General features: G+C 64.5%; 58 protein-coding genes and 2 riboswitches (2 of these 60 only partly in view). Of the genes, 33 read left to right on the top strand and 25 right to left on the bottom strand.

Features of this window, described 5'->3' with window-relative positions; all coding sequences use genetic code 11:
• On the top strand, positions 1-138 hold the 3' end of the coding sequence (locus K1177_RS01390) for a polyprenyl synthetase family protein (RefSeq protein ID WP_224703669.1). The gene continues 798 nt to the left of window position 1, outside the view; only the last 138 of its 936 coding nucleotides appear in the window; the start codon falls outside the window, past its left edge; the stop codon is at positions 136-138.
• Here the strand turns inward: K1177_RS01390 and K1177_RS01385 are convergent.
• The 3 genes from K1177_RS01385 to K1177_RS01375 all read right to left on the bottom strand — a co-directional run bounded on the left by K1177_RS01385 (position 135) and on the right by K1177_RS01375 (position 4,508).
• Positions 135-1,016 (bottom strand): 4-(cytidine 5'-diphospho)-2-C-methyl-D-erythritol kinase, encoded by an 882-nt coding sequence (locus K1177_RS01385; protein ID WP_224701509.1) that lies wholly within the window; start codon positions 1,014-1,016, stop codon positions 135-137. The genes K1177_RS01390 and K1177_RS01385 overlap by 4 nt on opposite strands.
• 7 nt (positions 1,017-1,023) lie before the next feature.
• Positions 1,024-2,766, bottom strand: a complete 1,743-nt coding sequence (locus K1177_RS18470; RefSeq protein WP_224701508.1) for a tetratricopeptide repeat protein — start codon at positions 2,764-2,766, stop codon at positions 1,024-1,026.
• A gap of 95 nt (positions 2,767-2,861) precedes the next feature.
• Positions 2,862-4,508, bottom strand: coding sequence for an electron transfer flavoprotein-ubiquinone oxidoreductase (locus tag K1177_RS01375; protein ID WP_224701506.1), 1,647 nt, complete (start codon positions 4,506-4,508; stop codon positions 2,862-2,864).
• Positions 4,509-4,573: 65 nt separating this feature from the next.
• On the opposite strand from K1177_RS01375, the gene K1177_RS01370 reads away from it, so the two are divergent.
• The 3 genes from K1177_RS01370 (at position 4,574) to moaB (ending at position 7,366) form a co-directional block, all read left to right on the top strand.
• Complete coding sequence (locus K1177_RS01370; protein ID WP_224701504.1) at positions 4,574-5,398, top strand: uracil-DNA glycosylase; 825 nt, start codon at positions 4,574-4,576, stop codon at positions 5,396-5,398.
• A 126-nt stretch (positions 5,399-5,524) separates the two neighbouring features.
• Complete coding sequence (locus K1177_RS01365; RefSeq protein WP_224701502.1) at positions 5,525-6,820, top strand: MFS transporter; 1,296 nt, start codon at positions 5,525-5,527, stop codon at positions 6,818-6,820.
• 9 nt (positions 6,821-6,829) lie between these two features.
• Positions 6,830-7,366 carry a molybdenum cofactor biosynthesis protein B gene (moaB, locus tag K1177_RS01360; protein ID WP_224701499.1) on the top strand — a complete coding sequence of 179 codons (537 nt, stop codon included), beginning with the start codon at positions 6,830-6,832 and terminating at the stop codon, positions 7,364-7,366.
• Positions 7,367-7,438: 72 nt separating this feature from the next.
• On the opposite strand, the gene K1177_RS01355 is transcribed toward moaB, so the two are convergent.
• Positions 7,439-8,920 (bottom strand): MDR family MFS transporter, encoded by a 1,482-nt coding sequence (locus K1177_RS01355; protein ID WP_224701498.1) that lies wholly within the window; start codon positions 8,918-8,920, stop codon positions 7,439-7,441.
• Between the two features lie 404 nt (positions 8,921-9,324).
• Here K1177_RS01355 and K1177_RS01350 point away from each other — a divergent pair, with 404 nt between their 5' ends.
• Entirely contained in the window at positions 9,325-10,473 is a 1,149-nt protein-coding gene (locus K1177_RS01350; protein WP_224701495.1) for a PA0069 family radical SAM protein, read from the top strand.
• Positions 10,474-10,479: 6 nt separating this feature from the next.
• On the opposite strand, the gene K1177_RS01345 is transcribed toward K1177_RS01350, so the two are convergent.
• A complete protein-coding gene (locus tag K1177_RS01345) occupies positions 10,480-11,166 on the bottom strand; it encodes an HAD family hydrolase (protein WP_224701494.1) in 687 nt (228 codons plus the stop codon).
• A 30-nt stretch (positions 11,167-11,196) separates the two neighbouring features.
• Positions 11,197-11,781 carry a hypothetical protein gene (locus K1177_RS01340; RefSeq protein WP_224701492.1) on the bottom strand — a complete coding sequence of 195 codons (585 nt, stop codon included), beginning with the start codon at positions 11,779-11,781 and terminating at the stop codon, positions 11,197-11,199.
• A 77-nt stretch (positions 11,782-11,858) separates the two neighbouring features.
• Between K1177_RS01340 and K1177_RS01335 the strand changes: the two genes are divergently transcribed.
• From K1177_RS01335 to K1177_RS01320, 4 genes are all read left to right on the top strand, one after another.
• On the top strand, positions 11,859-12,224 hold the full coding sequence (locus K1177_RS01335) for a DUF4180 domain-containing protein (protein WP_224701490.1): 366 nt from the start codon (positions 11,859-11,861) through the stop codon (positions 12,222-12,224).
• Positions 12,225-12,902 carry a ribonuclease HII gene (locus tag K1177_RS01330; RefSeq protein WP_224701488.1) on the top strand — a complete coding sequence of 226 codons (678 nt, stop codon included), beginning with the start codon at positions 12,225-12,227 and terminating at the stop codon, positions 12,900-12,902.
• Positions 12,903-12,984: 82 nt separating this feature from the next.
• Positions 12,985-14,118, top strand: coding sequence for a site-specific DNA-methyltransferase (locus tag K1177_RS01325; protein WP_318153265.1), 1,134 nt, complete (start codon positions 12,985-12,987; stop codon positions 14,116-14,118).
• 198 nt (positions 14,119-14,316) lie between these two features.
• Complete coding sequence (locus K1177_RS01320; protein WP_224701486.1) at positions 14,317-14,658, top strand: DUF6968 family protein; 342 nt, start codon at positions 14,317-14,319, stop codon at positions 14,656-14,658.
• A gap of 3 nt (positions 14,659-14,661) precedes the next feature.
• Here the strand turns inward: K1177_RS01320 and greA are convergent, their stop codons facing one another.
• Complete coding sequence (greA, locus tag K1177_RS01315; RefSeq protein WP_224701484.1) at positions 14,662-15,144, bottom strand: transcription elongation factor GreA; 483 nt, start codon at positions 15,142-15,144, stop codon at positions 14,662-14,664.
• Positions 15,145-15,390: 246 nt separating this feature from the next.
• Between greA and K1177_RS01310 the strand changes: the two genes are divergently transcribed.
• Together K1177_RS01310 and K1177_RS01305 are read left to right on the top strand one after the other, a co-directional pair.
• Complete coding sequence (locus tag K1177_RS01310; RefSeq protein ID WP_224701482.1) at positions 15,391-15,981, top strand: TetR/AcrR family transcriptional regulator; 591 nt, start codon at positions 15,391-15,393, stop codon at positions 15,979-15,981.
• 46 nt (positions 15,982-16,027) lie between these two features.
• Positions 16,028-17,005: a zinc-binding dehydrogenase gene (locus K1177_RS01305; protein ID WP_224701480.1), complete on the top strand. Its 978-nt coding sequence runs from the start codon at positions 16,028-16,030 to the stop codon at positions 17,003-17,005.
• A 67-nt stretch (positions 17,006-17,072) separates the two neighbouring features.
• Here the strand turns inward: K1177_RS01305 and K1177_RS01300 are convergent, their stop codons facing one another.
• Positions 17,073-17,765, bottom strand: a complete 693-nt coding sequence (locus tag K1177_RS01300) for a DUF4336 domain-containing protein (RefSeq protein WP_224701478.1) — start codon at positions 17,763-17,765, stop codon at positions 17,073-17,075.
• 51 nt (positions 17,766-17,816) lie between these two features.
• On the opposite strand from K1177_RS01300, the gene K1177_RS01295 reads away from it, so the two are divergent.
• Entirely contained in the window at positions 17,817-18,389 is a 573-nt protein-coding gene (locus tag K1177_RS01295; RefSeq protein ID WP_224701476.1) for a TetR/AcrR family transcriptional regulator, read from the top strand.
• A 30-nt stretch (positions 18,390-18,419) separates the two neighbouring features.
• Positions 18,420-18,737 (top strand): hypothetical protein, encoded by a 318-nt coding sequence (locus K1177_RS01290; RefSeq protein WP_224701473.1) that lies wholly within the window; start codon positions 18,420-18,422, stop codon positions 18,735-18,737.
• Between the two features lie 2 nt (positions 18,738-18,739).
• Here the strand turns inward: K1177_RS01290 and mutY are convergent, their stop codons facing one another.
• Positions 18,740-19,792 carry an A/G-specific adenine glycosylase gene (gene mutY, locus K1177_RS01285; RefSeq protein ID WP_224701470.1) on the bottom strand — a complete coding sequence of 351 codons (1,053 nt, stop codon included), beginning with the start codon at positions 19,790-19,792 and terminating at the stop codon, positions 18,740-18,742.
• A gap of 125 nt (positions 19,793-19,917) precedes the next feature.
• Here mutY and K1177_RS01280 point away from each other — a divergent pair, with 125 nt between their 5' ends.
• The 13 genes from K1177_RS01280 (at position 19,918) to gcvPB (ending at position 34,549) form a co-directional block, all read left to right on the top strand.
• Positions 19,918-20,433, top strand: coding sequence for a DUF721 domain-containing protein (locus K1177_RS01280; RefSeq protein ID WP_224701469.1), 516 nt, complete (start codon positions 19,918-19,920; stop codon positions 20,431-20,433).
• Between the two features lie 88 nt (positions 20,434-20,521).
• A complete protein-coding gene (locus tag K1177_RS01275; RefSeq protein ID WP_224701468.1) occupies positions 20,522-21,295 on the top strand; it encodes a thioredoxin domain-containing protein in 774 nt (257 codons plus the stop codon).
• 59 nt (positions 21,296-21,354) lie between these two features.
• On the top strand, positions 21,355-24,810 hold the full coding sequence (gene smc, locus K1177_RS01270; protein ID WP_224701467.1) for a chromosome segregation protein SMC: 3,456 nt from the start codon (positions 21,355-21,357) through the stop codon (positions 24,808-24,810).
• Between the two features lie 576 nt (positions 24,811-25,386).
• Complete coding sequence (locus tag K1177_RS01265) at positions 25,387-26,289, top strand: pentapeptide repeat-containing protein (protein WP_224701466.1); 903 nt, start codon at positions 25,387-25,389, stop codon at positions 26,287-26,289.
• A 700-nt stretch (positions 26,290-26,989) separates the two neighbouring features.
• Positions 26,990-27,379, top strand: a complete 390-nt coding sequence (locus K1177_RS01260; RefSeq protein ID WP_224701465.1) for an AtpZ/AtpI family protein — start codon at positions 26,990-26,992, stop codon at positions 27,377-27,379.
• A 21-nt stretch (positions 27,380-27,400) separates the two neighbouring features.
• Positions 27,401-28,177, top strand: coding sequence for a F0F1 ATP synthase subunit A (locus K1177_RS01255; RefSeq protein ID WP_224701464.1), 777 nt, complete (start codon positions 27,401-27,403; stop codon positions 28,175-28,177).
• 65 nt (positions 28,178-28,242) lie between these two features.
• Entirely contained in the window at positions 28,243-28,470 is a 228-nt protein-coding gene (locus K1177_RS01250) for a F0F1 ATP synthase subunit C (protein ID WP_035087599.1), read from the top strand.
• A gap of 97 nt (positions 28,471-28,567) precedes the next feature.
• On the top strand, positions 28,568-29,197 hold the full coding sequence (locus K1177_RS01245; RefSeq protein ID WP_396120126.1) for a F0F1 ATP synthase subunit B: 630 nt from the start codon (positions 28,568-28,570) through the stop codon (positions 29,195-29,197).
• Positions 29,198-29,202: 5 nt separating this feature from the next.
• Positions 29,203-29,685, top strand: a complete 483-nt coding sequence (locus K1177_RS01240) for a F0F1 ATP synthase subunit B family protein (RefSeq protein ID WP_224701461.1) — start codon at positions 29,203-29,205, stop codon at positions 29,683-29,685.
• 177 nt (positions 29,686-29,862) lie between these two features.
• Positions 29,863-29,950, top strand: a riboswitch (glycine riboswitch).
• Positions 29,951-30,049: riboswitch (glycine riboswitch) on the top strand.
• A gap of 57 nt (positions 30,050-30,106) precedes the next feature.
• Complete coding sequence (gene gcvT / locus K1177_RS01235; protein WP_224701459.1) at positions 30,107-31,276, top strand: glycine cleavage system aminomethyltransferase GcvT; 1,170 nt, start codon at positions 30,107-30,109, stop codon at positions 31,274-31,276.
• A 10-nt stretch (positions 31,277-31,286) separates the two neighbouring features.
• Complete coding sequence (gcvH, locus tag K1177_RS01230) at positions 31,287-31,652, top strand: glycine cleavage system protein GcvH (RefSeq protein ID WP_224701457.1); 366 nt, start codon at positions 31,287-31,289, stop codon at positions 31,650-31,652.
• Between the two features lie 9 nt (positions 31,653-31,661).
• Positions 31,662-33,005, top strand: a complete 1,344-nt coding sequence (gene gcvPA, locus K1177_RS01225; protein WP_224701455.1) for an aminomethyl-transferring glycine dehydrogenase subunit GcvPA — start codon at positions 31,662-31,664, stop codon at positions 33,003-33,005.
• A complete protein-coding gene (gcvPB, locus tag K1177_RS01220) occupies positions 33,002-34,549 on the top strand; it encodes an aminomethyl-transferring glycine dehydrogenase subunit GcvPB (protein WP_224701453.1) in 1,548 nt (515 codons plus the stop codon). Before gcvPA ends, gcvPB begins: the two co-directional genes overlap by 4 nt.
• Positions 34,550-34,653: 104 nt before the next feature.
• On the opposite strand, the gene K1177_RS01215 is transcribed toward gcvPB, so the two are convergent.
• The 3 genes from K1177_RS01215 to K1177_RS01205 all read right to left on the bottom strand — a co-directional run bounded on the left by K1177_RS01215 (position 34,654) and on the right by K1177_RS01205 (position 36,696).
• Complete coding sequence (locus K1177_RS01215) at positions 34,654-35,241, bottom strand: hypothetical protein (protein ID WP_224701451.1); 588 nt, start codon at positions 35,239-35,241, stop codon at positions 34,654-34,656.
• Between the two features lie 28 nt (positions 35,242-35,269).
• Positions 35,270-35,758 carry a peroxiredoxin family protein gene (locus K1177_RS01210; RefSeq protein ID WP_224701448.1) on the bottom strand — a complete coding sequence of 163 codons (489 nt, stop codon included), beginning with the start codon at positions 35,756-35,758 and terminating at the stop codon, positions 35,270-35,272.
• A 122-nt stretch (positions 35,759-35,880) separates the two neighbouring features.
• A complete protein-coding gene (locus K1177_RS01205; RefSeq protein WP_224701445.1) occupies positions 35,881-36,696 on the bottom strand; it encodes a protein-disulfide reductase DsbD domain-containing protein in 816 nt (271 codons plus the stop codon).
• Positions 36,697-36,815: 119 nt separating this feature from the next.
• Here K1177_RS01205 and K1177_RS01200 point away from each other — a divergent pair, with 119 nt between their 5' ends.
• A complete protein-coding gene (locus tag K1177_RS01200) occupies positions 36,816-37,391 on the top strand; it encodes a YqgE/AlgH family protein (RefSeq protein WP_224701443.1) in 576 nt (191 codons plus the stop codon).
• Between the two features lie 6 nt (positions 37,392-37,397).
• Here K1177_RS01200 and K1177_RS01195 read toward each other — a convergent pair whose 3' ends face one another.
• The 12 genes from K1177_RS01195 to coxB all read right to left on the bottom strand — a co-directional run bounded on the left by K1177_RS01195 (position 37,398) and on the right by coxB (position 50,189).
• A complete protein-coding gene (locus K1177_RS01195; RefSeq protein ID WP_224701441.1) occupies positions 37,398-40,277 on the bottom strand; it encodes a putative bifunctional diguanylate cyclase/phosphodiesterase in 2,880 nt (959 codons plus the stop codon).
• A 163-nt stretch (positions 40,278-40,440) separates the two neighbouring features.
• Positions 40,441-41,052 (bottom strand): GNAT family N-acetyltransferase, encoded by a 612-nt coding sequence (locus tag K1177_RS01190; protein ID WP_224701439.1) that lies wholly within the window; start codon positions 41,050-41,052, stop codon positions 40,441-40,443.
• 13 nt (positions 41,053-41,065) lie between these two features.
• Positions 41,066-42,328: a M16 family metallopeptidase gene (locus K1177_RS01185; protein ID WP_224701437.1), complete on the bottom strand. Its 1,263-nt coding sequence runs from the start codon at positions 42,326-42,328 to the stop codon at positions 41,066-41,068.
• 53 nt (positions 42,329-42,381) lie between these two features.
• On the bottom strand, positions 42,382-43,776 hold the full coding sequence (thrC, locus tag K1177_RS01180) for a threonine synthase (RefSeq protein WP_224701435.1): 1,395 nt from the start codon (positions 43,774-43,776) through the stop codon (positions 42,382-42,384).
• A 69-nt stretch (positions 43,777-43,845) separates the two neighbouring features.
• Positions 43,846-44,604, bottom strand: coding sequence for an SURF1 family protein (locus K1177_RS01175; RefSeq protein WP_224701433.1), 759 nt, complete (start codon positions 44,602-44,604; stop codon positions 43,846-43,848).
• Positions 44,601-44,954, bottom strand: a complete 354-nt coding sequence (locus K1177_RS01170) for a DUF983 domain-containing protein (protein WP_224701431.1) — start codon at positions 44,952-44,954, stop codon at positions 44,601-44,603. The genes K1177_RS01175 and K1177_RS01170 overlap by 4 nt, the downstream gene beginning before the upstream one ends.
• A 65-nt stretch (positions 44,955-45,019) precedes the next feature.
• Complete coding sequence (locus K1177_RS01165) at positions 45,020-45,856, bottom strand: cytochrome c oxidase subunit 3 (protein WP_224701430.1); 837 nt, start codon at positions 45,854-45,856, stop codon at positions 45,020-45,022.
• Positions 45,857-45,858: 2 nt separating this feature from the next.
• Positions 45,859-46,422 carry a cytochrome c oxidase assembly protein gene (locus K1177_RS01160; RefSeq protein WP_224701428.1) on the bottom strand — a complete coding sequence of 188 codons (564 nt, stop codon included), beginning with the start codon at positions 46,420-46,422 and terminating at the stop codon, positions 45,859-45,861.
• Positions 46,422-46,604 (bottom strand): hypothetical protein, encoded by a 183-nt coding sequence (locus K1177_RS01155; protein ID WP_224701426.1) that lies wholly within the window; start codon positions 46,602-46,604, stop codon positions 46,422-46,424. The genes K1177_RS01160 and K1177_RS01155 overlap by 1 nt, the downstream gene beginning before the upstream one ends.
• Positions 46,601-47,500 carry a heme o synthase gene (locus K1177_RS01150; protein WP_224703667.1) on the bottom strand — a complete coding sequence of 300 codons (900 nt, stop codon included), beginning with the start codon at positions 47,498-47,500 and terminating at the stop codon, positions 46,601-46,603. Before K1177_RS01150 ends, K1177_RS01155 begins: the two co-directional genes overlap by 4 nt.
• A gap of 90 nt (positions 47,501-47,590) precedes the next feature.
• Entirely contained in the window at positions 47,591-49,288 is a 1,698-nt protein-coding gene (gene ctaD, locus K1177_RS01145; RefSeq protein ID WP_224701424.1) for a cytochrome c oxidase subunit I, read from the bottom strand.
• A 25-nt stretch (positions 49,289-49,313) separates the two neighbouring features.
• Positions 49,314-50,189, bottom strand: coding sequence for a cytochrome c oxidase subunit II (gene coxB / locus K1177_RS01140; RefSeq protein ID WP_396119150.1), 876 nt, complete (start codon positions 50,187-50,189; stop codon positions 49,314-49,316).
• Between the two features lie 373 nt (positions 50,190-50,562).
• Here coxB and K1177_RS01135 point away from each other — a divergent pair, with 373 nt between their 5' ends.
• Together K1177_RS01135 and K1177_RS01130 are read left to right on the top strand one after the other, a co-directional pair.
• A complete protein-coding gene (locus K1177_RS01135) occupies positions 50,563-51,075 on the top strand; it encodes an invasion associated locus B family protein (RefSeq protein WP_396119148.1) in 513 nt (170 codons plus the stop codon).
• 17 nt (positions 51,076-51,092) lie between these two features.
• A complete protein-coding gene (locus K1177_RS01130; RefSeq protein ID WP_224701423.1) occupies positions 51,093-51,347 on the top strand; it encodes a PilZ domain-containing protein in 255 nt (84 codons plus the stop codon).
• 159 nt (positions 51,348-51,506) lie between these two features.
• On the opposite strand, the gene K1177_RS01125 is transcribed toward K1177_RS01130, so the two are convergent.
• The gene (locus tag K1177_RS01125) at positions 51,507-51,764 is read right to left on the bottom strand and encodes a hypothetical protein (RefSeq protein ID WP_224701421.1); all 258 of its coding nucleotides are present in this window, start codon (positions 51,762-51,764) and stop codon (positions 51,507-51,509) included.
• 157 nt (positions 51,765-51,921) lie between these two features.
• Between K1177_RS01125 and K1177_RS01120 the strand changes: the two genes are divergently transcribed.
• The 4 genes in view from K1177_RS01120 to K1177_RS01105 are tightly spaced (at most 47 nt apart) and all read left to right on the top strand, a layout consistent with a single transcriptional unit that may run on beyond the window.
• Positions 51,922-52,815 (top strand): LysR family transcriptional regulator, encoded by an 894-nt coding sequence (locus tag K1177_RS01120; protein WP_224701420.1) that lies wholly within the window; start codon positions 51,922-51,924, stop codon positions 52,813-52,815.
• A 47-nt stretch (positions 52,816-52,862) separates the two neighbouring features.
• Positions 52,863-54,479 (top strand): exodeoxyribonuclease VII large subunit, encoded by a 1,617-nt coding sequence (gene xseA / locus K1177_RS01115; RefSeq protein ID WP_224701418.1) that lies wholly within the window; start codon positions 52,863-52,865, stop codon positions 54,477-54,479.
• 46 nt (positions 54,480-54,525) lie between these two features.
• Complete coding sequence (locus tag K1177_RS01110; protein ID WP_224701416.1) at positions 54,526-54,747, top strand: DUF2093 domain-containing protein; 222 nt, start codon at positions 54,526-54,528, stop codon at positions 54,745-54,747.
• A gap of 2 nt (positions 54,748-54,749) precedes the next feature.
• Positions 54,750-55,798: the 5' portion of a glycosyltransferase family protein gene (locus K1177_RS01105; RefSeq protein WP_224701414.1), read on the top strand. It continues 103 nt past the right edge of the window; the window shows 1,049 of its 1,152 coding nt (coding positions 1-1,049); its start codon is at positions 54,750-54,752; its stop codon lies beyond the right edge, outside the window.

The raw sequence follows: 55,798 nt of genomic DNA, 5'->3' as shown, positions 1-55,798 counted from the left end.
AATACGCTGGGCCGCACGCTGGAACAGGCCCGCGCCCATGCCGCGTCCGCGCAGCAGGCGCTCGAGATGCTGCCGGCTTCGGAGATGCGTACCTTGTTGGCCGATGTCGTCGAATTCAGCGTGCTGCGCGCCTACTAGGCACCGGGCGTAATCAGCGGCGCGGCGGCGACCCAATGGTCGGGATTGGCCGCCCGCATCATCTGCGCCGCTTGATGCGCCTGCCCGCTTGACCCGAACAACCCGAACACCGTCGCGCCCGAACCCGACATGCGCGCCAGCATGCAGCCCTGCGCCTGTGCCAGATGATCGACGATCTCGCCGATTACTGGCACCAGCTTGACCGCCGGCGGCTGCAGATCATTGCGCGTCTCGGCCAGCCAGATGCCCAGTTGCACTGGCCGGGTCAGCGGCGCTGGCAGTTCAGGCAGCGGATAGTTGTCATGCGCCCGCAGGCGGCGGAACACGTCCGCCGTGGCCAGCGGCACCATGGGGTTGATCAGAACAATGTGCAGCGCCGGAAACTCTGGTAGCGGCTCGAGCAGCTCGCCCACGCCCCGGGCCAGAAGCGGCGTCGATACCAGGCACGCCGGCACATCGGCGCCCAATTGCGCGGCAAGGTCCGCCAGCGCCGGAAAGGGGATGGCTTCTGAGGAGAGGCTTGCCATCAACCGCAAGGCCGCCGCTGCGTCGGCCGAGCCACCGCCAATGCCGGCGGCAACAGGCAGGTTCTTGGTCAGGCGCATGGCCAGGCCCGTGGCCACCGCTTCCGGCCAGCGCGCGCGGAAGCCGGCAACGGCACGGCTCACCAGATTGGTCTCCCCTGCCCCCAGCCCCCTGGCGAAGGGACCGGTGATGGTCAGCGAATCGACATCAGCGGGCGCTGCTTCCAGTTCATCGGCAACGTCGGCAAAGACCACCAGGCTTTCGAGGTCATGATAGCCATCTTCCCGGCGCCGCGTGACATGCAGCGCCAGGTTGATCTTGGCGGGGGCAATCTGCAGAAAAGGCTGTTCCATCCGCCGGCTAGTCGGTGGCGTTCTCGGCCGTCAGCCCGTCTGCGAGCTTGATGGCGACCCGTTCCTTGACGTTACCGGTCTCGTCCATGGCCCCGGCAATGCGCCATTGGAACTTGGCTTCCAGGCGCCGACCGACCTTCCAATAGGCATCGCCCAGATGGTCATTGAGCTCGGGATCGTTGGGGCGCAGCAGCACGGCGCGTTCCAGCGTGGTCACGGCCTCGTCGATCCGGCCGAGCTTGTAGAAGGCCCAGCCCAGTGAATCCACGATATAGCCATCCTGCGGCTGCGCCTCGACGGCGGTCTCGATCATCTCGAGTGCGCGTTCCAGATGCATGTCCTGGTCGATCCAGCTATAGCCGAGATAGTTGAGCACAGCAGGCTGGTCGGGATTGAGTTCGAGCGCCTTGAGGAAATCGGCCTCGGCCTTGGGCCACTGCTTGGCGCGCTCATAGGAAATGCCGCGCACGTAGTAGAAGCGCCAGTCCGACGGCTTCTCGCCGCCCGTCAGTTCGAGCGCCTTGGTATAGGTGGCCGCGGCATCCTCGTAGAGCTCGCCATAGCGCTGCATGTCCCCGAGCACGGAAATGGCGTCGAGATCGGTGGGGTCAGTGGCCACGATATTGCTGAGGCGGCGCATGGCCTCCTCCTTGTCGCCCATGGCGTCCAGGTTCTGCGCGATGTGCACCACAGCATTGGACTTCATGGGCGAAGTGGCGGGCACACCATCATAGATCTTGTTGGCTGCCTCATGCTGGCCAGAGGCGTCGAGCTGCTCGCCCAGGGCGATGGCGATCACATCGGCTGACGGGTCCAGGTAGAGCCCCATGCGCAGGAAGACCAGCGACAGGTCCGGATTGCCATCGCGCGACAGCGCCACACCGATGCCATGGAACATTTCGGCGGCGCCGATCTGCACATTGGAAGCAAAGATGCCAGGACGCTGGCCGGCGTCGATCTTGTCGCCCACCATGGAGACAATGGGGTGGCTGAGCCCCTTGTCCTCGAATTCGGCGATGGCCTGCTTGGCCTGGTCGAACTGACCGGCATTGGCCAGCATGCGCGCATAGACCTCGACGATGCGGGCCACATAGGGCTCGGCATCATAGGCCTGGCCAGCCAGGTCGAGCGCCTCATCGGTGTCGCCGGCGGCCTCGGCCATCAGCGCCCGGTGGAACACCAGGAAATCGTCGAGCCCGTTGGCGCCCAGCTTGTCGAGCATGGCATCGGCTTCCGGCTTGCGGTCGGCGCCAACCAGTGCCCAGGCGCGCAGGATGCTGGCGGTGACGCCGGTGAAGCTGTCCTGCCCGATGGCATCGAGCATACGCTCGGCCGCATCGTAGCGGCGCTCCTTGAAGGCCTCGGTGGCCACCACAAGCTCGGCCAGCTCATTGTGGGCATCAAGGTCGAGCAGGTGCTTGGCCGTCGAAGCAGCCTGGCCGAACTGGCCATCGGCAGCAAAGGCAATGAAGGCGCGCTCGACCAGAACCGGATTGTTCCAGTCGGCCTGGGCAGCCTCGTAGAAATAGCGCGCGGCTTCGTCGGTGCGCAAATCCTGCAGCGCCTGGCGGCCAGCCATATAGGCACCGGTGACACTGGCATTGAACAGGGGCAGCATGCCCGTTTCCATGCCGCCCTCGGACTGCGCCGTCCGGATGGTCTGCGCCGAGTAGACGGCGGTGGCGGCCACAGAGGCCATCAACGCGGCTATCAAGGCGGGGCGTGCAATGCGGTTCAGAAACGATGTCACGAGGTTGAATTCTCCGTTGGCCCAACCGGACCTGTCTGAGCGCGCAGATTGGCCGTTTTGCGACTGCGCCGCAAGGCCGCGCCACATAGCGTGATCTACATGCCGGTGTAGTTCGGGCCGCTGCCACCCTCAGGCGGTACCCAGGTGATGTTCTGGGCGGGATCCTTGATGTCGCAGCTCTTGCAATGCACGCAATTGGCGGCGTGGATGCGGAACACAGGCGCCCCACCCTCCTGGGCAACTTCATAGACCCCGGCCGGGCAATAGAGCGGCGCCGGCTCGCCATAAACCGGCAGGTTGTCGCGTACCGGCACGGCGGGATCGGCCAGCACCAGATGCACCGGCTGGTCTTCATCATGGGAGAGATTGGCAAGATAGACCGAGGCTGCACGGTCAAAGCTGGTCTTGCCGTCCGGCCGGTCATAGTTGCGGCCGGTGACGGCACTGCGCGGCTTGAGCGCGGCATGGTCGGGGCCCTTGTGGTGCAGCGTGCCGAGCAGCGAGCGCCCCAGGAGGGCGGTCGCCCACATCTCGGCGCCGCCAGCGATGGCGCCCAACAGGGTACCGAAGCGTGACCACAGCGGCTTGACGTTGCGCACGGCCATGAGCTCGGTGGCGATGCCGGTCTGCATTACGCGCTTGCCGAAATCGGCGATCAGATCGTGCTGGCGACCGGCGGCGATGGCATCGGCCACCGCATCGGCCGCACCGATGCCGGAGAGAATGGCATTGTGGATGGCCTTGAGGCGCGGCGCATTCATGAACCCGGCCGAGCAGCCGATCAGTCCGCCGCCGGCAAAACCCAGCGTGGGGATGGACTGCCAGCCGCCTGCGGTCACCGCGCGGGCGCCATAGCTGATGCGGGTGGCGCCTTCCAGCAGCGGCGCGACCGAGGGATGGGCCTTGAAGCGCTGGAACTCGCCGAAGGGCGACAGTGTCGGGTCGGGATAGTCGAGATAGGTGACCAGGCCCACATAGAGCTTGCGATCCTGGGCGTGATAGACAAAGCCGCCCCCCGCAGTGGCATTGTCGAGGGGGAAACCGAGATAGTGGTCGACGCGGCCGGGCTCATGCTGCTCGGCGGGGATTTCCCAGATTTCCTTGATGCCCAGGCCATATTTCTGCGGTTCGCCGGACAGGTCGAAATCGGCGATGATCTTCTTGGCCAGCGAGCCCCGCGCGCCCTCGGCGATCAGCGTATACTTCGCCTCCAGCGCAATGCCTTCGGCAAAGCTGTCCTTGGTATTGCCATCCTTGTCGCGGCCGAGATCGCCGGTGATGACGCCGCGCACCGGGGCGCCCTGCCCGCCCAGCACATCGACGGCTGCCGTCATGGGGAAAATGTCGACGCCCAGCGCCGTTGCCTCGTCGCCCAGCCAGCGCACCAGATGACCCAGGCTGACGATGACGGCGCCATCGGTCTTGAGCTGGGGCGGCATCATCCAGTGCGGCAGGGCGAAATCGCCGGTCTTGGTGAGATAGTGATAGGTGTCGGTGGTGACATCTGGCCCCACCGGCGCGCCCTTGAGGCGCCAGTCGGGAATAAGGGCATCGAGCCCGCGGGGGTCCATCACGGCGCCCGAAAGGATGTGGCCGCCCAGTTCGGCGGATTTTTCCACCACGGTGACAGCCAGCTGCGGATGGCGCTGCTTGATGCGAATGGCGGCCGACAGGCCCGCGGGGCCCGCCCCGACGATCAACACATCGGTCGAAATTGTTTCGCGCGCGCGGGCCTCTGCCATATAGATTGCCTCTATCCCCGGGACGCGGCTGGCCGCGCCAAACGGGCTGTGACATAACAGAGAACATGGCCGAAGATCGACCGCTAAATCACGACGAAATGCTCGCCGTGCTCGATTGGTATCGGGCTGCGGGCGTTGACGTTGCGGTGGGCGAAGAGCCGGTGGATCGCTTTGCGCAGCGGGCGCCGGTCCGCACTGCGCCGCCGCAGGCCACCGCGCAGGCGATGGCCCCAGCTGCTGCTACAGCCGCCCCACAAGGCACGCCGCCGATGATCGGTGCCGACCCGGCAGAGGCGCGAAATCTCGCCGCGTCGGCCAAGAGCCTTCAAGAGCTTGAAGCTATCCTGGGTCAGTATGACGGGTGCGGGCTCAAGCTGCGGGCAACGCAATTGGTCTTTGCCGATGGCAATCCGGACGCAAGCATCATGCTGATCGGCGAAGCGCCCGGCGCCGAGGAGGACCGGATCGGCAAGCCCTTCGTGGGCAAGTCGGGCCAATTGCTCGATCGCATGCTGGCCGCCATCGGGCTCGACCGCACCAAGGTCTATATCGCCAATACGGTGCCGTGGCGGCCGCCGGGCAATCGCACACCGACGCCGGAAGAGATGGCGCTCTGCCTGCCCTTCCTGCATCGCCAGGTGGAGCTGGTGGCGCCCAAGGTGATCATGACGCTGGGCGGACCTGCCATGCAGACGCTGTTCGACACCACCAGCGGCATCATCAAGATGCGTGGCAAATGGGCCAACCTCACCGTCGGACGGCATCAGGCCGAGGCGGTGGCGACGCTGCATCCGGCCTATCTGCTGCGCAATCCGGCCGCCAAGGAACAGGCCTGGCAGGATATGCTCAGCCTCAAGCTGAAGCTTGTGGAACTGGGCCTCGTCGACTGAACAGTCCGGCAGGCAAAGAAAATCCCGCATGCCGGCAAAAGAGCCGCGCCAAGCCAGGATTGCCGCGTTAATGTCACCCTTGCGTGATTTGCAACGTTCCTAGCGTCTGACAGCGTCGAAAGTGCCATGGCTTCCGTAATCAAGATCTATGCCCTGTTCCTCGGCTCCGCCCTGTTGATGTTCGGCGGCGGGTTACAGGGCCTGCTGCTCTCGGTGCGCGGTGCCGAGGAGCAGTTCTCGCTGCTCTCCCTTGGCCTGATCGGCACCGGCTGGTCGGTCGGTTTTGTTGCCGGCTCGCTGGCCGTGCCCATGGTGGTGCGCAAGGTGGGCCATATCCGCGCCTTTTCGGTGATGGCGGCCATCGGCACCATCACCATTCTGCTCAACCTGCTCTGGATCAACGATATCGGCTGGATCCTGCTGCGCGCACTGTCCGGCTTCTGCTTTGCTGGCGCGGCGATGATCGTGGAAAGCTGGCTCAACGAGGTCGCCGAGAACAAAAGCCGCGGCACGATCTTTTCGATCTATGTCACCATCAACATGGCCGCCTCGACCCTGGGCCAGATCGCCATGTCGGTCACCGGCACGGCTGGCTATGTGCCCTTCGTTCTGGGCGCCATCAGTTTCATCTGCGCCATCCTGCCGACGGCGCTGACGTCGAGCCCGCAGCCGCGCCCGCTGTCCTCGGCCAAGATCGATATTGGCCTGCTCTACCGCACTTCGCCGGTGGCCGCGATCGCGGCGTTCTCGGTTGGCATGGCCAATGGCTCGTTTGGTACGCTGGCGCCGGTCTATGGCTATGAGCGCGGGCTCGATGCCGGCGGCATTGCCTTCCTCTTTTCGCTCGCCGCCATTCTGGGCGCCGTGGCGCAGATTCCGTTCGGACGCCTGTCTGACCGCATCGACCGGCGTCTGGTGCTGATTGGCCTCTCCGGCTTTGCCGCGCTTGTGGGCATGCTCACCGTGCTGATCAATCCGGAAGCCGGCTGGGTGATGTATGTGCTGTTTGCCGCCTATGGCTTTGCCGCCAACCCGATCTATGCGGTGGCCGTGGCCCATGCCAATGACTTCGCCAAGGAGGGGGAATTCGCCCGCATCGCCGGCGGCATGCTGGTGATCCTGGGCGTCGGGCTGGCCATCGGCCCGGCCGTTGCCTCTGCCATCATGAGCGCCTGGTCGCCGGTGGGCCTGTTCATCGTCACCGCATCATTCCATGGCGCGCTGGCCATCACCGCCTTCCTGCGCATGCGGGTGCGCAAGAGCATCGACGCCGCTGATCGCACGCCGTTCCAGCCCATGGGCAATGACCGCCAGGTGACGCCCGAGAGCATCGAGCTTGATCCGCGCGCCGATTTTGATAGTTCCGAGATGCGGGTCGACGAAGAGCCCGTGCCTGAAGAGCTGGCATCGGCCAAAGCCTAGGAGAAAAGCATGTTCAAGACCGCGCGGTTCGATGACCGGGCCTTCAAGCCGCTATCGATTGCGGTCATCGCGGTGTCGGACACGCGCACGCTGGAGACCGATACCGGCGGCGCGCTGCTCAAGTCCCTGCTGGAGGCCGACGGCCATCGCTGCGCCGACCGCGTGGTGGTGCGCGACGATATCCAGCTCATCCGCCAGGCCGTACAGGGCTTTGTGGCCGACCCCAATGTGGATGTGGTTATGACCACCGGCGGCACCGGCTTTTCCGGCCGTGACGTGACGCCCGAGGCGATCGAGCCGCTGTTCGACAAGCGCATGGAGGGCTTTTCGGTGCTGTTCCATCAGTATTCGGCCACCACTGTGGGCACCAGCTCGCTGCAGTCGCGCGCCACAGCAGGGCTGATCGGCACCACATTCGTCTTCTGCCTGCCCGGATCGCGCGGCGCCTGCCGCGATGCCTGGGAAGGCATTTTGACCCACCAGCTCGACTATCGCCACAAGCCCTGCAATTTCGTCGAGCTGATGCCCCGGCTGGCCGAGCGCTGAGCGCCGTTCGCCTCGCTGAAACAAAAACGGCGTCCCGAAGGACGCCGTTCTTATTTTGAGGCTTGGCCCCGTTTAGTGGTGGCCGCCCATGCCGCCCGGCTGGGCGTCGGGCTTGCGCACCATGATGGCCGCGCCGATGGCCAGCAGCGAGATCACGGCACCCACCAGGAACGCCAGCTGGATGCCACCGGCCAGCGCCGACACCGGCTCGGTGCCCGCAGCACTCAGGCTCGCCGTGCGCAGCGTCATCAGCGCGACGAAGAGCGCAATGCCCGCGGCACCAGCCACCTGCTGCACCGATCCGAGAATGGCGCTGCCATGGGAATAGAGATCCATGCGCAGCGAACCCATGGCGGCGGTGAACAGCGGGGTGAAGGTCAGGGCCAGGCCCACGCTGATGACGATATGGCCAGCCAGGATCGCCCATACCGAGGTGTATTGATCCACCCGGGTCAGCGCCCAGAGCACGATGGACACCAGAACCATGCCCGGCACCAGGAGCGGGGTCGGACCATATTTGTCAAACAACCGGCCGACCGTGGGGGCCAGCAGGCCCATCAGCAGGCCGCCCGGCAGCAGCAGCAGGCCGGTCTGCAGCGTATCGATCCCCAGCACGTTCTGCGTATAGATCGGCAGCAGGATCACCGTGCCGAACAGTGCCATCATGGCGCAGGCCATGGTCAGCACCGAAACGGTGTAGTTGCGCGAGAGGAAGGTGCGCAGGTCGAGCAGCGCCTTGCCCTGCTGCGACAGGCCGATCTGGCGCCAGATGAACAGCGCCATGGCCACCAGGCCAACAACCAGCGGCAGCCAGATCGGGAAGGCGGCGCCTTCGGCACTGCCCTCGCCCAGGCTTGACAGGCCATAGACAAGGCCGCCGAAACCGATCACCGAGAGCAGCACCGACAGCAGGTCGAGCGGGGCATAGCGCGGCGTCGTCACGTTCTGGATGCGCAGGCTCCCCAGCACCAGCGCAAGGATGGCGATGGGCAGCATGATGATGAACATCCAGCGCCATTCCAGCACATTGAGGATGAAGCCGCCGATGGTGGGGCCGATGGCCGGCGCCACCGAAATGACGATGGAGATATTGCCCATGGTCTTGCCGCGCGATTCCGGCGGCACCAGCGTCATCACCGTGGTCATCAGCAGCGGCATCATGATGGCAGTGCCGACGGCCTGGATGACGCGGCCGAAGATCAGCAGTTCAATGCCCGGCGAGGCGGCACAGATCAGCGTGCCGGCGGTGAAGATCGACATGGCCAGCATGAAGATCGGCCGCGTATTGAGCCGCTGTAGCAGAAAGCCGGTGATCGGGATGACGATGGCCATGGTCAACAGGAAGGCCGTTGTCAGCCACTGGGCAATATTGGGCGCAACGCCCAGATCGTCCATCAGGTGCGGAATGGCCACGCTCATCATGGTCTCGTTGAGGAAGACCACAAAGGTCGACCCCAGCAGCAGGGCGATCACCAGGCGATTGCGGGCGGCATTGTCGAGAACCGGTGCGTTCTGGTCCGGCATGGCGTCCAGCGCCGGTGCATCAGTGGTCATGGTGTCGTCCTTCGGTTTTCAAGTGCGTCTTGCCGCCATGACGGTTCACAGGCGGCGATTTCGACGGCTTGTCACAAACAGCTTGGTCAGGAGCTGTCAGGAGCAAAAAGCGGAATTGGATCGTTCAATGGTCGGGACCCACAACGGGTCCGGGATAGCGCGTCCCGCACGCCCATCCGGGCCATAGGCCGGGGCGTGGGCTGAAATCGATATGGGCTTTTGCATTTGCCGTCCAGTCCAGGGGGTGCAACGCGGCCTTGCACACCGCGGATGCCTGCGCGCTCCTGCCCGGCGACATGCCTTGTTGAAGCCATGTTCTTGTTCTGTTCTCAATCCAGTGCTAGAAAAGAACAACGACGCCGGCCACACGATTCGATGGCCGGGGACAGGCAGGAGACGCAGTTATGGCCCTTTATCAAGCGCCGTCCTTTGAGGCTCTGGAACAGCTCAGCCGCAGCCGCGACGCCGACCTGGCGCGGCGCGAACTGCTCAATCCCGACCGTATCCGCGGCCGTGGCGCGCAAAGCAATCGCAGCGGCCGCTTCGAAAAGCAGTCGCGCGAGAGCTTTGATGACGGCTGGGACAACGTGGAACCGCTATCGATCTTCGAGACGGTTGAGCATGTCGAGCGTGCCAAGTCGATCATCACCACCAATGACAGCCCGGACATCGGCTTTGAGCGCTCGATCAATGCCTATCGCGGCTGCGAACACGGCTGTTCCTATTGCTATGCCCGGCCCAGCCACGCCTTTCTCGGGCATTCGGCCGGCATCGAGTTCGAGCGCGACATCTATGTAAAGGTCAATGCGGTGGAGACGCTGCGGGCCGAGTTGGCGGCGCGCAACTACAAGGTCAAGCCTATCGCCATGGGCACCAATACCGACCCCTACCAGCCGGCCGAGCGCAAGCACCGGCTGACGCGCGGCATTCTCGAAGTGATGCTGGAGACGCGCCACCCGGTGATGATCACCACCAAGTCGGCGCTGATCATGCGCGACCTGGACATCCTGACCGAGCTGGCCCGGCTGGGGCTGGTCAAGGTCGCCATTTCTATGACCTCGATGGATCACAAGCTCAGTCGCAAGATGGAACCGCGGGCGTCCTCGCCGGCGCGGCGGTTGGAGGCGATCCGCCTGTTGAGCGAGGCTGGGGTTCCGGTGGCCGTCTTTGCCTCGCCGATGATCCCGGCGATCAACGACATGGAGCTCGAGCGTATCCTCGATGCCGCCAAGGCCCAAGGCGCCACCAGCGCCTCGATGATCCTGCTGCGCCTGCCGGGCGAGGTGCGCGATGTGTTCCGCGAGTGGCTGCTGCGCCATTTCCCCGACCGGGTGCGCCATGTGCTGGCGCTGGTGCGCGATACGCGCGGCGGCAAGGATTATGACAGCCGTTTCGGCACGCGCATGACCGGGGAAGGCCCCTATGCAACCCTTTTGCGCCAGCGCTTTGACAAGGCCCGCGAGCGCTATGGGCTCGACGTCAAGCTGCCGGGCCTGCGCAATGATCTCTTCGTCGCGCCGCAGCTGGAAAACGCGCAGATGAGCCTGTTCTAGACCAACTCAGGCGCTGCGGCGGCTGGCGAGCCGACTCTTGATCAGCGCCATGACGGCGGGATCGTCATAGCGGTGTGCAGCCAGGCTTGCGCCTGCAGTCAGCAGGGCGGCGTCATCAAGGCTGGTGCCCATGCCGATCGTGGACAGCCCCGCCCCGACGGCAGCGGTGATGCCGGTGCGCGAGTCCTCGAAGCCTACAGATAGTTCGGCGCGGGCGCCCAGCAGGCGCAAGCCTTCGAGATAGGGCAGCGGGTGCGGCTTGGAATGGGGCAGTTCGCCGCCGATCACCACTGCGCCAAAGCGATGGGCAATCCCCAGGCTGCCCAATACCAGATCGGCATTGGCGCGCGGCGCATTGGTCACTGCGGCCATGGGCACGCCATGCGCATCGGCCCAGTCGAGCAGCTCGAACAGACCCGGCACCGGTTCGATGGCGCTGGCCGCGATCTCGCGGAACAGGGCCTCCTTGGCGTCGAGCACGGCCATGCCCTCTTCAGCGCTCAGTTGCGGCAGCAGGCGCCGGGCAATGTCGATATTGGCCAGGCCCTGCAATTCGCGGGCGAAGCGCTGCTTGTCGAAGTGGTGCCCATAGGGGGCAAAGAGCTGATTGAAGGCCTTCAGGTGCAGCGGATCAGTGTCGGCCAGGGTGCCATCAATATCAAACAGCAGCGCAGCGCCAGGCGTCGGGGTCATGGGCAGATCCGGATCATCGGGAGTAAAGAGCTAGTATTGGGTGACCTTGCGCGCATAGGCCGACATGAAGTCAAGCGAGGCGAGCACGCCGCGCATCGACAGCCAGACCTCCTTGTCCGGGCTGGCGCCACCGCTCAGCGGCACTGTCAGCGTCAGCGCATTGCGCTCCTTCATCAGCGCAATCACATGCGCCTTGCGGTCGAGGTCGGCGATGAAGAACTGGTTGGTCGTGTTGTAGCGGGTTTCGAGATCGCTGGTGAAATCGAGGCTGATCGGCGCCTGACCGCTGAAGGCAAAGACCATGGGCCGGCTGGTGTCGGTCTCGACGTCGTCGGCCGCAACGGTGACTGCCACGTCGAGGTCGCCGGTGATGCGGTTGCGCATGACAGTGAGCTTATAGGCGGGCAGGCCCGTGCTGTTGAGCTCCTGGCTGCCGGTGCTGGCAAAACACGAGGTGCCGTAATAGTCCGCCGCGTCCTCATTGATCACATCGGGGCAGGCGGCGAGCCAGTCGCGATTGTATTCGCGCCATTCTCCATAGGCATGGTGAAACGGGGCGGCGGCGGCAGGCATCGCCAGCATCAGGCAAGCAACAAAGCATGTGGGAATGCGCATGTAATCTCTCAATGGCTTTGCCCCCCGGCGGAAGTCTTATATCAGGCTCGGCAGACGCGCGAAATGGAGCGACAGCCATGGACACCGAAAAGCTTGGCGAACTGACGCTGGCCCTCGTCCCCGCCGATGGTCCGCTGCTGTCGAGCGAGGCCGATGCGGTCGATCTCATCGGCCAGACTTATGGCACCGGCACCGACATGATCGTGCTGCCCATCACCCGGCTGGCACCCGAGTTTTTCCAGCTTGAGACCCGTCTGGCAGGCCTCTTTATCCAGAAGCTGCAGAACTATCAGATGCGCCTGTCCATCCTGGGCGACATCAGCGCCGCGATGGCGCGCAGCCGGGCCCTGACCGATTTTGTCGGTGAAACCAACCGTATCGGCCACCACCTGTTCGTGCCCGACCGGGCCGCGCTCGATGCTGCCCTGACGGGGCACAACTGAATGGCCAGGCGCTCCACGCCAGCCGGTCCGGCGCTGTTTGATGGCGAGGCCGGCCGCCCGGATTTCTCCCATGAGACCATGCTGATCGACCGCGGCGCCAGGGTCGTCGCCGGCGTTGACGAGGCCGGGCGCGGGCCGCTCGCCGGGCCCGTGGTGGTGGCGGCCGTGCGGCTCAATCCAGACCGCATCCCCGCCGGTCTCAATGATTCCAAAAAGCTCAATGCCACTCAGCGCGAGGCGCTGTTCGACCTCATCATGGCCAGCGCCGAGGTGTCCATTGCCAGCGCCCCGCCCGATGAAATCGTGGCGCGTAATATTCGCGGCGCGACTCTTGCCGCCATGGCCCGTGCCGTGCGGGCCCTACCCACCCCGGCTGAGCGCGCGCTGATCGATGGCCGCGATGTACCGCCTGGCCTGCCCTGCCCCGGCCTGGCGCTGATCGGCGGCGATGGGCGCAGTGTCTCGATTGCCGCCGCGTCCATTGTCGCCAAGGTCACGCGCGACCGCATGTGCGCTGTGATGGAAACAGATGCACCCGGTTTCGGCTTTGCCGGCCACAAGGGCTATGGCACCGCCGCCCATCTGCGGGCCCTGGTCGATCAAGGCCCCAGCCGACATCATCGCAATGAATTCGCTCCGGTTGCGGCCGCCCTGGCACAGCGCAGGACGCTCGCTTAACCTCCTGCTAACCCCTTACGAACGCTCCATTAACCCTGGCGGGGTATAACGGCATCGTTAGTACTGCGTTAGGGTTAAGTGTATGTTGAGTACCGCGCGTACGGCCGCCATGGCCGATGCGGATGGGGCCTCGCGCCTCCCGATCGATACCATCCTTGTGGGCGATTGCATCGACCACATGAACGCCCTGCCGGCCGGCTCGGTTGATCTGATTTTTGCTGACCCTCCGTACAATCTCCAGCTCGACCAGGGCCTTACCCGCCCCGATCAGAGCAAGGTGGATGCGGTGGATGACGAGTGGGACAAGTTCGAGAGCTTTGCCCACTACGACGCCTTTACCCGCGCCTGGCTCAAGGCGGCGCGGCGGGTGCTCAAGCCCGACGGGGCCCTGTGGGTCATCGGCAGCTACCACAACATCTTCCGCGTCGGCACGGCGTTGCAGGATCTCGATTTCTGGATGCTCAACGACATCGTCTGGCGCAAGGCCAATCCGATGCCCAATTTCCGCGGCACCCGCTTCACCAATGCGCATGAGACGCTGATCTGGGCCGCCAGGAGCCAGAAGAGCCGCGTCACCTTCAACTATGAAGCCATGAAGCTGGCCAATGACGACACGCAGATGCGCAGCGACTGGCTGTTCCCCATCTGCACCGGCGCCGAGCGGCTCAAGGGCGATGACGACGAAAAGGTGCATCCGACGCAAAAGCCGGAAGCCCTGCTGTTCCGCATCCTCAATGCCACAACCAAGCCGGGCGACATCGTGCTCGATCCCTTCTTTGGCACGGGCACGACGGGCGCCGTCGCCCGCAAGTTGGGCCGGCACTTCATCGGCATCGAGCGCGAGCAGAGCTATATCAATGCTGCCCTCAAGCGCATCGCCGGCATTCGCCCGGGCGTCTTCGAGGCGCTGCAGTCGGTCACGCCCAAGCGCAAGGAAACCCGCATTCCCTTCGGTTCGCTGATCGAACAGGGGTTGATCGAGCCGGGCACGCAACTTTTTGACTTAACGAAACGTTACTTCGCCATGGTCCGCGCCGACGGCTCGCTCGTCTCGGGGACACACCAGGGCTCCATCCACAAGGTGGGTGCACTGGTCCAGGGGGCCGAAGCCTGCAATGGCTGGACCTTCTGGCATCACGATCTGGACGGCCAGCCCGCCCCCATCGACACGCTCCGCGCCGGCGTCCGCGCCCAGTTGGAACTGCTTTCTGCCTGACCCTGACCTCCAATCACTCAGGCTTCTGACTGGCCGCCGGCTCATCCCGGCGGCCTTTTTCGTTTCGGGCGGGGAGGCAACAGCGATCCGGCGGTTTCCCCCTATGAACGCAGGCGCTTTGGCAGCACCATGGCACCGGGCCACCGCAAGACCTAGACCGGTGCCGTCATCTCCGCCCGCAAGCTACGGAGGTCAGCTATGTCCTTTGCCAAACGTGAACTTGCCATCGTCGATGGCACTGGTCGGCACAGCGTCGCAATCCATGTGTTCGCGCCCGAACAAGGCGAGCGCGGCTGGATTTGTCGCTACGATATCGGCTGGCCGGAGCGGCAACGATCGGGCGCCGGATATGGGATAGACGGCATGCAGGCGCTGACGATTGCCCTGCAGAATATCGGCGCCGAACTTTACGCCAGCCCCTACCGCACGGCGGGCACGCTGGTGTTTGACAAGCCGGGCAATGGCTATGGCTTTCCTATTGCGAAGGACGCAAGGCATCTCCTGGTGGGAGACGACGCCAGATACGAGGGAAATGGTTAGTCCCTACCCGACCGCCACGATCTCCAGTTCCATCGCTCCCACGCTAACCACCTCGCCCACCGCTTTGCCGATCAGCGCGCGAGCGATGGGGGAGACATAGGAGATGGTGCCGGCCTTGGGGTCCGCCTCATCTTCGCCGACGATGCGGTAGCTCTGGCGGCGGTCGTCGTCGCGCTCGAAGGTCACCGTGCTGCCGAAGGCCACTTCGCCGGGGCTTTCGGACGCCGGCACCAGTTGCGCGGTGCGGACGCGTTCGGCGAAATAGCGCAGGTCGCGCAGCGGATTGGCAGCCTGTCGGCGGCGCTCGTTGACATCCTCGATCAGCATCGCCGCATCATAGGCGGCGCGGGCTGCGTCGCGCTGCTGCTCGAGCGCGGTCATTCCCTCTGGCGTCACCAGATTAGGCGCGTCGGAAATCGGCCGGTCGGGTAGCAGGGTTTCCGAGGCGGTTTCGGCGCTGTCTTCCTTGGTGAAGGCTACACTCAATCGTCTGCTCCCGTTGCGCCGTCGGCGCGGATGCTCAGGGCATAGCCCCGTTCGCCTCTATAGCGCAAATCGACTGATGCGTTCGGGCGGCTTGACCCGCCGCTGTCCGGCGCCCGACGATGCCTTGCCCGACGAGCCGCACCAACCACGTCTCTTCTCACCCCTGCGCAGCACGCAAACCAGCCCAAGTCAAAACTCTCCAACTCCGCGCTAGACGACCGGTCTATTCCGTCCTATATCAGCCGCATGAACACGATCCCCAAGTCCGAGCAGACCCGTAGCCGCATCCTGTCGACAGGCCGTCGCCTGGTGCTGGGCATGGGCTTTACGGGCATGGGGCTCAAAGAGTTGCTCAGCGAAAGCGCCGTGCCCAAGGGCTCGTTCTACCACTATTTTGCCTCCAAGGAGGCCTTCGGCCAGGCACTGCTGGAGGACTATGTCACCGACTATCTCTCCCGCGTCGACCGGCTGATCGCTTCCCCCCGCTCGGGCGGCGAACAATTGATGACCTATTGTGCCGCCTGGCTCGCCTCGGCCGACAAGCCGTCGATCGCCGAGACTTGCCTCGTGGTGAAGCTCGCCAGCGAGATCGCCGATCTCTCCGAAGACATGCGCATCACGCTCGATGGCGGTGTGCATGAACTGGAATCCCGGCTGGAGCATATCCTGCGCGCCGGCATGGCCGATGGCTCGATCCGCCCGCTGGCCGATCCGGCCAGGGCAGCCCGCGGGCTTTATGGCCAGTGGCTCGGCGCAGCGATCCTGAGCAAGCTGGGCAAATCCGAACAGCCGCTCATCGAGGCAATGGACGACACGCGCCAGCGCCTTTTGACCTGACCCCTTCCCCCTTTTCGCAACAGACACGCAAGCAAAGGAGCTCGCCATGCGCGCAGCCATTTATGAGAATTTCGGCAATCCCTCTGAAGTCACCAAGCTGGGCGATGTGCCCCAGCCCAATCCCGGCAAGGGCGAGGTGCGCATCCGCACCATTCTCTCGCCCATCCACAATCACGATCTGTGGACCACGCGCGGCACCTATGGCTACAAGCCTACTCTGCCCGCCATCGGCGGCACCGAGGCCGTGGGCACGGTCGATGCCGTGGGCGAAGGCGTTGATGCCGGTCTCGTCGGCAAGCGCATTGCCGTCGCCGGCATCAATGGTACCTGGGCCGCGTATTTCAACGCCCCCGCGGCCGGCCTCGTCCCCTTGCCGGACGCCATCGCCGATGAAGCTGCCGCGCAGTTGATCGCCATGCCGTTCAGTGCCATTTCGCTGCTCGACATACTCAAGGCCAAGACCGGCGACTGGATCGTGCAGACCGCCGCCAATGGCGCGGTCGGCAAGGTGCTTGCGGCCCTCACTGCCGAGCGTGGCATCGGGCTGATCAATCTGGTCCGCCGCGAAGAGGCCGTTGCGGAGCTGACCGAACTGGGCATGACCCATGTCATCGCCACCTCCAGCGCCAACTGGATTGAGCAGGTCAAGGCCATCACCGGTTCCAAGGGCGCTGTCTCGGCTGTGGATTCGGTGGGCGGCGAAGTCGGCGCATCGCTGATCGACGTGCTGGGCAGCAATGGCGAACTGGTGATCTTCGGCACCGCAACCGGCGCGCCCATGCCGCTCAATTCGGGCGCGATAATCTTCAAGGAAATCACCATCAAGGGTTTCTGGGGCGCCAAGGTCAGCACCGCCATGTCCGGTGAGAAAAAGGGCCAGCTCATCGGCGAACTGATCACCTTGGCCGTCAAGGGCAAGCTGCCGCTGCCGGTCGGTGGCGTGTTCGACCTTGGCGATGCCGCCAAGGCCATGGACGCCGCCCAGATCCCCGGTCGCCCCGGCAAGGTGCTGCTGCGCCCCTGATCGGCAGCAGCCGAAATGACAAAGGCCCGCCCAGGTGGCGGGCCTTTTGCTGTGCTGAGCCTTTGCCCTAGCGCCTCATCAGCCAGCCAAAGGCACGGCGCAGCACGGCCTGGCCACCGCTCCCAATCACGGGACCATGGGCCAGGATCAACCGTTCGGTCGGCCAGGCGAGAACGGTTGCAAGCGACTGCCGCGCAGCGTTGCGGTCGGTGAAGGCCAGACGGAACTTGCGCGGCACGCTGGGCTCGTGCGCCACCATCAGGTCCAGCCGCGCGACCACGGCGCGCCAGCCGCTGAACCAGCCGCGCGGAAACTGCTGGATCAGATCGGTAACAAGGGTGGTTTGGCTCTCGTGATGGAAGAAGACCACCTCGGTGGTGATGCGGTTGCCGGCGATGATGGCGAAGTCGATCGCGCCGGCCCATTGGGCGATGGGGCCATTGCTGAAATCGAGATCGAAACGGATGTCCCGCCGTTTTTCCCGCAGGCCCGGCGGCGCGCAGACCATGGCGTCAGGGTAGGCCCGCTGCCAATCGGCCAGGAAACTGTCATGCAGGCTATTGGGCGACACCAGATAGGCAATATTGCCCAGCGTATTGACCGCGGCGGCCAGCGCATTTGTCAGGGCGACAGGCGACCAGATGACCAGCTCGCCGCTCTCCAGGCGGATCACGGCCATGCGGGTGGGGTAGGCAAACCCGGCCGCCGCATTGACGGTCGGCCCCTCGGCAATCCAGATATTGGGCCCAAATGACTGCATGGGCGGCCTCCAAATGTTTACATACGTGTAAATTTATACCATTGTGTAATTATGGCAATCCCCAAGCGCACTGACCGGTCCCGCCTGCTGATCCTTGATGCCGCCGACGCGGCATTCCGGGCGCTGGGTTTTGAGGGGACTTCCGTCGACGAAATCGCCACACGCGCCGGCCTGACGCGGAAGACGGTCTACAATCTCTTCGCCTCCAAGGAGGATATTGCCCTCCAGCTCATCGCCCGGGTGGAAGCGCAGGATGGCTCCTACCGCAGCCGCCTGCAGGCAGGCGACGACGCTTTGGCCCTGCTCGAAACCGTCTTTCTCGACAGTGCCCGCTGGTGCCTGGCCAATCCGGCCCTGGCCCGGCTCGCCCTGGCTCCGGCACAGCGTCCCGCGCTCGAACCGCCGTCCGACCGGCCATCCTTCCAGCGCCTGGTGCGCGACATTGTTGTGCTGGGTCAGGCGCAGGGCCTTATCCGCCGCGATGAAGACGCCAATCTGCTGGCGCTGATCCTGCTGGGCATCTATGGCCAGGCCATGCTCTCCGTCCTCGCCGGGCGGCCCTTCGACGCCGACGAGATTGTGCGCATCATCCGCATCGTTGTTGAAGGCATCGGCGCGCGTTGAGCACTGCTTGACCGCGCAGCAGCGGATTGAATGCTGAGTGGCGCGGCCTATAGTTCAGCCATGATTGAACAGTTCGAACTGCGCCGCCAAAGCGATGATCTGGTCTATCGGTTCAACCGAAAGCCCCGACCCGACGGCATGGCCGGGTTCCAGCGCATGGATCAGGATCTGTGGATCACCTATCGGCCAGTGCTCGGCTGGGTCGCCTGGGATGACGCCACGCAATCCGTGATGGGCCGCCCCTGGGACACGCTGCCGGCTGCGCAATCGCCCAGCGAACCGCCTGAAGGCGTCTGGGTCAGTCGCAAGGGCGCAAAGTCATACGTCTACAACCTTGTCCACCTCTGACTCTACTCAAGCCCAGCCGCTGCCAGCACCTTGCGAAACAGCGTCGGCAGGGCCTCGCTCTTGAGCGTCTTTGGCGCCGCCCACCAGCCGCCATCGAGCCCCTCGGGCGCGACTTCGGCCGACCAGACTTCCAGTTCCAGCCGAAAATGGGTGAACACATGCACCACCTGGCCATGGTGCTGCCAGTCAGCCTCGCGCGGATAGTTGGCGCTGCCCAGTTCGCTGGACCACTCCGAACCCGGCACCTCGGTCATGCCACCCAATAGGCCCTTGGCCGGGCGGCTCTGCAGGTACACGTCGCCTGCCGCGTCGCGCATGATGAAGGCATGGCCGCGGCGCACCGGCCGGTCGGCCTTGACCGGCTTGACCGGATAGAGCGTCGGATCGCCCTGGCGCGTGGCAATGCAGCCGGGCTGGATCGGGCAGAGCATGCAGGCCGCGGCGCGCGGCGCACAGATGGTGGCCCCCAGGTCCATCATGGCCTGGGCAAAGTCACCGGCCCGCTGGGGCACGCTGGCCTGGAGCGCGGCGCGCAACGCGTCCTTGGCCTCGCGCACCGGCACATCGAGCGCATAATAGCGCGCCAGCACGCGGTCGAGATTGCCATCGAGCACGGCCACCGGCTCGTCAAAGCAGATCGCGGCGATGGCGGCGCTGGTATAGGCGCCAATGCCGGGCAGCGCCTGCAGGCCCTCTGAACTGTCGGGGAAGACGCCGCCATGCTCGGCCACCACCGCCTGGGCGCAGGCATGCAGGTTTCGCGCCCTGGCGTAATAGCCCAGACCCGCCCATTCGCGCAGCACGCTGTCGAGCGGCGCGGCGGCCAGATCCCCCACGGTCGGCCACAGGCTGGTGAAGCGCAGGAAATAGGCCTTCACCGCGGCAACGGTGGTCTGCTGCAGCATCACCTCGCTCAGCCAGATGCGATAGGGATCGGGCCGCACGCCTTTGGCGCGATCAGCCGGCGATACCCGCCAGGGCAGGTCACGGGCATGGCGATCGTACCACGCGAGCACGGCGTCGGCGTCGATGGGAGCGGGCGAAGTCAGGTGCATGGCTATCGGGTATATCGGGGGTAACGCCGGACACAAGAGGCCGCCTTCACTTCGGACCGGGCGGCGCGATACCCTGGACGCCTTCCCCCTTGTGGGGAGGCCCGGCGTCGCGATACTTGCGTGCCATGGCCAAAGACGATCTCCCAGAGCCCAAGCGCCGCAATCGGACCATGAGCATGGCCGATGTGCTCAGCGGCGCGCTCGATCCGGTACTCAAGCAGCGTGGCTTTGCCAGTCGCGACATCATCACGCATTGGTCGGTCATGGCGCCCAAGCCCTATGACAGCGTGGCCATTCCCGACAAATTGAGCTGGCCGCGTGGCGAGCGTAGTGCCGAGGGCGCCACGCTGGTGCTGCGCTGCGTGCCGGGCCATGCCCTGGCCATTGCCCATGAGGGTGAGCGCATCGCAGCGGCGGTGAACCGCTATTTCGGCTTTGTGCTGGTGGGATCTGTACGGTTGTCCGCCGAGCCGTTCAGGCCGGGTTCAGCGCCGGTGGACGATAAACCCAGTCAACCGAGCCAGGGCGTTGTCGAGCGCATCGGCGCCGAAGTGGCCGATGTGGAGGATGCCGAGGTTCGGGAAGCCCTGCGCAAGCTTGGTCACGCCCTGGCCAGTCGAGCGGAACGGAAACGCGGATAGTGTGTTCACCCAGCAGTGATAAACCTGCCCACTTGCCCTCACATTTTCCCCGTGTAGTGTCGCCACAATCAAAACAGGAGCCTTCGCTGTGAAATTTACCCGCCGTGACACCCTCATTCTTGCAGCTGCAGCCTCGGCGCTGAGCCTGTGCGGGGTCGCCACCGCCAATGCAGCCGAAGGCGACACTGTCGACGAGGCAAAGCTGATGGCCCCGGCCGGCAATTATGTCGACCACGTCATGGGCAGCGACACCGCGCCGGTGACCGTGATCGAATATGCCTCGCCCACCTGCCCGCACTGCGCGGCCTTCTCCAATGATGTGCTGCCCGGCTTCATCGCCGCCTATGTCGATACCGGCAAGGTCAAGTTCATCACCCGCCCCTTCGTGCGCAATGTGCTCGACGCCGCCGTGTTCATGCTGGCCGAGGCCGCCGGCCCGACCAATTACCACAACGTCGTCTCCACCTATTTCAAGACGCAGACCACCTGGGCCAGTTCGCAGACCCCGCGCGACGCCATCCTCGAGATCGCCAAGCAGCTCGGCTTTACCCAGGAAACTTTCGACGCGGCATTGACGAATCAGGACCTGTTCAAGGGGATGGAAGCGGTGCGCGAGCAGGCACTGAACGAATTCGGGCTGGCAGGTACGCCGACATTCTATGTCAACGGCAAGACAATCAGCGGTGAACAGAGTGTCGAATCGCTGGGTGCGGTCATCGATCCGCTGCTGCCTGCCGATTTCGTGCCCACCGCTGCTGCACCGGCCGCTGCGGCGCCGGCTGCAACCGATGCCATGGCCCCTGCGGCAACCGACGCCATGGCGCCCGCTGCTGGCACCGGTGCGGCCACCCCGGTCAACTGACGCCCATTGCGCCGCCCCCATGCGGGGCGGCCTTGCGCGCCTGAGAGAAGGCGGGTGACATGAAGTTCTCCCGCCTCAAGCTCCACGGCTTTAAATCCTTCTGCGACGAAACCACCCTGGTCATGGAACCGGGGCTGACCGGTATTGTCGGCCCCAATGGCTGCGGCAAATCCAATCTTGTCGAAGCCATGCGCTGGGTCATGGGCGAAAGCTCCTACAAGGCCATGCGCGCTTCGGGCATGGACGATGTGATCTTTTCCGGCTCCGGCAATCGGCCGGGCCGCAACTCGGCCGAAGTCACCCTGGTGCTGGACAATTCGGACCGCACCGCACCCGCTGCCCTCAACACGGCCGATGTGCTCGAGGTCACACGTCGCATCGAGCGCGAGGCCGGGTCGGTCTATCGCGTCAATGGCCGCGAGGTGCGCGCGCGCGATGTGCAGCTGCTCTTTGCCGACGCCTCCACCGGGGCCCACTCCCCCGCCATGGTGCGCCAGGGCCAGATCGGCGAGTTGATCGCCGCCAAGCCCACGGCCCGCCGGGCCCTGCTCGAAGAGGCCGCCGGTATCTCTGGCCTCCATTCCCGCCGCCACGAGGCCGAACTGCGCCTGCGCGCTGCCGAGGGCAATCTCGAGCGGGTCGATGACATCATCGCCCAGGTAGAGAGCCAGCTCGAAACCCTCAAGCGGCAGGCGCGGCTGGCCACGCGCTATCGCGCCCTGAGCGGTGATATCCGCCGCGCCGAGGCCACGCTGTTCCACATCCGATGGGTCGCCGCCCGCTTTGCCGAAAAGGACGCCGAGGCGCAACAGGCCGTGCTGATCCGCGCGCTGGCCGATGCCACCCATGCCGAACTGGCGGCGCAGAAGGTGCTCGAAACCGCCGATGCGGCGCTGCAGCCGCTGCGCGAGCGCGAAGCCGTCACTGGCGCCGTGCTGCAACGCTATACCATCCTGTCCGAACAGTTGGCCGAGGAGACGCGGCGCGTCAGCCAGCGCAAGAGTGAGTTGGAAGACCGCATCCGCCAGCTGGCCGCCGATGGCACGCGCGAGCGCGATCTGGTGGCCGAAAGCGAAGCGACCCTGGCGCAGAATGCGATAGAGCTCAGCCAGTTGCAGAGCGAAACACAATCGGCGCAGGCTGAATTCGACGCTGCCCGCTCGGCCGCCGAGGCGGCAAGGGCGGTGGTGGCGACCGCCGAGACCGCGGCGCGGCAGGCGGCCGATGCGCTGGCGCAGTTGCGCGCACGGCGCAGCCAGGCCGAGCGCGGCCTCGCCGATGCCGAAGCCCGGCTAAACCGGGTGACGCAGCAATTGGCCCAGGTCGAGCGCGATGCCCAGGCGGTGGCTGCCCAGCTTGATGCCGATGATACGCTGAGCCAGAAGCGCGCCGCCCTGGGCGAAGCCCAGGCGCAGACCGCAGAGGCCGAAGTGCTGGCCACCGAGGCCGAGGCCGTCTCCACCCAGGCGCAGGCCCGGCTTGATGCCGCGCGACCAAAGCTGGCCGAGATCGATGCCGCGCTCAACCGGCTGGAAGCCGAGGCGGCGACGCTGGGCAAGATGCTCAATGTCGGCGCCAGCCTCTGGCCGGCCATTGTCGACGAGCTCAAGGTGACGCCGGGATATGAAACGGCTCTGGGCGCGGCGCTGGGCGATGATCTCGATGCCAGCTCCGATGCCGGCGCGCCCATGCACTGGTCGGTGCCAGTCGATCATACTGATGATGCCGCCCTGCCCCAGGCCGCCGAGCCGCTCAGCCGCTATGTCACCGGCAGCCCGCTGCTGAAGCGCCGCCTCGACCAGATTGGCCTGATCAGCGGTGTCGATGGACCCAGCCTCATGCACGCCCTCAAGCCCGGGCAGCGCCTTGTCACCCTCGAGGGTGCGCTGTGGCGCTGGGATGGTTTTGTCGCCGCCGCCGATGCGCCCAGCGCCGCCGCGCAGCGCCTGGCGCAGCGCAACCGCCTGTCCGAACTCGACGAAGACATCGCCCGCGCGCGGGGCGAGCGCAACGCCTGGAAGCGCGACGTTGATGCGCTGGTGGCGGCGCTGGATGCCGCGCGGCAGGATGAGCGCGCCAAGCGCGAAGCTTGGCGGTCGGCCCAGCATGCCATCGGTGCGGCGCAGGCCGAAGTCGACAAGGCGCAGCGCGCGATGGGCGATCTCACCACCCGCCAGTCCACCCTGGCCGAGGCCCGCCTGCGGCTCGACGCCAGCCGGGCGGAGGCCGAGGCCGCCCGCGCCGAAGCGCAGCGCCTTCTTTCCGAAGCCGGCACCGAAGACGAGGCCGCTGCCCGCGCCGCAGCGGCGCAGACCGATCTCAACGGGCTGCGTGAGCGTGCCGAACAAGCCCGGCTGCGGCTGGGCAGTTTTGAGAACGCCGCCACCATGCGCGCCAGCCGCGTTGCCCAGCTCGAACGCGACAACCAGAGCTGGCAGCGCCGCCGCGACAGTGCTCAGGCGCAGTTATCGACGCTCGACGCGCGCAGCGCCGAGGTCAGTGCGCAGTTGGCCGCGCTGCTAAAGGCGCCCGATGGCTTTGACAGCCGCCGCGCCCAGCTCGACGACCAGATCGAAACCGCTACGGCCGAACACAAGGCCGCCGGCGATGCCCTCGCCAGTGCCCAGACCGGCCATCGCGAGGCAGACCGCGCCCTGCGCGCCGCCAGCGAGGTCCTGGCCAATGCGCGCATAGAGCTCACGCGCATCGAGGAACGTCTCAAAGGCTATATCGCCCAGCGCCAGCAGATCGAGCGCAGCATCGAGGAGAGCCTGCAGATCCCGGCCAGCAAGACGCTGGAGGCCTCGGGCATCCGCCCCTCCGATCCCCTCCCCGCCGAGGCGGCCACCGAACAGCGGCTCGACAGGCTCAGGGCCGAGCGCGAGCGGCTGGGCGGGGTCAATCTCTCGGCCGAAAAGGAGGCCGAAGAGGTGCAGACCCGGCTTGACCTGATGGTCAAGGACAAGAATGACCTCATCGAGGCCATTGCCAAGCTGCGCACCGGCATTTCCTCGCTCAACCGCGAGGGACGCGCCCGCCTCAACGAAGCCTTTGGCAAGGTCAATGCGCATTTCCAGGAGCTGTTTACGACGCTTTTCGGCGGCGGCACGGCTGAGCTGAGCTTTGTCGAGAGCGATGATCCGCTCGAAGCGGGGCTGGAAATCATCGCCCGTCCGCCCGGCAAGAAACCGCAGACCATGACGCTGCTGTCCGGCGGCGAGCAGGCGCTGACCGCCATGAGCCTGATCTTTGCTGTCTTCCTGACCAATCCGGCGCCGATCTGCGTGCTCGACGAAGTCGATGCCCCGCTCGACGACGCCAATGTCGAGCGCTTCTGCAACCTGCTCGATTCCATGCGCCAGCGCACCAATACGCGCTTCATGGTCATCACCCACAATCCCATCACCATGAGCCGCGTCGATCGACTCTTCGGCGTCACAATGGCCGAACGCGGCGTCAGCCAGCTGGTGTCGGTGGATCTGACGACGGCGGAGACTTTTCTGGAGGTGGGGTGATGGGGGCTGCATGAAGTGTCGTTCTCCGACGCCTTTTTCAACCTCACCACCCCCACCGCGCGTCACCCTCGGGCTTGACCCGAGGGCTCTGCACTGCCGGAGCGATCGTTAGGTGAAGACCCCTCGGGTCAAGCCCGAGCGTGACAATCTGTCCGAAGAAGGCTGGAAATGCTCGGTGCTTTCACCGCCGTGGTACCGCCCGGTGGACTCAACACCATGGAGTTCCCCCTTATCCCCACCCTCAAGACCCTGCCTTATTCCGCGCCATCAGCCCGCATGACGGCCTGCCGGCAAACACTTGTGCGGCTAGGACCACCGGGGGAGTGCTCCCCCTCCACAGGTTCGTCGGTCTGGTGCCAGCGGCGCGGTAATACCTCTTTCTCCTTCCCGCATTCCTCAGCGGCTGTCGACCATCCTCTTTCTTAGCGGCACAGGACTTGTCCCAGCCGTTACTGTCAGCCATTCTTTTGCTGCGACATGGGGGATAGTATGCGCAAAAGCAACAGCAGGCCGCTTAGGCTTATTTCTAGTCGACTAGAACAATTACAAAAGACCACTGATAGCAGACTCGACCGCTTGGACAGAACCCTCGCCACCACAGAATGGTGGGACTGGCAAATTCCCGGCACCCTGATACGAAGCTTCGAGTTAATCATGCTAGTTGTTACAGCATTCCTTGCCTTTTTTGCATGGGACAGCTGGCAGAAGACCGGCGAGCAGACGCGACTGGCACGTCAGGCATTGCTTGATCAACAAATTTCGTCGGCGTGGCAAATTCTTGCGCTTCAGACGCCAGCTGCCACTGGCAAGCAGTATGCTCTGAGAACGCTCGTCGCTAACGTTCCCATCCTGGAGGGGATAGACTTGAGCTGCCGCGCAATGGGAGGAATCGACGATGAAAATAACTGCACCTCGCCAACACAATTGTCCCGACTTTCTGTGGAAGGAAAAGGACCGCGCTTTCGCAAATCAATCATTTCACGTTCTTCTTTTGCGGCGACCGACCTTGCGCGCGCGCATTTCGCAAATGTCGAACTCGACTCCGTGAATTTCAGCGGAACTTTGACGCACAATGCTGAATTTGTTGGCGGCTATATTGGCGATGCCGATTTCACGGATGCCAAAATGGGGACAACAATATTCAGGGACATGGAGTTCGGCACAGCCAACTTCACGCGTGTTGACCTCACAGGGGTTATGTTTTCTGGCCAAACCAGATTTGGTCCAGCAGCCGAGTTCAACGTCAGCGGTGCGACGTTGTGCAGGCAATCCACTGTGGGCCGAGTGTGCTTCGATGGGCTAGAACAGCTCAAAGCCAAACTGTGGTTTTTCAGAGACAATCCGCCGATCTTTGGTGCCAATGACGCGAAAGGTATCGAACAGATCCTTCTGTCTTGTGATCGGGAGAGTGACCACACAACTGGGCTTGAGGTACACAAAAACTGCAGCCCAATCACAGTTAGTGATTTGTCGCATTGATCTGCTCGGAATTAAACTGCTCGCACCAGATCGTTGGGATGCTGGTACCCGATCGAACCCGCAAGTCCGGCACCTCATTTGGACACCTCTCATGCATCGCAGTCATTCCGCCTTCCAGGCTGTTTGAACAGGCAATGCGGCTCTTCTCCTTACCAGCAGCCCTGGATTGGCGACGGCGGAAGTTTTGCTACTTATCCCCGCCCCCGCGCCCTGCCTTATACTCCCCCATCACCCCACGCGGACTGCCTGCAGGCGAACAGTGGTGGGGTGGGCCGGGTGGGGGACGCCTTTTCCACAGGTTTGCGGGCGAGTTGCCAGTGTAGGAGCGAGCCAACTCTGCCGCTCGTTCGGCTCCAAAAACCGGCGCCCCGAGGCGGCTATCGTCTCACTCTATAATCTTACCAGGAGCGACAGCCGTCTCGGGGTCCGTCCGTCGTTCTTACCCACCCGGTTGCCGCCGTGTGGCGCCTTGGCATGGGCCGATGGAGCCGAGAATCCCTACCGGGCTGCCCCGAGATTGCCACCATTGGGCGTGGACAGCATGCCGCACCCCCGCGACGAGCGGATTTCATCAAATAAAACAATGATTTACGAGGCTTAAGGTTGTCTTGACACTCTCGGGGGCCACCACTATGTTGCGCGCGACTTAAAAGGGCGTCCCGAAACTTCGGGAAAACGGCCAACCGAGGGGAGCGCGCGGATGACTGACCCGCAAGAGACCAAAGGTGTGCCGGACAACGCCCAGGGAGTGACGCGCGATCTCGCATCGCGTATTGCTTCTGCCAAGCGGGATCGGGCAATCGAGGACAACAGAGCCTCGAGAGACGCGTCCCCGGAGATGAGCGGTATGGCGCGCGGCATGCGCATCGGCACCGAGTTCATCGCCGCAATTCTGGTGGGGGCCGGTTTCGGCTATCTCATCGATCTTGGCCTGGGGACCAGCCCATGGTTCTTGCTCATCATGTTGGTGGTGGGCTTTGCCGCTGGAATACTCAATGTCACCCGTGTGGTGGCGCAAATGAATGCCGCATCGCCTCCCCCGCCGGGGTCCGACATGGGACCGGATGGGGAAGACGAAGATGACAAATGATGACGCTTAGAGGGTTCAATCTTGGCCGGTACTGATCCGATCCACCAATTTGTCATTCAGGACATTTTCTCGCTGTTCACCGTGGGCGGCGACGGCACCGAAGGCTCGGGCCTGCATTTCGCCTTCACCAATTCGGCCCTGTTCATGGTCGCCACTGTTGCGATCATCTCGCTCTATCTGGTGCTCTCGACGGGCTCCAAGAGCGTCGTGCCCGGGCGGGCACAATTGCTGAGCGAGCTGGTCTATGAGTTTGTGGCCAATATGGTCCGAAGTGCCGCCGGCACCGCCGGCATGAAGTTCTTCCCGCTGGTGTTCAGCCTGTTCACCTTCATCTTCGTGGCCAACATGCTGGGCATGGTGCCCTATTTCTTCACCGTCACCAGCCACATCATCGTCACCTTCGCGCTGTCGATGCTGGTGTTCCTGACCGTGGTGATCTACGGCTTCGCCAAGAACGGCCCCAAGTTCCTCAAGCTGTTCGTGCCCTCGGGCGTTCCCGGCTATATTCTTCCCATCGTGGCGCCGATCGAGTTCATCTCGTTCATGAGCCGCCCGATCTCGCTTTCCGTGCGTCTGTTCGGCAATATCCTGGCCGGTCACATCACGCTCAAAGTCTTCACCGGCTTCATCGTCACCATGAGCAGCCTGGGTTTCCTCGGCATTCTTGGTTCGGCGCTGCCGCTGATCATGGCCATTGCTCTTACTGGCCTCGAATTTCTCGTCGGTGCGGTTCAGGCCTATGTCTTCGCAGTCCTGACCTGCATGTATCTCAACGACGCGATCCACCCGTCTCACTAACCACCCGTCACGGCGGGCTGTTCCGCCAGAACCCCCGCTTAAAAGTCGCTTGAAAGGACTAAAAAATGGAAGCTGAAGCCGCAAAGTTCATCGGTGCCGGTATTGCTTGTTTCGGTATGGCCGGTGCCGCCATTGGTGTGGCCAACATCTTCGGCAACTTCCTGTCGGGCGCCCTGCGCAACCCGTCGGCTGCGCCGAGCCAGTTCTCGAACCTGATCTTCGGCTTCGCCGTGACCGAAGCTCTGGGCATCTTCTCGTTCCTGGTTGCCCTGATCCTGCTGTTCGTCGCCTAAGACTGACGCGCGATCACGCTCTTCCGCAGCCGGACCTGTTCCGGCTGCGTGCTCTTCTCCGGCGTGTGCCGGCTGACAGGATTTAACGGGACCTCACCTGATGGTAACGCAAGCCAACGCCCAAGAAGCGGCTGCACCGGCCGACACGACCCACGCAGCGCCTGCCGCTGACGCTACCCATGCCGATCCGACCGCGGATACCCATGCCACGACCGAAGCTCATGGCGGTGACCATGCGTCCGGCGTGTTCCCGCCGTTCGATCCCTCGACATTCCCATCCCAACTGCTGTGGCTCGCCATTACCTTTGGCGCCCTCTATCTGGTGATGAGCAAGATCGCCCTGCCCCGCATCGGTGGCATTCTGGAAAACCGCAAGGCCATCATCGACACGGACCTCGCCGCTGCCGATGCCTCGCGCCAGAAGACCGACGCGGCTATCGCGGCCTATGAGGCAGCCCTGGCTGCCGCCAAGGCCAAGGCCCAGGGTATTGCCAACGAAACCCGTGAATCGATCCAGGCGGACCTGGCTGCCAAGCGCAGCGCCGTCGAGGCCGACCTGACCGCCAAGGTCACCGCCGCCGAGGCGCGTATCCTGGCGACCAAGACCGAAGCCCTCACCCATGTGGACGAGATCGCCACCGAGACCGCCCAGACCGTTGTGTCGCAGCTGGTCGGCGATGTCTCGGCTGACAGCGTGCGCGCTGCAGTCGCCAAGGCCAAGGAGTAAGCGCGATGGAACTGGACAATTCATTCTACGCGACCGTCGCCCTCGTCATCTTCGTCGCGATCACGCTGTACTTCGGCATCCCGCGCATTATCGGCAAGATGCTCGACGGCCAGATCAAGAAGATCGCCGACGATCTGGCTGAAGCCAAGAAGCTCCGCGAAGAAGCTGCGGCGCTGCTGGTCGAATATGAGCAGAAGCGCGTTGCCGCCGAAGGCGAAGCCGCTGGCATCATCGCCGCTGCCCAGGAAGAGGCCACCCGCCTTGCTACCGAAGCCCAGGCGTCGCTGGCCGATCTCATCGCCCGCCGCACCAAGGCTGTGGAAGACAAGATCGCCCAGGCTGAATCGCAGGCCGTGGCCGAAGTGCGCGCCCGCTCTGCTGACGTCGCCATCGAGGCGGCTCGCCTGGTGCTGACCGACGAAATGAACCGCAAGGGCGGTCAGGTCGTCGACAAGGCCATCGCCGACGTTGGCAATCGCCTGAACTAGGCTGTTGCGCCAATACGAGATTTGAGGGCGGGCATTAATGCCCGCCCTTTTCGTTTGTGCCGGGCGGCGTATCGCGACATCTGGCTTTGCCTGCCCCTTGTTTCGGGCAGCTCCGCAGTTTTCCCTGTGCCCCATGCGCGCGGCGCAATTGACGGCCTGCGGATTCTCCACCATGGTGAATTTACTGCGGGAGAGACTGGTTTTCTCCAGCGCCGAAGGAGCAACCGCCCCGGAAACTCTCAGGCCAAAGGACCGCAGGACACTGCAACTCTGGAAAGCGGACCGTCGCATGGACAGGTCCCACCGAAGGAGCAACCGGCGCTCAGCCGGGAATCTCTCAGGTGATCAGGACAGAGGGGGCACGGAATTCGCCGCGAGGCGAGTGCAGTCGTGTCACCGTGTTCATTTCCGGGAAGTGTTGATGGCCCAGTCCACAGCCGAAACTCTCAAGACGACGCCGCTGGTCGAGCGGCACATTGCCGCCGGCGGCCGCATGGTTCCCTTCGGCGGCTATAACCTGCCGGTGCAATATCCAACCGGCATCATGGCCGAGCACAAATGGACCCGCGAGTTTGCGGGCCTGTTCGATGTCAGCCATATGGGCCCGAGCTTTCTGACGCTCAACAGTCCAAGCGGCGATGCCGAGGCCGATCACGCTGCCATTGCGGCCATCATCGAGCCGCTGATCTGCGGCGACATCGCCGGCCTCAAGTCCGGTCAGATCCGCTACACGCTGCTGCTCAACGAGACCGGTGGCGCACTCGATGACCTCATGGTCGCTCGCTCGCCCCTGTTTGGCGGCTCGCTCTATATCGTCGTCAATGCCGGCACCAAGGACGGTGACTTCGCCCGCATTGCGGCCGCCGCTGGCGACAAGGCCAAGCTGACCCGCGCCGATGGCGACAATGCCCTGCTGGCCCTCCAGGGCCCCGAAGCGGTCAATGTCATGGCCCAGATCGCACCCGGCGCCGTGGACCTCGGCTTCATGCAATACGCCCCCTTCGATTTCGCTGGTCAAAAGATCATCGTCGCCCGCTCCGGCTACACCGGCGAAGATGGCTTCGAGATCCTCGTACCCAATGCCAATGCCACCGCACTCTGGGATGCCCTGCTCGCCGATGATCGCGTCAAGCCGATTGGCCTGGGCGCCCGCGACAGCCTGCGGCTCGAGGCTGGCCTGCCGCTTTATGGCCACGACCTCAATGAGACCATTTCGCCCATCGAGGCGGGCCTGGGCTTTGCCGTCTCCAAGCGCCGCCGCGAGGCTGCCGACTTCCCCGGTGCCAGCCGTATCCTGGCCGAACGCGAGGGTGGCCTGAGCCGCGTCCGTGTTGGCCTGATCGTCGAGGGCGCCCCGGCCCGCGAAGGCGCCGAGATCCTTGACGCCTCCGGCACGGCCATCGGCGTGGTCACCAGCGGCGGTTTCGCGCCGTCCCTGGGCAAGGCCATTGCCCTGGGCTTCGTGCCGCCCAGCCATGCCGCCAATGGCACGCTGCTGCAGGTCAGCGTGCGTGGCCGTTCACAATCCGCGCAAGTGGTGGAAACGCCCTTCGTGCCGCATCGTTATTTCCGCAAGCCCAAAGCCAGTTGAGAGAGCTGCCATGACCACCAAGTTCACCCCCGATCATGAGTACATCCGCGTCGAGGGCGCGACCGGCATTGTGGGCATCACCCCCTATGCCCAGGACGCGCTGGGCGACATCGTCTTTGTCGAGCTGCCCAGCGTGGGCAAGGTGCTCAAGAAGGGCGACGAAGCCGCGGTCGTTGAATCGGTCAAGGCCGCCTCGGAAATCTACGCCCCCGTCGCGGGCACGGTGACCGAAGTCAACGACGCCCTCACCGGCAATCCGGGCCTGATCAACTCCGATCCGGAAAACGAAGGCTGGATCTACAAGATCGCCATCGCCGATGCCGGCGAGATCGATGGTCTGCTCGATGACGCGGCCTATGCCGATCTGACAAAGTAACGGACACCCATGCGCTACCTTCCCCATTCCGAGGCCGAACGCGCCGATATGCTTGGCGTCATCGGCGTGCCCAATGTCGATGCGCTGTTCAGCGCCGTGCCGGCACAGGCGCTCAAGAGTTTTGACCTGGGCCTGCCGGCCCATAGTCCCGAGTTCCTCGTCGAGGCGCATATGCGCGCCCTGGCCGGGCAGAACCATGCCGGGTCCGATGGCCCGTTCTTTGTCGGCGCCGGCGCCTATCGCCACCATGTCCCGGCAACGGTGGATCACCTGATCCAGCGCTCGGAATGGCTGACGGCCTACACGCCCTACCAGCCCGAGATCTCGCAGGGCACACTGCAGATGCTGTTCGAGTTCCAGACCCAGGTGGCCAAGCTCACTGGCATGGATGTGGCCAATGCCAGCCTCTATGACGGCTCGACCGGCACAGCCGAGGCCGTGCTGATGGCGCGGCGCCTCACCAAGCGCAACAAGATCGTGCTCTCGGGCGGGCTGCACCCGCACTACCGTGACGTGGTCCGCGCCTATCTCAAGGACGATGCCGATCTTGAGTGCCTCTCGGCCTCGCCTGAGGGCCAGGGCGACATCCTCGACCATATCGACGATCAAACCGCGGCCATTGTGGTGCAGACGCCGGACTTCTATGGCCATCTGCGCAATATCAAGGCGGCAGCCGATGCCGCCCATGCCAAGGGCGCGCTGCTGATCGTTGTCATCACCGAAGTGGTCTCGCTCGGCCTGCTGGAAGCCCCCGGCGCCCTGGGCGCCGACATCGTGGTGGCCGAAGGCCAGTCGATTGGCAATGCGCTCAACTTCGGTGGCCCCTACCTGGGCCTCCTCGCCACGCGCAAGGAATTCATCCGCCAGATGCCCGGTCGCATCTGCGGCGAGACCGTGGATGCCGAGGGCCAGCGCGGCTTTGTGCTGACGCTCTCTACCCGCGAGCAGCATATCCGCCGCGAGAAGGCGACCAGCAATATCTGCACCAATTCGGGGCTCTGCGCTCTGGCCTTCTCCATCCACATGGCCCTGCTGGGCGAGGCCGGGTTCACCCGGCTGGCGCGGCTCAACCATGCCAATGCCTGCAAGCTCGCCGATGCACTGGAATCGGTTCCGGGCGTCGAGGTGCTCAACAAGACCTTCTTCAACGAAATGACCATCCGTACGCCCCAGCCAGCAGCAGCGCTCATCGAGCGCCTGGCCAGGCGCGGCATTCTGGGCGGTGTCCCGGTCAGCCGTCTCGAGCCCAAGGACCACTCTGTGGGCAATCTGATCGTTTTGGCAGCCACGGAACTGACCACCGACGAAGATATTGCCGCTCTGAGCAGCGCCCTGGCGGAGGAACTCGCATGAGCATGAACAATCAGGGCCGGCCCACCGGCACGGGCACCTCGGGCTTTGCCTCCACCTCGGGCTCGGCTCTCCTGCCCAATGAACCGCTGCTGTTCGAGATCGGCGACACCGAGCATTCCGGCGTCGACCTGCCGGACGCGACCATCACCAACGCCCGCCTGGGCGGCTTCGAGCGCAAGACCGCGCTTGATCTGGCCGGTCTCACCGAGCCGGAAGCCATGCGCCACTATGTGCGCCTCAGCCGGCTCAACCACTCGATCGACAGCGGCATGTATCCGCTGGGCTCGTGCACGATGAAGCACAATCCGCGCCTCAACGAGAAGATGGCCCGCCTGCCCGGCTTTGCCGATATCCATCCTCTCCAGCCGGTCTCGACCGTGCAGGGCGCGCTCAAGCTGATGAACGAACTCAGCCACTGGCTGATGACGCTGACCAATACCTCGGCCGTGGCGCTCACCCCCAAGGCGGGTGCCCATGGCGAACTGCTGGGCATGATGGCCATCAAGGCCGCGCAGGATGCCGCCGGCCAAAGCCATCGCCGCATCGTGCTGGTGCCCGAAAGTGCCCATGGCACCAATCCGGCGACCGCGGCCTTCCTGGGTTATTCCGTCAAGTCGATCCCGGCCCGCAGCGACGGCACGGTCGATGTCCAGGCCGTCAAGGATGCCCTGTCGCCTGACGTGGCGGCGATCATGCTGACCAATCCCAATACCTGTGGCCTGTTTGAACCCCAGGTCATCGAGATCGCCAAGGCCGTTCACGACGCAGGCGCGTTCTTTTACTGCGATGGCGCCAATTTCAACGCCATCATGGGCGTGGTGCGGCCGGGTGACCTCGGCATCGACGCCATGCACATCAACCTCCACAAGACCTTCTCGACGCCGCATGGCGGCGGCGGGCCGGGCGCGGGTCCGGTGGTGCTGTCGGCAGCGCTGGCGCCGTTTGCCCCCGTGCCCTTCGTCCGCAAGGGCTCCAATGGGCTTGAGCTGGTTGAGCACGAGCAAGACCAGGCCCTGGGCCGCATCACGGCCTTCCAGGGCCAGATGGGCATGTATGTGCGGGCGCTGACCTATATGCTCAGCCATGGCGGCGACGGGCTGGCCCAGGCCGCGCAGGATGCGGTGCTCAACGCCAACTACATCAAGGCTCGCCTCGGCCAGGTCTTCTCGGTGCCCTTCCCGGATTATCCGACCATGCACGAGGCGCTGTTTGACGACAGCTTCCTTACCGGCACTGGCGTCACCACGCTCGATTTCGCCAAGGCGCTGATCGACGAGGGCTTCCACCCCATGACCATGTATTTCCCGCTGGTCGTGCATGGCGCCATGCTGATCGAGCCGACCGAAAGCGAATCCAAGCAGACGCTGGATCGCTTCTGCGACGTGATGGAAGAGCTTGCTCTCGACGCCAAGGCCGGCAATGCCACGCGCTTCACCGCCGCGCCCATGAAGGCCCCGCGCCGTCGCCTCGACGAGACCCGTGCGGCCCGCTCGCCTATCCTCAAATGGGAACGCCCGACCGAAACGCTCAAGGCAGCAGAGTAGTCGAGGGGCCGCCCGCAACCCGGGCGGCCCGTCACTTTCGGCCAGAGACGAAAAAGGCCCGTGGACTGATCCACGGGCCTTTGTTGTCTGCTCGTCTTGAAGCATCAGCCGCGGGTGTCGAAACCCACCCAGATGATGATCTCTTCGCCACCAAGATAGGGGATGGCGATGTTTTCGATGACCTTGACGAATTCGGCCGAGCGGGCCGGCGGCGTGATCGCCACGGGCACGGCGTATTTTTCCGAGAAGATGGCTTGGCCATCGCGCTCGACAGCAAAGCGGATCGGCGCGGTCACCGAGGCCTGGTTGCCCTGGGGGCCCAGGAGCACGCGACCAACCACACCCATATTGACGGTGATCAGGCCGTTCGAGACCACGCAGTTGCGCGTCGACTCGTCGATGACGCCCTGGTACTGCAGCGCCTTGGGATCGCCGGTCTTGCCATTGCCATAGTAGAACATGGCCTCGCCGCCGGGGCGCACGCGGATCGGCGGGCACTGGGTGGCGATGGCGGGCAGCGCATTAGTCTGCGCCTGGGCCACGGCAGCTGGGCTGGGCGTGGCGTTCTGCAGGCTGGGGGATGGCGTGGACGAGCCCCCGCCAAACATGCCCCCCATGGAGCATCCGGCCAGCAAGGTGGCCATGACGGCGGCGGCGGACAGGCGCGAGGCCAGAGGCGCGAAATCGGTCATCAGCAAGTCTCCTGATGCAAAGGTAGCCTTAGGCGGCTTCAAGAGCCATCAAAATGGCGGGTGCTCCACTGGCATTGACGCCCGGGCCGTCTTCGACGAACACGGAATCGACGACACCGTCACGGATCAGCACGGCAGCGCGGGCAAATCGAGTCCCCATGCCGAACTGGGCAAAGTCACGATCCATCCCCATGGCGGCGGCCAGGGCGGCATTGCCATCAGCGATAAAGTCGACCACGCCCAGGGCCCCGGAGGCCTCTGCCCAGGACTTCATGACGTGATGGTCATTGACCGAGGCGCAGACGATGCGCTCGACGCCAGCAGCCTTGAGCTTGGCCTCATTGGCGACAAAGCCTGGCAGGTGATTGACGTGGCAGGTGGGGGTGAAGGCGCCGGGCACGGTGAACAGCACGACCAGGCCCTTGCCCAGAACCGCGTCCGTTGTGGCGTCGCTGACGCCATCGGCGGTGACCAGCTTGGTGGGCAGGGAGGGTATCGGATTGCCGCGTTCGATCATATTTGCATAGGCCTCAAAAGGTGGCCCGCCTTGCGGCAGCGCCACAGCGCGCTCGACATGTGCCTTGGGAATATGCGGCTTTGGCCGCCCAGACAAGGCCTAGAGCGCCGGAGTGCCCGACTCTATTGGCCGGACGCCGGTTTGATGGTGCGGGAGAGTTCAAAGGCCCCCATGCCGGTGGTGAACGACAGCTGCACGGTCTGGCCGGCCAGATCGAGCCCCTCGACGTCCCCCAGCACGGGAATGAGCACTACGCCGGGTTCCGGGCTAATTTGCGGCGCGCCGAACACGGGCATGCCGCTGGAGGTGGCGGCAATCAGGGACTCGCGATCCACGGCATCGTCGCCGACATGCACAGACAACATGGCGCTGGCCGGATCATAGACCACATCACCCAACGGCTGGCGCGGATCTGTCCAATCGATCGGCACCATGGCCAGCGCCTGGCGGATGCGCAGGCCATTGGCCCGATCGGGCGCCAGGTCATCCAGGGTCAGGGTGAAATTGGCCTGTGCGGGCACGCAGATGTCCGAGCAGATGCCCATGGTGGCATTGACCTGGATGCGCTCCGCGCCAGGCTCCAGCGTCAGCTCGACCGGCAGCACCGTGTCACCGAAATAGGCATAATCGAGATAGCCATCGCGTTCCTCGCGTACCGGATAGGGCCAGAGCATCTGGTGGCCGGTGACGTCGGGGGTGGCGGAGAAGTCGAGCTCGGTCGGCAGGCCGGTCTCGCCCGGCACCCGCCAATAGGTCTTGGTGCCCTGGGGCATGTCGAGTTCCAGCGCCACAAGGGTCGTGCCATCGGGCTTGAGCTGGCCGGTCGAGATCAGGCGCAGCTGAACCCCCGGCGCCACTTCCTGCCATGGCGTTTCACCAGCCATGGCCGGCGCCAGCAGCAATATCAGGGCGGCGATGGCGGACGCAGACTTGAGCATGGCAAAGCCATTACCCCAGGCGGGGGAGAAGGCAAAGTGGCAAGTCCATCAGAGCTTCGTGAAGCATGGGCAGGGCGGCAGCGCTTGGCAGGCGGGGCAAGTCTGCCTAGAATTGGACTATGCAGTCACTCGAAGGCCAATTTCTCGTTGCCATGCCCGACATGGCGGACGAGCGCTTCCAGGAAAGCGTCATCCTCGTCGTCGGCCATAGCGACGAAGGGGCGATGGGGCTCGTGGTCAATCACGAGCTGCCCAATCTGCGCTTTGCCGATGTGCTCGACGAGCTCGACCTGGGTGACCCCGACAGCGTCATCCGCCTGCCCGATTCCATCCGCCAGCGCGTGGTGATGCGGGGCGGTCCGGTGGAAAAGGGGCGCGGCTTCGTGCTGCATTCGTCCGACTACAAGAGCGGCAACACCTATACGGTGACCCCTGGCGTCAGCATGACGGCGACACTGGATGTCCTCAAGGCCATGGCCTTCGGGCCGGCGCCACGCTCGTCGCTGTTCGTGCTGGGCTGCTGTGGCTGGAGCGCCGGGCAGCTGGAAGGCGAGCTGGCCGACAATGGCTGGCTGACGGTGCCGTTCTCGCGCGAGCTGCTGTTCGAGACCCCGGTCGAGCGTCGCTACGACGCGGCACTGGCGAGCCTCAATATCACCCGCGCCACGCTCAGCCCGGACGCCGGCCACGCCTAGTCGGGTCTATCGACCCAATTGGGCGCTCAGCTTGCGGCCGAAATCGGCGCCGGTGATGGCCGCGCCAAAGGCATAGCCCTGGGCATAGCGGCAATTGAGCTCGCGCAGCCGGTCGGCTTCCTCAGTGGTCTCGACGCCCTCGGCGATGACCATCAGGTCGAGGTCGGCACCCAGCGCCACCACGGCCCGGATGATCGGCCCCTGCGTATGGGCAATGCCGCTGCCATCGCCCAGCTTCACGAAGGGCCGCGGAATCTTGATCGTGTCAAAGGGGAAGCGGTGCAAATAGCTCAGCGATGAGTGGCCGGTGCCGAAATCATCGAGCGCCAGGCCCAGGCCCATGCTGCGCAGCGCCTCGAGCATATAGGCGGAATGCTCGGGATTGGTCATCAACTGGCTCTCGGTGATCTCGAGCTTGAGATGCTGGGCCAGGGCCCGATCCTGATTGACCAGGCTGCGCAGGTCATTGAGCAGTGTCTCAGTCGCCAGTTGGGTCGGCGAGAGATTGACCGAGATGAAGAAGCCTTCCGGCAGGCCGATGGTGGTCATCCAGTCCCGCGCCTGGGCTGCTGACTGTTCGAATGCCAGCCGACCAAGCCGCTCGATCTGGCCGGAGCGTTCGGCCAGGGCGACGAATTCATCGGGATTGACCACGCCACGCGTCGGGTGGATCCAGCGCATCAGCGCCTCGGCCCCGACCATCTGATTGGTCTGCAGGTCCATCACGGGCTGGAACTGCACATGCAGCTCGCCCTGCTTCATGCCGCGTTCGAGGTCTTCCTCGCTGGCGCGATTATAGGCGGCAATCGAGCGCGCCGAGGCGCGATAGGCCTCGATGCGGTCGCCGCCCAGGCGCTTGGCATAATACATCGCCAGCTCGGCGTCGCGCAGCACATCGGCGGCACTGGCCGGATTGCTGTCATAGATGGTGACGCCAATCGAGGCTGTGAGCGACAGATCGCGGTCACCGAAATTGAACGGCGCCTTGAGCGCCTTGCGGATCTGCTCGGCCGTCTCGGCGATCTTGCCTGCGGCCTGCTCGGAGGCCAGGATCACCGCAAACTGGTCGCCGGTCACCCGGGCCACGGTGTCGAGCGGCCGCATGATGCGGGCGATGCGGCGCGAAATGGCCAGCAGCACCGAATCCGCCGCCGAATGGCCGATGCGCTCCTCGAGCTCCATGAAGCGGTCGATGTCGATCAGGAACACTGCCGGCTTGATGCCGCCCGGCATGCGGGCGCGCACTAGGCTGCGCTCCAGCCGGTCGAGGAACAGCATGCGATTGGGCAGGCCGGTGAGGCTGTCATGCACGGCGTCATGCAGCAGGCGCTCGCGCGAGGCGCGGTCTTCGGTGACGTCCTGCAGCGTGCCGACGATGCGGTTGACCTGGCCATCGCCCCCCAGCACGGGCTTCACCCGCATGCGGAAGGCACGGTAGCTGCCGTCGTGGCTGGCGATGCGCATGTCGGCGGAAACCTTGCCGCGACGCAGCTCCACCAGCGTGTCGAAGGCCGTGCGGAAGCGGTCGCGGTCGTCTGGATGCACGCGGTCGAGCCAGCGCTTGATGGCGCCGCGCAGGCTGCCGCGCTTCTCGCCCAGGCGCGTTGCCAGCTCTTCGCTGACCGACACGCGGTCGCGCTCGATGTTCCAGTCGAACACAAAGTCGCCCGAACCGGTGAGCGCCAGGGCGCGGCGTTCGACTTCAGACAGCGTGCCGATGCTGACCTGGCCTTCGGAGAAGGCGTGCTGGACGGCGGTAAAGCCGAGCAGCATGACAATCAGCACCAGGCCACCGCCGACGGCGGGCTGGGCCACGTCGTTGGACACCTGGCCGGACACCACCAGCCAGCAATAGAACAGCCAGGCGATGACGATGATCCAGGTGGGCACCAGCAGCACGGCGCGGTCATAGCCGCGCAGGGCCAGCAGCAGAATCAGGAACAGGCCGGACACACCCAGCAGGGCCAGCACGAGGCGGGCAATGGTGGCTGCACTCGACGGCTCGAAAAAGGCAAAGCCGAACAGCGCCAGGAACAGCGCGGCCAGCCCCAGCGCCAGATGCACGAAGCGCAGATGCCAGCGATGGAGGTTGAGATAGATGAAGAGGAACCCTGCCAGCGTCGTGGCTATGCCCGCCTCCGCCGCCGCGCGCAGCGGCTGCACGCCAGTCGCGGTCAGGCCCAGCAGCCGTCCCATGACGCCGAAATCGATCAGCAGATAGGCCATCACCGCCCAGGCGAAGGCCGCCGTGGCCGGGAAGACACCACGACCCTTGACCACGAACATGATGGTCAGGAACACCGCTGCCAGCGAGGCCACGCCCAACACTACGCCGCGGAACAGGGTGAAGGAGTTCACATAGTCGCGGTAGGCATTGGGCTGCCACAGATAGAGCTCGGGCAGGTCGGCGCCGCGCAGTTCGGCCACAAAGGTCACCGTGGCGCCGGGGTCGAGCGTCACCTCGAAGACGTCGGCCTCGGTATCGGCGAGACGCACCGGGCGAATGCCGGCGCTGGGGGTCAGCGCGGCGACGCGATCATTGCCCAGATCGGGCAGGATGATGCCCGAGCCCGGCAGGCGGAAGAAGGGTGCCACCAGCAGGCGCTCGATCTGCTGGTCACTGTCATTGCGCAGCGCAAACAGCGCGAAACTGGGGTTGGTGCCCTGTTCGGACGCCAGCACCTCGATGCGCCGGATGATTCCATCCTCTGCCGGCGCCGTGGACAGCTGCACCTTGCCGCCCTGGCCGGGTTCGACCTGGATGACGTCGGACAGGCTGACGGCGTTGACGTCGTCGGGGACAGAAATGACTTCGAGTGCAGCGGCTGGCGCGAGCAGGGCCAGCGCGAACGCAAGACACATCGCGAGTGCATGTAGATAACGCATCAAGGGCGACTAAATCCTGCGGTGGGCATCATTGTGGCGGTGGAACCGGCAGGCGAATTCTCGGCCACACAAATTCCAGGGCCCTCAGACGAGGAGCGGTCTTTGGTAGCGGGGAATGCGGCCAGCGGCAAGGTTCGAGCACTGTTGCCATTCCGCAACAGGTCTAGACCAGCAGAGCGTTGAAGCGGGCTCGCTCATAGCGTTCGCGCGTGAGCGCAAACAGCACGTGATCCTCCCAGCGGCCGTTGATCTGCAGGTAGTTCTCGGCGAAGCCCTCTTCGACAAACCCGTTCTTTTCCAGCACGCGGCGCGAGGCCATGTTGCCGGGCAGAAAGGCCGCATGAATCCTGTGGAGATCGAGCGTCTCGAAGGTGAAGGGCAGGCAGACCGACACGGCCTCGCTCATCAGTCCCCTGCCGGCATATTGCTGGCCCATCCAATAGCCCAGGTTGACGAACTGGGCGGCGCGGCGGCGCACATTGGAGAGCGTGAGGCCGCCCACCAGGGTTTCACGACGCCCCTCGGGCAGGAAGATGAAGAGCGAATAGTCGGTCCCCTCCTCCGCTTCGATACGGGCGCGCCGCACGCGCTGCACGAAGACGCGGCGGGCCAGATCAGCCTCGGTCCAGCGCGGCTCGAAGGGGCGCAGGAAGTCGCGGCTGGCCATGCGCAGCTGATACCATTGGTCGTAGTCGGACAGTTGCGGCAGGCGCAGGCTGACGCGGGCACCGCGCAGGGAGATCAGCGATTGCGGCGATGACCAGGGCCAGAGCACGACAGGGAACCGCTCAGCGTTTGATATGGTCGCTGATCGCTTCGACGTCAGCGAGATTGCCGATCGGACCGATGCCGGCCAGCGTCGGTGCGCCGGAGGTGAAGATCTGCTCGGCCACTTCCTGCACCCGTCGCGTGGTGATGGCGTTGATGCGGTTGACCGTCTCCTGCATCGGAATCGGCCGGCCCCACAGGATCTGCTGGCGGGCCAGCTGGCCGGCACGGGCAGAGGGGCTTTCGAGCGACATCAGCAGGCCCGCGCGAATCTGGTTGCGCACACGCACCACCTCTTCCTCGGTGATGTTCTCGGTGGCGCGCTTGAGTTCGTCGAGCACGACGGGCACGAGATCGGCCACCTCTTCCTCGCCGGTCGCCGCGGCAACGCCGAAGACGCCGCTGTCGGCAAAGGCCCAGTGGAACGAATAGACCGAGTAGCAGAGACCGCGCTTCTCGCGCACTTCCTGGAACAGGCGCGAGCTCATGCCGCCCCCCAGGATGGAGGCCAGCACCTGCGCGGCATAAAAGCCGTCGGCATTATAGGCGCGGCCCTCGAAGCCGATGACGATATGGGCCTGCTCGTGCTCGGACACGAGACGCTCCTGCCCGCCCTGGTATTCGGCGCGCTGCGGCGCCGGGGCGCCGTTGGGCTTGAGCGTGGCGAAATGCTCCCGCGCCACCTTCACCAGCCCGTCGTGATCGACATTGCCGGCAGCGGCCATCACCATGTGGTCGCCCACATAGTTGCGGTTCATGTATTTGCGGATGGTATCGGGGTTGAAGGCCCGGACAGAATCCACCGTGCCCAGGATGGTGCGGCCGATGGGCTGGCTGGGAAAGGCGGCCTGCTGGAACAGGTCGAACACCTGGTCGTCTGGGTTGTCGCGGGCGGCGCCGATCTCCTGGACGATGACCTGCTTCTCGCGGGTCAGCTCGTCCTCGTCGAACAGGGAGTTCTGCAGGATATCGCTGAGAATATCGGCTGCCAGGACCACATCCTCCTTGAGCACGCGGGCGAAATAGCCGGTGTGCTCGATGGAGGTGGCCGCGTTCAGGTCACCGCCGACATTTTCGATGGCCTCGGCGATGTTGAGCGCATTGCGCGTCTTGGTGCCCTTGAAGGCCATGTGCTCGAGCAGATGGGAGATGCCATGCTCGGTCTTGCGTTCGGAGCGGGCGCCGGCCTTGACCCAGACGCCCAGGGAGGCGCTTTCGAGGTGCGGCATGTCGTCGGTGAGGACCACCATGCCATTGTCGAGGGTCGTCGATTGTACGCTCACGAGTCAGTCTCCTCAGCCCGGCGATCCACAGACCGCCCGGCCTTGTTGGTTCGCTAGACAGCGCGCGTGCGCGCCAGGATGAAGTCTTCGACAGATTGCTGCTGGTTGGCAAGGACGCTCAGGCGCTCGGGGCGATCGTAGAGATCGGCCAGCCAGGCCGGCAGCGCCGGATCCACGCCCGAAGCGGCCTTGACGGCGGCAGGGAATTTGGCGGGATGGGCGGTGGCCAGCGTGACCATGGGGACGCCGGTGATGGGCTGTTGCATGGCAACATGCACGCCCACGGCTGTGTGTGGATCGAGCAGGTAGCCGGATCGGGCATGTACGCTGGCAATGGTCGCCTTGGTGGCTGGCTCGTCGCTTGTGCCAGCCGCGAAGTCGCGCCGGATGGCGCCCAGCGTGGCTTCCGGCACGGCAAAGCCGCCCGACTGCTTGAGGCCGTCCATCATGCGCACCACGGCCGTGGCGTCGCGCCCGGCGCCTTCGAACAGCAGGCGCTCGAAGTTGGACGAGATCTGAATATCCATCGAGGGGCTGATGGTGGGGGCAACGCCGGCCATGTCATAGCGACCGGTTTCCATGGTGCGGCGCAGGATGTCATTGGCATTGGTGGCGATGACCAGCCGGTCGATCTGAAGGCCCATGGCCTTGGCGCAATAGCCCGCAAAGATGTCGCCGAAATTGCCGGTCGGCACCGTGAAGCTCACCGGGCGATGCGGCGCGCCCAGCGAAACGGCCGCTGTGAAGTAGTAGACGATCTGGGCGACGATCCGGCCCCAGTTGATCGAATTGACGCCCGACAAGCGCACCTGGTCGCGGAACCGATGGTTGTTGAACATCGCCTTGACGATGTTCTGGCAGTCGTCAAACGTGCCCTCGATGGCGATGTTGTGCACATTCTCATCGAGCACGGTGGTCATCTGCAGGCGCTGGACCGGGGAGGTGCGGCCCTGGGGATGGAGAATGAAGATGTCGGTGGTGTCGCGGCCGCGGAACGCCTCGATGGCGGCCGAGCCCGTGTCGCCCGACGTGGCGCCGACAATGGTGGCGCGCAGGCCGCGCTCGGCCAGGATATGGTCCATCATGCGGCTGAGGAACTGCATGGCGACGTCCTTGAACGCCAGCGTGGGCCCGTGGAACAGCTCGAGCGCGAAGTGCCCCGGCGCCAGTTCGACCAGCGGCGCGACAGAGGGATGGCGGAAGCCGGCATAGGCCTCGTCGATGATCTGCTTGAGCCGCGTCGGCGCGATCTCATCGCCCGTGAAGCGGCTGATGATGTCGAAGGCGACATCGGCATAGGGCTTGCCGGCAAAGCCGGCGATTTCCTCGGGGCTGAGCTGGGGCCAGCTCTTGGGAACGTAGAGGCCGCCATCGGAGGCCAGGCCAGCCAGAACTGCGTCAGAGAAGCCGAGCACGGGCGCCTGACCGCGCGTTGATACAAATTGCATTCGGGGAAGGAGCCCTTTTGGAATTGTTACAACCTAGTGAATTGACCCGCCGACCGCAAGTTTGCCGGATCAGGCCTTGCCGGTACGGCGCTGGCGCCAGAGCCAGAAGCCGAGCATGACCACGGCGACGATGGCAAAGCCATACCAGGTATAGGCATAGCCCAAATGGTTGTTGGGAAACTCGATGACCGTCTCGCCGCCCTGGGGCAGTTCGCCCGGCGCGCCGGCGGGCATGTCGATATAGAACGGTGCTATCGGCGCCAGCGCCGGATCGACCATGGCGGCAAGGCGGGCCGGGTCGCGCACCCATTCGACACGATTGGAGGTGTCGGCAGCCGGCGTCATGAAACCTGCCGCCTCGCCGGGCCGCAGCAGGCCGGTGATGGTGACGGTCGTGGTGTCGCTCTCGCCATCGGTCACAGCGGCTTCCTGCATGGCCTCGGGCACGAAGCCACGATTGACAAAGACCGTGCCGCCGGACTGCAGCACGAAGGGCGTCATCACCCAGTAACCGGGGCCTGAAGCCGAGCCACGGGCATTGGCGAGACTGGTAAAGACGGTAACCGTCTGGTTGTAGCGGAAGGCGCCAGTCAGGGTGACGGGCTGGAAATTGAGCGGTTCAAGGTTGAGGCTGGGCCAGGCACTGGCTTCGGGAACCGGCACGGGCGCCGCATCGATGCGGGCATCGACCGCGGCGATCAGCGCCTCCTTTTCGGCGAGCCGCTGCATCTGCCAGGTCCCCAGAAAGACGCAGACGACCGCCAGGGCAAGCATGAGCACGACAAAGCCGCCCGTCATCAGCGGGCCGAGGCGGCGGGGCGCACTCATTGATGCCCCTCATGGGCGTCGTTGCGATATTGCAGCGCCACCAGCACGCCCTTGAAGGGCGGCAACAGCGCCAGCGACAGCACGATGGTGGTGGGGATCCACAGCATCAGGTGGACCAGCGGCGGCGGATTGAAGAGTGCGCCGACAACAAGAGCCAGCAACACCACCACCGGGGCCACGAGGAAGATCACAAAGATCGCCGGACCGTCGCCGCTGTCGGCAAAGGCCAGGTCAAGATCGCAGGCACTGCAGCGCGGCGCCACCTTGAGGTAGCCGTTGAACAGGGGCCCCTTGCCACAGCGCGGGCAGCGACAAAGCAATCCGGCAACAAAGGGCGAAGGCAGGGCCAAGGCAGTCTCCAAAAGCAAAGGGCGCAGCTCGTCGCTGCGCCCCGTTAGAAGCGAGGGGCTTGCCCCTAGTGGTGGATCGCCACGCCCCAGCTGCCCCAGACATAGATCGAGGCAAACAGGAACAGCCAGACCACGTCCACGAAGTGCCAGTACCAGGCGGCAAATTCGAAGCCGAGGTGACGCTCGGGCGTGAAGTCGCCACGCAGGGCGCGGATCAGGCAGACGGCCAGGAAGATGGTGCCGATCAGCACGTGGAAACCGTGCAGGCCGGTGGCCATGAAGAAGGTGGCGCCATACATGTTGCCAGCGAAGCTGAAGCCAGCTTCGGAATATTCGATCATCTGCACGCAGGTGAACACAGCGCCCAACACGATGGTCAGTGCCAGGCCCCACTTCAGGCCCTCGCGATCATTTTCGAGCAGGGCATGGTGTGCCCAGGTCACGGTAGTGCCCGAGGTCAGCAGCAGCAGGGTGTTGAACAGCGGCAGGTGGAAGGGGTCGAACAGCTCGATGCCGGTCGGCGGCCAGATGCCACCGGTCGCCGCAACGCGGGCATACTGCTCGACGTCGTCCAGGCGGAAGAAGCCGTCGAAATAGGCCCAGAAGAAGCCGAAGAACACCATCACTTCGGAAGCGATGAACAGCATCATGCCGTAGCGGTGATGCATCTGCACCACGGCAGTGTGGTCATGGCCGTTGTTGGCTTCCTTGATCACGTCGCTCCACCAGGCGTACATGGTGTAGAGCACGCCCACCAGGCCCACGAAGAACACCCAGGGCGTCCAGTGGTGCATCCAGAAGATGCCGCCAATGGCCATGATGAGCACCGAGACCGAGCCGACGAACGGCCACGGGCTGGGCTCCACCATGTGATAGTCGTGGTTCTTGGCTATTCCGGCCATGGTCAGCTTCCCTCGTTGTCTGAAGCGTAGAAAGTGTAAGAGAGCGTGATCTCTTTGATGGTATCGAGCTCGTTATTGCTATCGAGCTCGGGGTCGATGAAGAACACGATCGGCATATCGACGGTTTCGCCGGGCTGCAGCGTCTGCTCGGTGAAGCAGAAGCATTCGATCTTGTTGAAATAGGCGCCGGCCCGTTCGGGCGAGACGTTGAAGATGGCGCGCCCCGTCACCGGCTTGTCGGAGAGGTTGTGCGCAACAAAGTTCACAGTATCGACGGTGCCGATCTTGTCGGTGATGGCGGCCGCTGGCGTGACCTTCCAGGACAGTTCGTTGGCGACGTTGGAGTCGAAGCGAACCTTCATCTCGCGGCCAATGATGCCCTTGGGCGAGTCGGTGGCAACGCGCGTGGTGCCGCCAAAGCCGGTGGCCTGGCAGAACATCTGATAGAGCGGCACGCTGGCATAGGCGAGCCCGACCATGCCGACGGCCATGCCCAGACCGACAAGCGCGACGCGGCGATTGCGGCGGTTGGCGCCGGGGGGCGTGGATTGGGTGATCTCGGCCATCACAGCGACCGATCGAACAGGGCCGGACCCATCTTGACGATGGTCAGCGTGTAGAACGTGACGGCGAACAGTGCCAGGGCGATGGCAAGCGCGATCGAGCGGCGGCGACGCACCTTGGCACGGGCGGCAGTCACCTCGGGCGTTTCCAGTTCGACAGCGCGGATCTCATGGGGTGCACTCATGCGCCAAAGACTCCAAAACGGGTGAGGAGATTGTCGCACAGCAGCGCCAGGAACAGCACGAACAGGTAGCTCAGCGAGTAGTTGAACAGCACGCGGGCCGATTTGCGCATGGCCACGTCCTCGCCGCTGCGCAGCAGTCGGAGGGCGAGGTAGAGGAAGCCTGCGCCGGTGGCAACAGCGACACCGGTATAGGGGAGACCCGCAAAGCCCAGGATCGAGGGCAGCAGGGCGGACGCGGCCAGCAGCACGGTGTAGGCGAAGATCTGGCGCTTGGTCGAGGCAACGCCCTTGATGTTGGGCATCATGGGAATGCCCGCAGCGCCATAGTCAGACTGCTTGTAGAGCGCCAACGCCCAGAAATGGGGCGGCGTCCACAGGAAGATGATCAGGAACAGCGCGATGCTCTCCAGGCTGATCGTGCCGGTGACGGCAGCCCAGCCAACCATGGGCGGGAAGGCCCCGGCGGCGCCGCCGATAACGATGTTCTGCGGCGTCGAGCGCTTCAGCCACATCGTATAGACGACGGCGTAAAAGAAGATGGTGAAGGCCAGCAGGCCACCGGCGACCCAATTGGTCGCCAGGCCCAGCAGGGCCACCGAGAACACCGAGAGCACGACGCCGAAGATCAGCGCTTCGCCGCCGGTGATGCGGCCGGCCGGGATGGGCCGGTTGACCGTGCGGCTCATGATGGCGTCGATATCGGCATCATACCACATGTTCAGCGCGCCCGAGGCCCCTGCCCCGATGGCGATGCAGACGACGGCAATCACGCCGATCAGCGGATTGATGCCGCCCGGCGCCACCAGCAGCCCGACGATGGCGGTGAACACAACCAGCTGCATGACATTGGGCTTGAGCAGCGCGAGGTAATCCTCGACGCGTGCCTCGCCCGTCATGGCGGGAAGCTGTGTGCTGTCGTCGGTAAGAGCCACTGACCTTGCTTTCCTCGAGGGTGGACCGGGCCGCACGAGGCGGCCCGATTGAACTTAGTGTGCCTTGGTGGAGTCGATCCGCGGCAGGGTGGAGAACTGGTGGAACGGCGGCGGGGAGCTCAACGTCCATTCCAGCGTGGTTGCACCATCGCCCCAGGGATTGTCACCGGCGGGACGCTTGCGCTTGAAGGCCTCCCAGGTGGCATAGAAGAACACGATCATGGCCACGAACGTGATGTAGTAGCCGACCGAGGAGATGCGGTTCCAGAAGCCGAAGGCATCGGGGTAGTCGATGTAGCGGCGTGGCATGCCGGCCAGGCCCAGGAAGTGCTGGGGGAAGAAGATCAGGTTCACGCCAACGAACATGACCCAGAAGTGCACGGCGGCCAGGGTCTCGTTGTACATGTAGCCGAACATCTTGGGGTACCAGTAGTACCAGGCCGCAAAGATCGAGAACACGGCGCCCAGCGACAGCACGTAGTGGAAGTGCGCCACCACATAATAGGTGTCGTGCAGGGCACGGTCAGCACCGGCATTGGCCAGCACCACGCCCGTCACACCACCAACGGTGAACAGGAAGATGAAGCCGACAGCCCAGAGCATGGGCGACTTGAAGGTGATCGAGCCACCCCACATGGTCGCGATCCACGAGAAGATCTTCACGCCCGTGGGCACGGCGATCACCATGGTTGCGGCCACGAAGTAGCGCTGCACGTCCAGGCTCAGGCCGGTGGTGTACATGTGGTGCGCCCACACCACAAAGCCCACGAAGCCGATGGCGACCATGGCATAGGCCATCGCCATGTAGCCGAAGATCGGCTTGCGGCTGAAGGTGGAGACGATGTGGCTGATGATGCCGAAGCCCGGCAGGATCATGATGTACACTTCGGGGTGACCGAAGAACCAGAACAGGTGCTGGAACAGGATCGGGTCACCGCCCTCGGCGGGCTTGAAGAACGACGTGCCGAAGTTGCGGTCGGTCAGCAGCATGGTGATGGCGCCAGCCAGAACCGGCAGGGCCAGCAGCAGCAGGAAGGCCGTCACGAGCACGGACCAGGCAAACAGCGGCATCTTGTGCAGCGTCATGCCGGGGGCACGCATGTTGAAGATCGTGGTGATCAGGTTGATTGCGCCCAGGATGGAGCTGATGCCGGCCACGTGCAGCGACAGGATGGCAAAGTCCATGGCAGGGCCGGGATGACCCGAGGTCGACAGCGGCGGGTAAACGGTCCAGCCGCCACCAAAGCCGAGTGCGCCGGGGCCCGTGCCTTCAAAGAACAGGCTCATCAGCAGCAGGATGAAGGCCGGCGGCAGCAGCCAGAAGGCGATGTTGTTGATGCGCGGGAAGGCCGTGTCGGGCGCGCCGATCATCAGCGGGGCGAAATAGTTGGCAAAGCCGCCCATGGTGGCGGGCATCACCACGAAGAACACCATGATCAGCGCATGGGCGGTGGTGAACACATTGTACATGTGCTTGCCGGCGTCGAGCGCCTCGCCGCTGGCGGCGTCCATGCCGTAGACCATGCTGGCCAGGCCGTGGAAAATCTGGATGCCAGGCTCCTGCAGCTCCATGCGCATGACGCCCGAGAGCAGGCCACCGACGATGCCGGTGAACACGGCAAACCACAGATACATCACGCCGATGTCCTTGTGGTTGGTCGAATAGAGCCAACGGCGCCAGCCGGTGGGTGTGTGATTGTCGTGCGCGCTGTCGTGCGCCGCATGGGCTTCGAGGTGAGCGATATCGGCCATGTTAGTTATCCCCTGACCCGTGTTCTTACTGCAGCGCCACGAGCGTGGCGTTGGCGGCGGCGTAGTCGCCGGCCTTGAACGCAGCCATGTAGGTTGCGAATTCGTCCTTGGTCACCACGCGGATGGCGATGGGCATGAACGCATGGTCCTTGCCGCACAGCTCCGAGCACTGGCCGTAGTAGATGCCGGTCTCACGCACGTTGAACCAGGTCTCGTTGAGACGACCGGGGACAGCGTCGATCTTGACGCCGAAAGACGGCACGGCAAAGGCGTGGATCACGCCGGTCGGATCGGCGGTGACTTCCAGGCGAACCGTGGTGTCAACCGGCACGACCAGCTCATTGTCCACGGCCAGCAGGCGCGGCTGACCCGGCTTGGTGGCAGCGCGATCTTCTTCATTGAGCATGATCGAGGTCAAAGACACGCCGTCGTCGACATATTCATAGTCCCAATACCACTGCTGGCCAGTGGCCTTGATGGTCAGCTCCGGCGCCGGAACCTCGACTTCGCCAAAGGAGAAGATGTTGGAACCAAGATACTTGCGCTGGCCGTCGGGCGTGGTCAGCTGGTCGGACAGCACGCCGAAGGACGGAATGGCGATGATGATGAGAATGACGATCGGCAAGACCGTCCAGACCACTTCCACGAGCGTGTTGTGGGTGAAAGCCGCCGGAACCGGGTTCCGCTTGGCGTTATACCGGATCATGATCCAGATCAGCAGCGCCAGCACGAACAGCACGATCAGCGTGATGGTCCAGAGCAGGATGCCATCGTGAAAGCTGACGATCGAATCCATGATCGGCGTTACGGCGCGCTGCAGATGGAACTGACCATAGACGGGGTGGCCCGTTTGCTCAGCCACCTGCTCCTGCGCCATGACGAAAGCCGGGGCCAGCGCCATTGCGGCTGCCGAAATAGCGCCTATCTTTCTCAAGAACTGCCCGGTCACCATAAACCCCTGTGTCGACATCAATTGGTGCATCCACACCGGGATTGAGTGCAATAACAGCGGCATAGCAAACGCCGCCCCGACTCAACCTCGGAGCGAAAAACTCTGCCTTGACCTAAATCACATCCCAGAGACCGAGTCCATTGCGGCGAGAGCGTGGTGATGTGCGTCAAATTGTGCGGCGGCGGCAGCAATCCGCCTCACGGCAGCCGCAGTTTGGCGCGCATATCCCCTGCATTTCCGGGGTTTGGTTGACTCATGGCCCCGGCTATCGGAAACACGTTGGCAAAAGGCTGACGCGCGATTCGTCGGGAGAATTGACACAGTGAAGCAGAATTTTTGGCGCCATTTCGTCGGTGCAGGCCTGGCCCTGCTGGCTCTGGGCGCGCCCGGCAGCGCGGTCCATGCCCAGGGCGTGGTCAAGGCCCAGTATGGGGACTGGCAGATGAGCTGCGACACCCCGCCCGGCGCCAGTTTCGAGCAGTGTGCAATCATCCAGAATGTGATGGCCGAAGATCAGCCCAATGTGGGCCTGTCTGTCATTGTCTTGCGCACCGCCGATCGCGAGGCGCGGCTGCTGCGGGTGCTGGCGCCGCTCGGCGTGTTGCTGCCCAATGGCCTGGGCCTCAATGTCGATGGCAAGGATATGGGCCGTGTTGCCTTCGTGCGCTGCCTGCCCAATGGCTGCGTGGCCGAGGTGGTGCTCGATGACAGCCTGATCGAGACCCTGTCCAATGGCAGCAGCGCCATCTTTGTGGTGTTCAAGACGCCCGAGGAAGGCATCGGCATTCCGGTGTCGCTCAATGGCTTCAAGGACGGCTTCGCACAGCTGCCATAATAAGGAGTGCCTGCCACATGGCCGAGGAGCAACGCGCTACGATCCGTCATCGCGTTCTCAAGGGCGGCCATGTCGTGGTCAATGACGGGTTCTCGACCTTCGACTGCACGATCCGCAATCTCTCGGACTCCGGGGCCCGCCTGCGCGTGGCCAGCGTGATCGGCATTCCCGATCATTTCCAGCTCATGCTCGACGATGGTCAGAGCTTTGAGTGCCAGGTGGCGTGGCGTCAGGAAACCGAGCTGGGCGTGCAGTTCCGCCCTGCCGAATGAAAAAAGCCGGACAAGTGCGAGGCACTGTCCGGCAAGTCATCAGGAAACAAGGCCGGTGGCAAACCGGCCGGTGATGGAACGAGCGCTCGTAACAAGTGTTCGGACCAACAAGGGAACGCAGCCCGGCGGGTGTCCGGGCGGCGTAAACTGGGCCGCCGATCAGAGGCGGGCGTTGCGGGCGCGGGCCGTGTTCAGCACATGGCCGGGGTTGTTGCCGGTCCGGGCCAGGGCCGCATTGATGTCGGCGCGCGAGATGCCAAGATCGTCCAGCCGCTCATGATCGAGGTCGAGCAGCGACTCCAGCGCAGTCCGGCGGGCACGGGCGGCTTTGGCCTGGCCGAGCCAGCGCAGCAGCGCGGCGAAGGGGCGGGGCGTGGCGGCCGCAATTGACCGCTCGCCGGGAAGCGAGAGAGCCATGATAATCTCCAAACATCTGGTTGTGTCGCAGGGGGAGTCTGCGGCGCTGTCGGCAGCGTGTGTCCACGCCCCGATAGTGGAGAGATAGCGCTCTGGACATTCATTCGTCCAACAAATAGATTTCATCCTGTCCATCAATTTGAGTGATGCGCAGACCATGAGCACGCCCCTCGACCTTGATCAGCTGCAAAGCTTCTGTGCGATTGCCGATTGCGGCAGCTTTACCGAGGCCGCGCGCCGGCTGAACAAGACGCAATCGGCGGTGTCGATGCAGATCAAGCGCCTTGAGGAGCGGCTGGGCCAGTCGCTGCTGACGCGCGACGGGCGACGGGTCATGCTGACGCTGGCGGGCGAGGCGCTCTACGCACGGGCGCGCAAGATGCTGCGCACCAATGCCGAGATTCTCGATCATTTCTCGGAAGGCGATCTCTCGGGCTCGATCCGTTTCGGCGTGCCGGACGACTATGCAGTGCGCCTGCTGCCGGTGATCCTCTCCAGCTTCCAGCGCACCCATCCCAAGATTGTGGTGGATGTGGCCTGCATGGCCTCCGAGCATCTGCTCGAGGGCATGCGCGCGGGGCGATACGACCTGATTGTCTTTACCCAAGGCACCGAGCAGAACTACGGCGAACTGTTCCGCACCGAAAAGATGTTCTGGGTGGCCAGCCACGGCGGGCGGGCCTTGGCCAGTTCCCCGCTGGCGGTCGCCTGCGGCCCCACCTTCTGCATCTGGCGCAAGGATGCCCAGGAGGCGCTGGAGCGCACCGGGCTCGACTACCGCATCGCCTATACCTCGTCGAACGCCACCGCCATTTCCAGCGCGGTCCTGTCCGATCTGGCCATTGGCTTTCTGCCGGAAAGCGCCCTGCAGCCGGGCATGCGTGTCGTCAACGAAGATCATGGCCTGCCCAAGCTGGGCGACGCGCAGATTGCATTGATGCGCGCCAGCCACGCCTATGGCGGCATCTATGATGCACTGGCCAATCACATCGTGCAGTCGATGGGCAATCTTGAGAGCGCCGCGCAGCAGCAGGGGGAAGCTGCAGAGTAGTCCGCACTTACCCTTGACCTGACGGGGCCGATGTCGCACCACAGGGCATGTCCGAAGCCCTGACCAATGCCGCCGAATACAGCGTTTCCGAGATCGCCCAGGCGGTCAAGCGCACCGTCGAGGACGAGTTCGGCCATGTGCGCGTGCGCGGCGAGATTTCCGGCTTTCGCGGTCAGCATGCCTCCGGCCACGCCTATTTCACCCTCAAGGACGAGGGCGCTGCGCTCGATGCTGTGGTTTGGAAGGGCAATTATGCCAAGCTCACCTTCAAGCCCGAAGAGGGGCTCGAGGTCATCGCCACAGGGCGTCTGACCACATTCCCGCGGTCTTCGAAATACCAGATCGTCATCGACAATATCGAGCCGGCGGGCGCCGGCGCGCTGATGGCGCTGCTCGAAGAGCGCAAGCGCAAGCTCCAGGCCGAGGGGCTGTTTGCGCGGGAGCGCAAGCGCCCCCTGCCCTATCTGCCGCGCGTCATCGGCGTCGTCACCTCGCCGACTGGCGCGGTCATCCGCGACATTCTTCATCGTCTTGCCGATCGCTTCCCCACCCATGTGCTGGTCTGGCCGGTGCGGGTGCAGGGCGACACCTGCGCGCCCGAGGTGGTCAATGCCATCGAGGGCTTCAACGCACTCACCCCTGGTGGCGCGCTACCCCGACCGGATCTGCTGATCGTCGCCCGCGGCGGCGGCTCGATCGAGGACCTCTGGGGCTTCAACGAGGAATCCGTGGTCCGCGCCGTTGCAGCCAGCGACATTCCGATCATCTCCGCCGTCGGGCACGAGACCGATACCACGCTGATCGACTATGCCTCGGACATGCGTGCGCCCACGCCCACGGCTGCCGCCGAAGCCGCCGTGCCGGTGCGGGCCGAGCTGATCGGCTATGTCGACGATCTGGGCGCCCGCCAGCGCCAGGGTGCCCGCCGCATGGTGGGCAGTGCGCGCGACCGCCTGCGGGCCGCCAGTGCCGGCCTGCCCCGGCCGGGGGATCTGGTCTCCATCCAGCGCCAGCAGCTTGATCATGCCGCATCCAACCTGCTGGGCAATCTGCGCCACAGCGTCCAGGCGCTGCGGCTGCGCTATTCCCGCAGCGAGACGCGCCTCACCCCGCGCGTGTTGCAGGGCCAGCAGGCCGAGGCCGGTGAGCGGCTGCGCAACCTGTCGTTGCGGGCGGACGCCGGTCTGCGCAAGACCGTTGAGCGCGCCCGGCTCACGCATGATCCGCGCGCGGGGCGCCTCGCCAGTTCGGCCGGTCGCCTGCTCGAGCGCAAGCAGGCGCAGCTGGCCGCCATCGGCCCCAAGCTGTCGCCTGCATCGCTGCGCAGCGAGTTGCGCCACGCCCATGGCCTTTTGGGCCCGCTGGGCCTGCGGCTCAGTGCCACAATGGTGCAGCGGCTCGACACCAGCCGTAATGCGCTGACGCAGGCGGGTAAGCTGCTGGCCAGCCTGAGCTATCGCAGCGTGCTGGCGCGCGGCTATGCGGTGGTCAAGGATGGCGAGGGCAATCTGGTGGCCTCGCGCGGCCAGCTGCAGCCTGGGGAAGCCATTGCCATTGAGTTTGCCGATGGCGATATTGGCGCCATCGTCGGCGGCAGCCCGACGCCGCGCAAGAAACCCCGCAGCGGATCTGCGGGTCCGGACACGCAGGAAAGCCTCTTTTGAGGCAGCCGCAACTCCGCTATAGCCAACCCAGATGAGGGACGGACCGATGAACCTGTTTGACAAGGCCTTTGCACCCGTCGAGGCGCAAATCCGCTATCTCGACGGGGACTATGTGGTGCTCAAGCCCGGCACCTTCGTGCGCTGCGCCATTACCGGCAAGCCGATCCCGATCGACGAGCTGTTCTATTGGAGCGTTGACCGGCAGGAGGCCTATGCCGATGCCGTGGTGGCAAACGAAGCCTTCGAGCGGTTCGGTCTGGGAGCCTGACCGTGTCGCCAGCGTCCATCCGTCGCCGCATGCTGTTCATTTCCAACGGTCACGGTGAGGACTGGATTGCGGCGGCCATAGCGGCCCGCCTGCCCAAGGGCCTGGAAGTCGATGCCTATCCCATGATTGGCGCAGGCAATGCCTATACGGGCGTCTGCCCCATTGTCGGCCCGCGCGCCACCCTGGCGTCTGAAGGCTGGCGCAATGTGAAGGGTTCGCTGCGGCGCGACTTGGCCAATGGCGGATTGATGACCATCCCGCCGGCCCTGAAGTTCCTGCGCCAGGTGCGCGGACGATATGGTCGCGTGGTGGTGGTGGGTGACATGACCGGCGTGGTGGCGGCTTTTGCCACCGGCTTGCGCGACCTCACCTATCTCGATGTCTACAAGACCGGTGCGGCGCGGCTCTATTCGGCCGCCGAGCGCTTCTTCATCAAGCGCAGCTGCAAGACCGTGTTCTGCCGCTCGGACGGGCTGGCAGACATGCTGGTACAGGCCGGCATCGACGCACGTTCGGCCGGCAATGTGATGATGGATACCATTCCGAGCGGCGACTATGACGCGCAGAGCCGGCGCAGCCGCCAGCGCGCGGTGACGCTGCTGCCGGGCAGCCGAGCCCTGACGGCGGAGAGTTTTGGCCTCCAAATCGAGGCGCTGCGCGCATTGCCAGCCGAGTTGATGCCCGATGTCTTCCTGGCCGTGGCGGGCGGGATCAATGTCGAGGAACTGGCCAAGAAGACCGGCCTTCGCCGCACCCATATGCTCAGCGCCGAATCCGGTGACCTGGGGGAATTGTCCGACGGCAAGATGACCGTCCACATGGCGCGTGGCAATGCGCTGGGCAATCTGCTGGCGGCTTCGGACCTGGTGCTGTCGCAGGCCGGCACGGCGACGGTGCAGGCGCTTGGCATGGGCCGACCGGCGATCACCTTCATCAATCCGCGCGACCGGCGGTCGCGCTTTGACGATGAACAGAAGCTGTTCGATGCGGCGCGCATCGTTGTGCCGGCTGAGGCAGGCGCGGTGAGCACCGCCCTCGCCAATTTGCTGCG

The organism is Devosia aquimaris, from assembly GCF_020169335.1.
Classification (GTDB): Bacteria; Pseudomonadota; Alphaproteobacteria; order Rhizobiales; family Devosiaceae; genus Devosia; species Devosia aquimaris.
This window is presented reverse-complemented; position numbering and strand designations above follow the sequence as displayed.

Bases quoted from the DNA above. Each gene is read 5' to 3' on its own strand.
- K1177_RS01385 (WP_224701509.1), bottom strand. From the start codon at position 1,016: ATGGAACAGCCTTTTCTGCAGATTGCCCCCGCCAAGATCAACCTGGCG.
- K1177_RS01375 (WP_224701506.1), bottom strand. From the start codon at position 4,508: ATGGCAGAGGCCCGCGCGCGCGAAACAATTTCGACCGATGTGTTGATC.
- K1177_RS01370 (WP_224701504.1), top strand. From the start codon at position 4,574: ATGGCCGAAGATCGACCGCTAAATCACGACGAAATGCTCGCCGTGCTC.
- K1177_RS01365 (WP_224701502.1), top strand. From the start codon at position 5,525: ATGGCTTCCGTAATCAAGATCTATGCCCTGTTCCTCGGCTCCGCCCTG.
- moaB (WP_224701499.1), top strand. From the start codon at position 6,830: ATGTTCAAGACCGCGCGGTTCGATGACCGGGCCTTCAAGCCGCTATCG.
- K1177_RS01355 (WP_224701498.1), bottom strand. From the start codon at position 8,920: ATGACCACTGATGCACCGGCGCTGGACGCCATGCCGGACCAGAACGCA.
- K1177_RS01350 (WP_224701495.1), top strand. From the start codon at position 9,325: ATGGCCCTTTATCAAGCGCCGTCCTTTGAGGCTCTGGAACAGCTCAGC.
- K1177_RS01345 (WP_224701494.1), bottom strand. From the start codon at position 11,166: ATGACCCCGACGCCTGGCGCTGCGCTGCTGTTTGATATTGATGGCACC.
- K1177_RS01340 (WP_224701492.1), bottom strand. From the start codon at position 11,781: ATGCGCATTCCCACATGCTTTGTTGCTTGCCTGATGCTGGCGATGCCT.
- K1177_RS01335 (WP_224701490.1), top strand. From the start codon at position 11,859: ATGGACACCGAAAAGCTTGGCGAACTGACGCTGGCCCTCGTCCCCGCC.
- K1177_RS01330 (WP_224701488.1), top strand. From the start codon at position 12,225: ATGGCCAGGCGCTCCACGCCAGCCGGTCCGGCGCTGTTTGATGGCGAG.
- K1177_RS01325 (WP_318153265.1), top strand. From the start codon at position 12,985: ATGTTGAGTACCGCGCGTACGGCCGCCATGGCCGATGCGGATGGGGCC.
- K1177_RS01320 (WP_224701486.1), top strand. From the start codon at position 14,317: ATGTCCTTTGCCAAACGTGAACTTGCCATCGTCGATGGCACTGGTCGG.
- K1177_RS01310 (WP_224701482.1), top strand. From the start codon at position 15,391: ATGAACACGATCCCCAAGTCCGAGCAGACCCGTAGCCGCATCCTGTCG.
- K1177_RS01305 (WP_224701480.1), top strand. From the start codon at position 16,028: ATGCGCGCAGCCATTTATGAGAATTTCGGCAATCCCTCTGAAGTCACC.
- K1177_RS01300 (WP_224701478.1), bottom strand. From the start codon at position 17,765: ATGCAGTCATTTGGGCCCAATATCTGGATTGCCGAGGGGCCGACCGTC.
- K1177_RS01295 (WP_224701476.1), top strand. From the start codon at position 17,817: ATGGCAATCCCCAAGCGCACTGACCGGTCCCGCCTGCTGATCCTTGAT.
- K1177_RS01290 (WP_224701473.1), top strand. From the start codon at position 18,420: ATGCTGAGTGGCGCGGCCTATAGTTCAGCCATGATTGAACAGTTCGAA.
- mutY (WP_224701470.1), bottom strand. From the start codon at position 19,792: ATGCACCTGACTTCGCCCGCTCCCATCGACGCCGACGCCGTGCTCGCG.
- K1177_RS01280 (WP_224701469.1), top strand. From the start codon at position 19,918: ATGGCCAAAGACGATCTCCCAGAGCCCAAGCGCCGCAATCGGACCATG.
- smc (WP_224701467.1), top strand. From the start codon at position 21,355: ATGAAGTTCTCCCGCCTCAAGCTCCACGGCTTTAAATCCTTCTGCGAC.
- K1177_RS01260 (WP_224701465.1), top strand. From the start codon at position 26,990: ATGACTGACCCGCAAGAGACCAAAGGTGTGCCGGACAACGCCCAGGGA.
- K1177_RS01250 (WP_035087599.1), top strand. From the start codon at position 28,243: ATGGAAGCTGAAGCCGCAAAGTTCATCGGTGCCGGTATTGCTTGTTTC.
- K1177_RS01240 (WP_224701461.1), top strand. From the start codon at position 29,203: ATGGAACTGGACAATTCATTCTACGCGACCGTCGCCCTCGTCATCTTC.
- gcvT (WP_224701459.1), top strand. From the start codon at position 30,107: ATGGCCCAGTCCACAGCCGAAACTCTCAAGACGACGCCGCTGGTCGAG.
- gcvH (WP_224701457.1), top strand. From the start codon at position 31,287: ATGACCACCAAGTTCACCCCCGATCATGAGTACATCCGCGTCGAGGGC.
- gcvPA (WP_224701455.1), top strand. From the start codon at position 31,662: ATGCGCTACCTTCCCCATTCCGAGGCCGAACGCGCCGATATGCTTGGC.
- gcvPB (WP_224701453.1), top strand. From the start codon at position 33,002: ATGAGCATGAACAATCAGGGCCGGCCCACCGGCACGGGCACCTCGGGC.
- K1177_RS01215 (WP_224701451.1), bottom strand. From the start codon at position 35,241: ATGACCGATTTCGCGCCTCTGGCCTCGCGCCTGTCCGCCGCCGCCGTC.
- K1177_RS01210 (WP_224701448.1), bottom strand. From the start codon at position 35,758: ATGATCGAACGCGGCAATCCGATACCCTCCCTGCCCACCAAGCTGGTC.
- K1177_RS01205 (WP_224701445.1), bottom strand. From the start codon at position 36,696: ATGCTCAAGTCTGCGTCCGCCATCGCCGCCCTGATATTGCTGCTGGCG.
- K1177_RS01200 (WP_224701443.1), top strand. From the start codon at position 36,816: ATGCAGTCACTCGAAGGCCAATTTCTCGTTGCCATGCCCGACATGGCG.
- K1177_RS01195 (WP_224701441.1), bottom strand. From the start codon at position 40,277: ATGCGTTATCTACATGCACTCGCGATGTGTCTTGCGTTCGCGCTGGCC.
- thrC (WP_224701435.1), bottom strand. From the start codon at position 43,776: ATGCAATTTGTATCAACGCGCGGTCAGGCGCCCGTGCTCGGCTTCTCT.
- K1177_RS01175 (WP_224701433.1), bottom strand. From the start codon at position 44,604: ATGAGTGCGCCCCGCCGCCTCGGCCCGCTGATGACGGGCGGCTTTGTC.
- K1177_RS01165 (WP_224701430.1), bottom strand. From the start codon at position 45,856: ATGGCCGGAATAGCCAAGAACCACGACTATCACATGGTGGAGCCCAGC.
- K1177_RS01160 (WP_224701428.1), bottom strand. From the start codon at position 46,422: ATGGCCGAGATCACCCAATCCACGCCCCCCGGCGCCAACCGCCGCAAT.
- K1177_RS01155 (WP_224701426.1), bottom strand. From the start codon at position 46,604: ATGAGTGCACCCCATGAGATCCGCGCTGTCGAACTGGAAACGCCCGAG.
- K1177_RS01150 (WP_224703667.1), bottom strand. From the start codon at position 47,500: ATGACGGGCGAGGCACGCGTCGAGGATTACCTCGCGCTGCTCAAGCCC.
- ctaD (WP_224701424.1), bottom strand. From the start codon at position 49,288: ATGGCCGATATCGCTCACCTCGAAGCCCATGCGGCGCACGACAGCGCG.
- coxB (WP_396119150.1), bottom strand. From the start codon at position 50,189: ATGGCGCTGGCCCCGGCTTTCGTCATGGCGCAGGAGCAGGTGGCTGAG.
- K1177_RS01130 (WP_224701423.1), top strand. From the start codon at position 51,093: ATGGCCGAGGAGCAACGCGCTACGATCCGTCATCGCGTTCTCAAGGGC.
- K1177_RS01125 (WP_224701421.1), bottom strand. From the start codon at position 51,764: ATGGCTCTCTCGCTTCCCGGCGAGCGGTCAATTGCGGCCGCCACGCCC.
- K1177_RS01120 (WP_224701420.1), top strand. From the start codon at position 51,922: ATGAGCACGCCCCTCGACCTTGATCAGCTGCAAAGCTTCTGTGCGATT.
- xseA (WP_224701418.1), top strand. From the start codon at position 52,863: ATGTCCGAAGCCCTGACCAATGCCGCCGAATACAGCGTTTCCGAGATC.
- K1177_RS01110 (WP_224701416.1), top strand. From the start codon at position 54,526: ATGAACCTGTTTGACAAGGCCTTTGCACCCGTCGAGGCGCAAATCCGC.